General features: G+C 72.1%; 47 protein-coding genes and 2 tRNA genes (2 of these 49 cut by a window edge). 32 read left to right on the top strand and 17 right to left on the bottom strand.

From position 1 onward, the window contains the following. The 4 genes in view from BKD26_RS01035 to BKD26_RS01020 are tightly spaced (each overlapping or abutting the next) and all read left to right on the top strand, a layout consistent with a single transcriptional unit that may run on beyond the window. Nucleotides 1-1,192, top strand: partial view of an aspartate aminotransferase family protein gene (locus BKD26_RS01035; RefSeq protein WP_084894714.1) — the 3' portion only. The gene continues 251 nt to the left of window position 1, outside the view; the window shows 1,192 of its 1,443 coding nt (coding positions 252-1,443); its start codon lies beyond the left edge, outside the window; it ends in the stop codon at nt 1,190-1,192. Then, nucleotides 1,176-2,447 (top strand): lysine N(6)-hydroxylase/L-ornithine N(5)-oxygenase family protein, encoded by a 1,272-nt coding sequence (locus BKD26_RS01030; protein WP_084894711.1) that lies wholly within the window; start codon nt 1,176-1,178, stop codon nt 2,445-2,447. Before BKD26_RS01035 ends, BKD26_RS01030 begins: the two co-directional genes overlap by 17 nt. Continuing rightward, nucleotides 2,444-2,995 (top strand): GNAT family N-acetyltransferase, encoded by a 552-nt coding sequence (locus BKD26_RS01025; RefSeq protein ID WP_084894709.1) that lies wholly within the window; start codon nt 2,444-2,446, stop codon nt 2,993-2,995. Before BKD26_RS01030 ends, BKD26_RS01025 begins: the two co-directional genes overlap by 4 nt. Further along, nucleotides 2,992-4,758 (top strand): IucA/IucC family siderophore biosynthesis protein, encoded by a 1,767-nt coding sequence (locus BKD26_RS01020; RefSeq protein ID WP_084894707.1) that lies wholly within the window; start codon nt 2,992-2,994, stop codon nt 4,756-4,758. The genes BKD26_RS01025 and BKD26_RS01020 overlap by 4 nt, the downstream gene beginning before the upstream one ends. Before the next feature lie 52 nt (nt 4,759-4,810). Here the strand turns inward: BKD26_RS01020 and BKD26_RS01015 are convergent, their stop codons facing one another. Further along, entirely contained in the window at nt 4,811-6,388 is a 1,578-nt protein-coding gene (locus BKD26_RS01015; protein WP_084895305.1) for a beta-N-acetylhexosaminidase, read from the bottom strand. A 310-nt stretch (nt 6,389-6,698) separates the two neighbouring features. On the opposite strand from BKD26_RS01015, the gene BKD26_RS01010 reads away from it, so the two are divergent. Together BKD26_RS01010 and glmS are read left to right on the top strand one after the other, a co-directional pair. After that, nucleotides 6,699-6,974, top strand: coding sequence for a hypothetical protein (locus BKD26_RS01010; protein ID WP_084894705.1), 276 nt, complete (start codon nt 6,699-6,701; stop codon nt 6,972-6,974). Nucleotides 6,975-7,007: 33 nt separating this feature from the next. Beyond that, the gene (gene glmS / locus BKD26_RS01005) at nt 7,008-8,825 is read left to right on the top strand and encodes a glutamine--fructose-6-phosphate transaminase (isomerizing) (protein ID WP_084894703.1); all 1,818 of its coding nucleotides are present in this window, start codon (nt 7,008-7,010) and stop codon (nt 8,823-8,825) included. Nucleotides 8,826-9,004: 179 nt separating this feature from the next. Here the strand turns inward: glmS and BKD26_RS01000 are convergent, their stop codons facing one another. Both BKD26_RS01000 and BKD26_RS00995 read right to left on the bottom strand, forming a co-directional pair. Continuing rightward, nucleotides 9,005-9,571 carry a GPR1/FUN34/YaaH family transporter gene (locus BKD26_RS01000; RefSeq protein ID WP_084894700.1) on the bottom strand — a complete coding sequence of 189 codons (567 nt, stop codon included), beginning with the start codon at nt 9,569-9,571 and terminating at the stop codon, nt 9,005-9,007. A 151-nt stretch (nt 9,572-9,722) separates the two neighbouring features. Next, the gene (locus BKD26_RS00995) at nt 9,723-10,244 is read right to left on the bottom strand and encodes a universal stress protein (RefSeq protein ID WP_073750871.1); all 522 of its coding nucleotides are present in this window, start codon (nt 10,242-10,244) and stop codon (nt 9,723-9,725) included. A 1,212-nt stretch (nt 10,245-11,456) separates the two neighbouring features. On the opposite strand from BKD26_RS00995, the gene BKD26_RS00990 reads away from it, so the two are divergent. The 6 genes from BKD26_RS00990 (at nt 11,457) to BKD26_RS00965 (ending at nt 16,837) form a co-directional block, all read left to right on the top strand. Continuing rightward, entirely contained in the window at nt 11,457-11,780 is a 324-nt protein-coding gene (locus tag BKD26_RS00990) for a hypothetical protein (protein ID WP_084894698.1), read from the top strand. A gap of 377 nt (nt 11,781-12,157) precedes the next feature. After that, a complete protein-coding gene (locus tag BKD26_RS00985; RefSeq protein ID WP_084894696.1) occupies nt 12,158-13,393 on the top strand; it encodes a helix-turn-helix domain-containing protein in 1,236 nt (411 codons plus the stop codon). A 98-nt stretch (nt 13,394-13,491) separates the two neighbouring features. Next, the gene (gene orn, locus BKD26_RS00980; protein ID WP_073750865.1) at nt 13,492-14,091 is read left to right on the top strand and encodes an oligoribonuclease; all 600 of its coding nucleotides are present in this window, start codon (nt 13,492-13,494) and stop codon (nt 14,089-14,091) included. A 96-nt stretch (nt 14,092-14,187) separates the two neighbouring features. After that, a tRNA-His gene (locus tag BKD26_RS00975) sits at nt 14,188-14,260 on the top strand. Between the two features lie 86 nt (nt 14,261-14,346). Further along, nucleotides 14,347-14,871, top strand: a complete 525-nt coding sequence (locus tag BKD26_RS00970; protein ID WP_084894694.1) for a GNAT family N-acetyltransferase — start codon at nt 14,347-14,349, stop codon at nt 14,869-14,871. A 151-nt stretch (nt 14,872-15,022) separates the two neighbouring features. Next, nucleotides 15,023-16,837 (top strand): rhamnogalacturonan lyase, encoded by a 1,815-nt coding sequence (locus tag BKD26_RS00965; RefSeq protein ID WP_179166379.1) that lies wholly within the window; start codon nt 15,023-15,025, stop codon nt 16,835-16,837. Here the strand turns inward: BKD26_RS00965 and BKD26_RS00960 are convergent. Beyond that, a complete protein-coding gene (locus BKD26_RS00960; RefSeq protein ID WP_277622317.1) occupies nt 16,827-19,094 on the bottom strand; it encodes a xyloglucanase in 2,268 nt (755 codons plus the stop codon). The two genes, BKD26_RS00965 and BKD26_RS00960, sit on opposite strands and share 11 nt — an antisense overlap. A 637-nt stretch (nt 19,095-19,731) precedes the next feature. Between BKD26_RS00960 and BKD26_RS00955 the strand changes: the two genes are divergently transcribed. Beyond that, nucleotides 19,732-21,411: a glycoside hydrolase family 6 protein gene (locus tag BKD26_RS00955; RefSeq protein ID WP_241518517.1), complete on the top strand. Its 1,680-nt coding sequence runs from the start codon at nt 19,732-19,734 to the stop codon at nt 21,409-21,411. Nucleotides 21,412-23,878: 2,467 nt separating this feature from the next. Here the strand turns inward: BKD26_RS00955 and BKD26_RS00950 are convergent. Further along, a complete protein-coding gene (locus BKD26_RS00950; protein ID WP_084894690.1) occupies nt 23,879-24,907 on the bottom strand; it encodes a LacI family DNA-binding transcriptional regulator in 1,029 nt (342 codons plus the stop codon). 388 nt (nt 24,908-25,295) lie between these two features. On the opposite strand from BKD26_RS00950, the gene BKD26_RS00945 reads away from it, so the two are divergent. From BKD26_RS00945 to BKD26_RS00915, 7 genes are all read left to right on the top strand, one after another. Beyond that, entirely contained in the window at nt 25,296-26,648 is a 1,353-nt protein-coding gene (locus BKD26_RS00945; RefSeq protein ID WP_084894688.1) for an ABC transporter substrate-binding protein, read from the top strand. 283 nt (nt 26,649-26,931) lie between these two features. Then, complete coding sequence (locus tag BKD26_RS00940) at nt 26,932-27,993, top strand: sugar ABC transporter permease (RefSeq protein ID WP_084894686.1); 1,062 nt, start codon at nt 26,932-26,934, stop codon at nt 27,991-27,993. Next, nucleotides 27,990-28,838 (top strand): carbohydrate ABC transporter permease, encoded by an 849-nt coding sequence (locus BKD26_RS00935; protein WP_084894684.1) that lies wholly within the window; start codon nt 27,990-27,992, stop codon nt 28,836-28,838. Before BKD26_RS00940 ends, BKD26_RS00935 begins: the two co-directional genes overlap by 4 nt. A gap of 74 nt (nt 28,839-28,912) precedes the next feature. Then, nucleotides 28,913-30,379: a GH1 family beta-glucosidase gene (locus tag BKD26_RS00930; protein ID WP_084894682.1), complete on the top strand. Its 1,467-nt coding sequence runs from the start codon at nt 28,913-28,915 to the stop codon at nt 30,377-30,379. An 83-nt stretch (nt 30,380-30,462) separates the two neighbouring features. Beyond that, complete coding sequence (locus BKD26_RS00925) at nt 30,463-31,755, top strand: extracellular solute-binding protein (protein ID WP_084894680.1); 1,293 nt, start codon at nt 30,463-30,465, stop codon at nt 31,753-31,755. Between the two features lie 5 nt (nt 31,756-31,760). Beyond that, complete coding sequence (locus BKD26_RS00920) at nt 31,761-32,723, top strand: sugar ABC transporter permease (protein ID WP_084895302.1); 963 nt, start codon at nt 31,761-31,763, stop codon at nt 32,721-32,723. Further along, nucleotides 32,720-33,538 (top strand): carbohydrate ABC transporter permease, encoded by an 819-nt coding sequence (locus BKD26_RS00915; protein ID WP_241518464.1) that lies wholly within the window; start codon nt 32,720-32,722, stop codon nt 33,536-33,538. Before BKD26_RS00920 ends, BKD26_RS00915 begins: the two co-directional genes overlap by 4 nt. Before the next feature lie 86 nt (nt 33,539-33,624). On the opposite strand, the gene BKD26_RS00910 is transcribed toward BKD26_RS00915, so the two are convergent. The 3 genes from BKD26_RS00910 to BKD26_RS00900 form a co-directional block, all read right to left on the bottom strand. Beyond that, a complete protein-coding gene (locus BKD26_RS00910; RefSeq protein ID WP_084894677.1) occupies nt 33,625-35,136 on the bottom strand; it encodes a cellulose binding domain-containing protein in 1,512 nt (503 codons plus the stop codon). A 129-nt stretch (nt 35,137-35,265) separates the two neighbouring features. Then, complete coding sequence (locus BKD26_RS00905) at nt 35,266-36,654, bottom strand: HAMP domain-containing sensor histidine kinase (RefSeq protein WP_084894675.1); 1,389 nt, start codon at nt 36,652-36,654, stop codon at nt 35,266-35,268. Beyond that, nucleotides 36,651-37,340 carry a response regulator transcription factor gene (locus tag BKD26_RS00900; RefSeq protein WP_084894673.1) on the bottom strand — a complete coding sequence of 230 codons (690 nt, stop codon included), beginning with the start codon at nt 37,338-37,340 and terminating at the stop codon, nt 36,651-36,653. The genes BKD26_RS00905 and BKD26_RS00900 overlap by 4 nt, the downstream gene beginning before the upstream one ends. 69 nt (nt 37,341-37,409) lie before the next feature. On the opposite strand from BKD26_RS00900, the gene BKD26_RS00895 reads away from it, so the two are divergent. Next, on the top strand, nt 37,410-37,955 hold the full coding sequence (locus BKD26_RS00895) for a hypothetical protein (RefSeq protein ID WP_084894671.1): 546 nt from the start codon (nt 37,410-37,412) through the stop codon (nt 37,953-37,955). Nucleotides 37,956-37,976: 21 nt separating this feature from the next. On the opposite strand, the gene BKD26_RS41920 is transcribed toward BKD26_RS00895, so the two are convergent. The 3 genes from BKD26_RS41920 to BKD26_RS00885 form a co-directional block, all read right to left on the bottom strand. Further along, nucleotides 37,977-38,105, bottom strand: a complete 129-nt coding sequence (locus BKD26_RS41920) for a hypothetical protein (protein WP_277622316.1) — start codon at nt 38,103-38,105, stop codon at nt 37,977-37,979. 103 nt (nt 38,106-38,208) lie between these two features. Beyond that, nucleotides 38,209-39,075, bottom strand: coding sequence for a fused MFS/spermidine synthase (locus BKD26_RS00890; RefSeq protein WP_084894669.1), 867 nt, complete (start codon nt 39,073-39,075; stop codon nt 38,209-38,211). Nucleotides 39,076-39,152: 77 nt separating this feature from the next. Continuing rightward, nucleotides 39,153-39,605 carry a hypothetical protein gene (locus tag BKD26_RS00885; RefSeq protein WP_073752921.1) on the bottom strand — a complete coding sequence of 151 codons (453 nt, stop codon included), beginning with the start codon at nt 39,603-39,605 and terminating at the stop codon, nt 39,153-39,155. A gap of 254 nt (nt 39,606-39,859) precedes the next feature. Between BKD26_RS00885 and BKD26_RS00880 the strand changes: the two genes are divergently transcribed. Next, on the top strand, nt 39,860-41,194 hold the full coding sequence (locus BKD26_RS00880) for a transcriptional regulator (RefSeq protein ID WP_084894667.1): 1,335 nt from the start codon (nt 39,860-39,862) through the stop codon (nt 41,192-41,194). Here the strand turns inward: BKD26_RS00880 and BKD26_RS00875 are convergent. After that, a complete protein-coding gene (locus tag BKD26_RS00875; protein WP_084894665.1) occupies nt 41,191-41,787 on the bottom strand; it encodes a histidine phosphatase family protein in 597 nt (198 codons plus the stop codon). The two genes, BKD26_RS00880 and BKD26_RS00875, sit on opposite strands and share 4 nt — an antisense overlap. A 118-nt stretch (nt 41,788-41,905) precedes the next feature. On the opposite strand from BKD26_RS00875, the gene BKD26_RS00870 reads away from it, so the two are divergent. The 6 genes from BKD26_RS00870 to BKD26_RS00845 all read left to right on the top strand — a co-directional run bounded on the left by BKD26_RS00870 (nt 41,906) and on the right by BKD26_RS00845 (nt 47,544). After that, nucleotides 41,906-43,024, top strand: a complete 1,119-nt coding sequence (locus BKD26_RS00870; RefSeq protein ID WP_084894663.1) for a hypothetical protein — start codon at nt 41,906-41,908, stop codon at nt 43,022-43,024. Beyond that, nucleotides 43,015-44,601 carry a hypothetical protein gene (locus BKD26_RS00865; RefSeq protein ID WP_084894661.1) on the top strand — a complete coding sequence of 529 codons (1,587 nt, stop codon included), beginning with the start codon at nt 43,015-43,017 and terminating at the stop codon, nt 44,599-44,601. Before BKD26_RS00870 ends, BKD26_RS00865 begins: the two co-directional genes overlap by 10 nt. After that, nucleotides 44,598-45,926: an AAA family ATPase gene (locus tag BKD26_RS00860; protein WP_084894659.1), complete on the top strand. Its 1,329-nt coding sequence runs from the start codon at nt 44,598-44,600 to the stop codon at nt 45,924-45,926. The genes BKD26_RS00865 and BKD26_RS00860 overlap by 4 nt, the downstream gene beginning before the upstream one ends. A 471-nt stretch (nt 45,927-46,397) precedes the next feature. Next, a complete protein-coding gene (locus BKD26_RS00855) occupies nt 46,398-46,751 on the top strand; it encodes a hypothetical protein (protein WP_084894657.1) in 354 nt (117 codons plus the stop codon). A 108-nt stretch (nt 46,752-46,859) separates the two neighbouring features. After that, nucleotides 46,860-47,480, top strand: a complete 621-nt coding sequence (locus BKD26_RS00850) for a bifunctional DNA primase/polymerase (protein ID WP_084894655.1) — start codon at nt 46,860-46,862, stop codon at nt 47,478-47,480. Continuing rightward, a tRNA-Lys gene (locus tag BKD26_RS00845) sits at nt 47,471-47,544 on the top strand. The genes BKD26_RS00850 and BKD26_RS00845 overlap by 10 nt, the downstream gene beginning before the upstream one ends. 45 nt (nt 47,545-47,589) lie before the next feature. Here BKD26_RS00845 and BKD26_RS00840 read toward each other — a convergent pair. Then, nucleotides 47,590-48,831 (bottom strand): M6 family metalloprotease domain-containing protein, encoded by a 1,242-nt coding sequence (locus BKD26_RS00840; RefSeq protein ID WP_084894653.1) that lies wholly within the window; start codon nt 48,829-48,831, stop codon nt 47,590-47,592. Nucleotides 48,832-49,573: 742 nt separating this feature from the next. Between BKD26_RS00840 and BKD26_RS00835 the strand changes: the two genes are divergently transcribed. After that, the gene (locus tag BKD26_RS00835) at nt 49,574-51,235 is read left to right on the top strand and encodes an EAL domain-containing protein (protein ID WP_241518516.1); all 1,662 of its coding nucleotides are present in this window, start codon (nt 49,574-49,576) and stop codon (nt 51,233-51,235) included. Between the two features lie 246 nt (nt 51,236-51,481). Here BKD26_RS00835 and BKD26_RS00830 read toward each other — a convergent pair whose 3' ends face one another. The 3 genes from BKD26_RS00830 to BKD26_RS00820 all read right to left on the bottom strand — a co-directional run bounded on the left by BKD26_RS00830 (nt 51,482) and on the right by BKD26_RS00820 (nt 54,208). Further along, nucleotides 51,482-52,549 (bottom strand): LLM class flavin-dependent oxidoreductase, encoded by a 1,068-nt coding sequence (locus BKD26_RS00830; RefSeq protein ID WP_084895298.1) that lies wholly within the window; start codon nt 52,547-52,549, stop codon nt 51,482-51,484. A gap of 61 nt (nt 52,550-52,610) precedes the next feature. Continuing rightward, nucleotides 52,611-53,330, bottom strand: a complete 720-nt coding sequence (locus tag BKD26_RS00825; RefSeq protein WP_084894651.1) for an aspartate/glutamate racemase family protein — start codon at nt 53,328-53,330, stop codon at nt 52,611-52,613. After that, nucleotides 53,327-54,208: a decarboxylase gene (locus BKD26_RS00820; RefSeq protein ID WP_084894649.1), complete on the bottom strand. Its 882-nt coding sequence runs from the start codon at nt 54,206-54,208 to the stop codon at nt 53,327-53,329. Before BKD26_RS00820 ends, BKD26_RS00825 begins: the two co-directional genes overlap by 4 nt. A 58-nt stretch (nt 54,209-54,266) precedes the next feature. On the opposite strand from BKD26_RS00820, the gene BKD26_RS00815 reads away from it, so the two are divergent. Both BKD26_RS00815 and BKD26_RS00810 read left to right on the top strand, forming a co-directional pair. Continuing rightward, nucleotides 54,267-55,217, top strand: coding sequence for a D-2-hydroxyacid dehydrogenase (locus BKD26_RS00815; protein WP_084894647.1), 951 nt, complete (start codon nt 54,267-54,269; stop codon nt 55,215-55,217). Next, nucleotides 55,210-56,604 (top strand): amidase, encoded by a 1,395-nt coding sequence (locus BKD26_RS00810; protein WP_084895296.1) that lies wholly within the window; start codon nt 55,210-55,212, stop codon nt 56,602-56,604. Before BKD26_RS00815 ends, BKD26_RS00810 begins: the two co-directional genes overlap by 8 nt. Before the next feature lie 3 nt (nt 56,605-56,607). Here BKD26_RS00810 and BKD26_RS00805 read toward each other — a convergent pair whose 3' ends face one another. Continuing rightward, on the bottom strand, nt 56,608-57,105 hold the full coding sequence (locus tag BKD26_RS00805; protein WP_084894645.1) for a DUF3830 family protein: 498 nt from the start codon (nt 57,103-57,105) through the stop codon (nt 56,608-56,610). Between the two features lie 42 nt (nt 57,106-57,147). Here BKD26_RS00805 and ehuB point away from each other — a divergent pair, with 42 nt between their 5' ends. Continuing rightward, nucleotides 57,148-57,671: the 5' portion of an ectoine/hydroxyectoine ABC transporter substrate-binding protein EhuB gene (ehuB, locus tag BKD26_RS00800; protein WP_084894643.1), read on the top strand. The gene runs 373 nt beyond the window's last position; only the first 524 of its 897 coding nucleotides appear in the window; it begins with the start codon at nt 57,148-57,150; its stop codon lies off the right edge, out of view.

Below are 57,671 nucleotides of genomic sequence, written 5' to 3'. Positions count from 1 at the left end.
GGGCCACCTCAACTGCCCGGTCGTCATCCCCGCCGTCCTCGGCGAGGCGGTCCTCTCGGCCGTCAACTCCTCCCTCGACACCTGGGACCAGAGCGCCGGCGGCACGCTCATCGAGCGCAAGCTGATCGACTGGACCACCGGCCGCATCGGCCTCGGCCCGGCCGCCGACGGGGTGTTCACCAGCGGCGGTACGCAGTCCAACCTCCAGGCACTGCTCCTCGCCCGCGAGGAGGCCAAGGCCGACGACCTGGCCAAGCTGCGCATCTTCACCTCCGAGTGCAGCCACTTCAGCGTCCAGAAGTCGGCCAAACTCCTCGGCCTCTCCCCCCAGGCCGTCATCGCGATCCCCACCGACCGCCACAAGCGCATGCAGTCCGTCGCCCTCGCCGCCGAGCTGGAGCTGTGCGCCGCCCAGGGGCTTACCCCCATGGCGATCGTCGCCACCGCCGGCACCACCGACTTCGGCTCCATCGACCCGCTCCCCGAGATCGCCGAGCTCGCCGCCCAGTACGGCGCCTGGATGCACGTCGACGCCGCCTACGGCTGCGGCCTGCTCGCCTCCCCCACCCGCCGCCACCTCCTCGACGGCATCGAGCGCGCCGACTCGGTCACGGTCGACTACCACAAGTCGTTCTTCCAGCCGGTCAGTTCCTCCGCCCTGCTGGTCCGTGACGGCGTCACGCTGCGCCACGCGACGTACCACGCGGAGTACCTCAACCCGCGCCGCACGCTCGAAGAGCGGATCCCGAACCAGGTCGACAAGTCGCTCCAGACCACCCGCCGATTCGACGCGCTCAAGCTGTGGATGACGCTGCGCGTCATGGGCGCCGACGGCGTCGGACAGCTCTTCGACGAGGTGTGCGACCTGGCCGCCGCCGGCTGGGACGTGCTGGCCGCCGACCCGCGCTACGACGTCGTCGTCGAGCCGTCGCTGTCCACTCTCGTCTTCCGCTACATCCCGGCCGCCGTCACCTCGCCCGCCGAGATCGACCGCGCCAACCTCTACGCCCGCAAGGCGCTGTTCGCGTCGGGCGAGGCCGTCGTCGCCGGTACGAAGGTCGACGGCCGCCAGTACCTCAAGTTCACCCTGCTCAACCCCGAGACGACCGTGCACGACATCACCGCCGTCCTCGACCTGATCGCCGGCCACGCCGAGCAGTACCTTGGAGAGAACCTTGTCCACGCCTCGTGACATCCACGATTTCGTCGGTATCGGACTGGGTCCGTTCAACCTCGGCCTCGCCTGCCTGACCGAGCCGATCGACGAGCTGAACGGCGTCTTCCTCGAATCGAAGCCGAACTTCGAGTGGCACTCGGGGATGTTCCTCGAAGGCGCCCACCTCCAGACGCCGTTCATGTCGGACCTCGTCACCCTCGCCGACCCGACCTCGCCGTACTCCTTCCTCCAGTACCTCAAGGAGAACGGCCGGCTGTACTCGTTCTACATCCGCGAGAACTTCTATCCGCTGCGGACCGAGTACAACGACTACTGCCGCTGGGCCGCGTCCAAGCTGAGCAGCGTCCGCTTCTCCACCACGGTGACGACGGTCGAGTACGACGCCGAAGAGGAGCTGTACGCGGTCCACACCACCGCCGGAGAAACGTTCCGCGCCCGCCACCTCGTCCTGGGCACCGGCACCCCGCCGTACGTCCCGGACGCCTGCCAGGGCCTGGACGGCGACTTCATCCACAACTCGCGCTACCTCCCCAGCAAGGAGGCGCTCCAGAAGAAGAAGTCGATCACCCTCGTCGGCAGCGGCCAGAGCGCCGCCGAGATCTACTACGACCTGCTCAGCGAGATCGACGTCCACGGCTACCGGCTGAACTGGGTCACCCGCTCGCCCCGCTTCTTCCCGCTGGAGTACACCAAGCTCACGCTGGAGATGACCTCGCCGGAGTACGTGGACTACTTCCACGCTCTGCCCGAGGCCACCCGCTACCGCCTGGAGTCGCAGCAGAAGGGCCTGTTCAAGGGCATCGACGGTGAGCTGATCGACGCCATCTTCGACCTGCTGTACCAGAAGAACCTCGGCGGCCCTGTCCCCACGCGCCTGCTCACCAACTCCTCGCTGAACACCGCGACGTACGAGAACGGCACGTACACGCTCGGCCTGCGCCAGGAGGAGCAGGGCAAGGACTTCGAGATCGAGACCGACGGCCTGATCCTCGCCACCGGCTACAAGTACGTCACGCCTGCCTTCCTGGAGCCGGTCAAGGACCGCATACGCTGGGACGGGCAGGGCCGCTTCGACGTCGCCCGCAACTACTCCATCGACACGACCGGCCGCGGCATCTTCCTCCAGAACGCCGGCGTGCACACCCACTCGATCACCAGCCCCGACCTGGGGATGGGCGCCTACCGCAACGCGTACATCATCGGCGAACTGCTGGGCTCCGAGTACTACCCCGTCGAGAAGTCCATCGCGTTCCAGGAGTTCGCCGTATGAGCACGACCACCACTGTTGGCACCTTCACCTTCCGGCCCCTCGACCCGCTCACCGACGGCGAGCTCGTCCACGGCTGGGTCACGCACCCGAAGGCCGCCTTCTGGCTGATGCAGAACCACACCGTCGCGGACGTCGAGCGCGAGTACATGGCCATCGCCGCCCATGAGCACCACGACGCCTTCATCGGCCTGCGCGACGGCGAGCCCGCGTTCCTCATGGAGCGCTACGACCCGTCCAAGGTCGAGCTGGTCGGCCTGTACGAGGCCCAGCCCGGCGACGTCGGCATGCACTTCCTGGTCGCCCCGACCGACACACCCGTCCACGGCTTCACGCGGGCCGTCATCACCGCGGTGATGGCGGAGCTGTTCGCCGACCCCGCGACCGAGCGGGTCGTCGTCGAGCCCGACGTACGCAACAAGGCCGTCCACGCGCTCAACGCGGCCGTCGGCTTCGAGATAGCCGAGAAGGTGGCCAAGCCGGAGAAGGACGCGTACCTCAGCTTCTGCACCCGGGAGCAGTTCCACGCGGCCGTGGGAGCCGCCCGATGAACCCCGTCGCACACCTCACGCCCGACCGCTGGGCGCACGCCAACCGGCTCCTCATCCGCAAGGGTCTCGCCGAGTTCACCCACGAGCGGCTGCTCGACCCCGAGCCCCTCGGGGAGGACCGCTACCGGGTGCTCAGTGACGACGGCACCATCGAGTACCGCTTCACCGCCCGCCGGTTCGCCCTCGACCACTGGCAGGTGGACGCCGACTCCATCAGCCGCCACCAGGGCGCCGAGCAGCTCCCGCTCGACGCGCTGCGGTTCATCATCGAGCTGCGCGGCTCGCTCGGCCTGAGCGACGAGATCCTGCCGGTCTACCTGGAGGAGATCTCCTCCACCCTCTCCGGTACGGCGTTCAAGTCGACCAAGCCGCAGGTCCCGGCCGCCGAGCTGGCCAAGGCGGACTTCCAGGCCGTCGAGACGGGCATGACCGAGGGCCACCCCTGCTTCGTCGCCAACAACGGGCGGCTCGGCTTCGGCATCGACGAGTACCACGCGTACGCGCCGGAGGCGGCCAACCCCATCCAGCTGATCTGGCTGGCCGCGCGCCGCGACCGCACCACCTTCACGGCCGGCGCGGGCATCGACTACGAGACGTTCATCCGCGCCGAGCTGGGCGACGCGACCGTCGACGGCTTCGCCAAGACGCTCGCCGACCAGGGCCTGGACTTCGCGGACTACCTCCTGGTGCCGGTCCACCCCTGGCAGTGGTGGAACAAGCTGTCCGTCACCTTCGCCGCCGAGATCGCCCAGCAGCGCCTGGTCTTCCTCGGCGAGGGCGACGACCGCTACCTGGCGCAGCAGTCCATCCGTACGTTCTTCAACACGAACGACCCGGCCAAGCACTACGTCAAGACGGCCATCTCGGTCCTCAACATGGGCTTCATGCGCGGCCTGTCCGCCGCGTACATGGAGGCGACCCCGGCCATCAACGACTGGCTGGCGAACCTGATCGACGGCGACGACGTCCTCAAGGCGGCCCGCTTCTCGATCATCCGCGAGCGTGCGGCGGTCGGCTACCGGCACCTGGAGTACGAGGCCGCGACCGACCGGTACTCCCCGTACCGCAAGATGCTCGCCGCGCTGTGGCGCGAGAGCCCGGTGCCAACCATCGCCGAGGGCCAGCGCCTCGCCACCATGGCGTCCCTGCTGCACACCGACCACGAGGGCGCGTCTTTCGCGGGCGCGCTGATCGCCGAGTCGGGGCTGGCGCCGACGGAGTGGCTGCGCCGCTACCTGGAGGCGTACCTGCTGCCGATCCTGCACACCTTCTACGCGTACGACCTGGCGTGGATGCCGCACGGCGAGAACGTGATCCTGGTGATCGAGGGCGGCACGGTCCAGCGGGCGATCTTCAAGGACATCGCCGAGGAGATCGTGGTCATGGACGCGGACGCGGTGCTGCCGCCCGCGGTCGAGCGCATCCGGGTCGACGTGCCCGACGACACGAAGCTGCTGTCCGTCTTCACGGACGTCTTCGACTGCTTCTTCCGCTTCCTGGGCGCGACGCTCGCGGACGAGGGTGTGCTGGGCGAGGACGACTTCTGGCGGACGGTCGCCGAGTGCGTGAAGGCGTACCAGGAGTCCAAGCCGGAGCTGGCGGACAAGTTCGCTCAGTACGACATGTTCGCCGACGCGTTCACGCTGTCGTGCCTCAACCGGCTCCAGCTGCGCAACAACAAGCAGATGGTGGACCTGGCGGACCCGTCGAGCGCGCTCCAGTTCGTCGGTACGCTGCCGAACCCGATCGCGCGGTTCGCGTAACCACGGTCCGGCCGACGCCCGGGGTACGGTCCCCCGGGCGTCGGCTCCTTTCCTACTCCGTACGCCAGGGCACCTGCGGCGACCGGTAGAAGTCGACGCCCAGTGCCTCCAGGCGCGGGCCCTGCCCCGCGAGCCGCTGCTTGTACGTGTCCCAGTCGTGCGTGGCGGCCGGCGACCAGCCCAGCTCGGCCGCGCCGAGGAGCCGGGGGAAGGCCATCTGGTCGATGTGCGCGCTCGACGCGATGGTCTCGGTCCACAGCGGCGCCTCGACGCCCTGGATGGCGTTCGCGGGCGCCCCCGGGAGGTACGCCCCCGGGTCCCAGTCGTACGAGCGCTGGACCTCGACGTAACCGGCCCAGGACAGGCCGAGCTTGGTGTCCTTGGTGTACTTCATGTCGAGGTACAGCCGGTCGGCGGGCGACAGGATCAGCCCGGTGCCGTTCCGGGCGGCGGCCGCCACCTTCGCCTTCTCCGCGTCGCTGGTGCGGTCCAGGCCCCAGTACTGCGCGAGTGCGCCCTTGGCGGGGTTGGCGCCGACGAGCTGGTGCCATCCGATGACGGTCTTTCCGTACGTCGCCACGGTCGCCTGCGCCCGGTCCATGAAGGTGACGTAGTCCTCATGGCTGGTGGAGTGCGCCTCGTCGCCGCCGATGTGGATGTACCGGCCGGGGGTGAGCGCGGCGATCTCGCGGATGACGTCGTCGACGAAGTCGTACGTGATCTCCTTGCCGACGCACAGGCTGCTGAAGCCGACGGCCGTGCCGGTGTAGAGGGGTGGGGCGATGCCGTCGCAGTTGAGCTCGGCGTACGAGGCGAGGGCGGCGTTGGTGTGACCGGGCATGTCGATCTCGGGCACGACCTCCAGGTGGCGGGAGGCGGCGTACGCGACGATGTCCTTGTACTGGGCCTTGGTGTAGTAGCCGCCGGGCCCGCCGCCGACCTGGGTGGAGCCGCCGTAGGTGGCCAGGCGGGGCCAGGAGTCGATGGCGATGCGCCAGCCCTGGTCGTCACTCAGGTGCAGGTGCAGCTTATTGATCTTGTAGAGCGCCATCTGGTCGATGTAGCGCTTGACCTGCTCGACGGTGAAGAAGTGCCGCGAGACGTCGAGCATCGCGCCCCGGTAGGCGTAGCGGGGCGCGTCGGTGATGATCCCGCCCGCGACCTGCCAGGGGCCGGGCTGCCGGGCGTCCTTCTCGATGGAGGCCAGGAGCTGCTGGCGCAGTGTCTGGACGCCGTGGAAGAGGCCGGCGGGCGTACGGGCGGTGACGGTGACGCCCCGGCGCCCGGACTCCAGCCGGTACCCCTCGTCGCCGAGCGCCGCCTCGCGGCCGCTCAGCCGCAGCCGGATGCCGTCGCGGCCGTCGTCGTGGTCCACGACCGGCAGTGCGTACCCGGTGGAGGGCCGCAGCAGGTCCGCCAGGTACGCCCCGATGCGGCGTGCCTCGCGGGAGTCGTCGTCCACGTGGATCCGGGTGCGGGCGGTGAGGGTGTAGGGGCTGCCGCCGGGGCGTGCGGAGGCGGGTACGGGCACGATGTCGCCGAGCGGCCGGACGCCGGGCGTGGCGGCGGCCCCGCCAGGCGCGGCCCCGCCAGGCGCGGCCCCACCGGGCGCGGCTCCGATCCCGGTCATCCCGGCGGCCACGACGAGTAGCAGCGAACCGAGGAGGCGGAGGCGGGGGAACGTTCTGCGCTGTGTCACAAGCTGGTCCCTTCGACGGGCGTCGCAACTGCGGGCTTGTGCAACCGAACGGTCACCATCCGTACCGCGCACCCCAGGGCCGGTCAAGGTGTAGACCACTCTGGAATGTCCGGGGGGTCCGCACCGCGAAACAGGCGGTTCTCAAGCAACTCTGACCAAATCGGACCCGCCTTTAACCCACCACTGCCCGATATCGGGCAGGATTGTTGCCATTCGCATCCCGCTCCTTCAATATCTACGAGTGCTCGAACACCGCCCGTCGCACGACGACCTCATCGACCACCTGGTCCGCAGCACCGCGCTCCAGCGCGGTGAGGCCGCCCGGGTGGTGCTCGACGTGCTGGCGTACTTCGACGAGACGACCGAGGAGTTCGTCCGCCGCCGCCACCGCGAACTGCAGTCCGGCGGCGCGGTGAACTCCGCGATCTTCGAGCGCATCGCGGCCGAACTGCCGCACCGCGCCGTGGCGCCACCGGAGCTCTCACTCCGGCAGCTGCGCCGCATCATCTACGGCTGAGCACACACCACGAACCTGGAGGGGCAACACTTTATGTGCGGAATTGTCGGTTATATCGGTAAGCGTGATGTGGCTCCGCTGCTGCTGGAGGGTCTGGCGCGGCTGGAGTACCGGGGGTACGACTCGGCGGGCATGGTGATCACCAGCCCGAAGTCCACCGGTCTGAAGATGGTCAAGGCCAAGGGCCGGGTCCGTGACCTGGAGGCCCGCGTCCCCAAGCGCTTCACCGGCACCACCGGCATCGCCCACACCCGCTGGGCCACCCACGGCGCCCCCAGCGACATCAACTCGCACCCGCACATGGACCCCGAGAACAAGGTCGCGGTCGTCCACAACGGCATCGTCGACAACGCTGCCGAGCTGCGCGCCAAGCTCGAGGCGGACGGTGTCGTCTTCGCCTCCGAGACCGACACCGAGGTCCTCACCCACCTGATCGCCCGCTCCCAGGCCGAGACCCTGGAGGAGAAGGTCCGCGAGGCGCTCAAGGTCGTCGAGGGCACGTACGGCATCGCCGTCATGCACGCCGACTTCAACGACCGCATCGTCGTCGCCCGCAACGGCTCCCCGGTCGTCCTCGGCATCGGCGAGAAGGAGATGCTGGTCGCCTCCGACATCGCCGCGCTGATCGCCCACACCCGCCAGATCGTCACCCTCGACGACGGCGAGATGGCCACCCTCAAGGCCGACGAGTTCCGTACGTACACCACCTCCGGCACGCTGACCACCGCGACGCCCGAGACCGTGGAGTGGGAGGCCGCCTCCTACGACATGGGCGGCCACGACACGTACATGCACAAGGAAATCTCGGAGCAGGCCGACGCCGTGGACCGTGTCCTGCGCGGCCGCATCGACGAGAAGTTCTCCACCGTCCACCTCGGCGGCCTGAACCTGGACGCCCGCGAGGCCCGTGGCATCCGCCGCGTCAAGATCCTCGGCTGCGGCACCTCGTACCACGCCGGCATGATCGGCGCCTCGCTCATCGAGGGCCTGGCCCGCATCCCGGCCGACTCCGAGCCGGCCTCCGAGTTCCGCTACCGCAACCCGGTCGTGGATCCCGACACCCTGTACATCGCCGTCTCGCAGTCCGGTGAGACGTACGACGTGCTGGCCGCCGTCCAGGAGCTGAAGCGCAAGGGCGCGCGGGTGCTCGGTGTCGTCAACGTGGTGGGCTCCGCGATCGCCCGCGAGGCGGACGGCGGCGTGTACGTGCACGCCGGCCCGGAGGTCTGCGTCGTCTCCACCAAGTGCTTCACCAACACGGTCGTCGCCTTCGCGCTGCTCGCCCTGCACCTGGGCCGCATCCGCGACCTCTCGGTCGCCGACGGCAAGCGGATCATCGAGGGCCTGCGCAAGCTGCCCGGCCAGATCCAGGAGATCCTCGAGGGCGAGGAGGACATCAAGAAGCTCGCCGCCGAGTACGCGGACGCCAAGTCGATGATGTTCATCGGCCGTGTCCGGGGCTACCCGGTCGCGCTGGAGGCCTCCCTGAAGCTCAAGGAGATCTCCTACATCCACGCCGAGGCGTACCCGGCCTCCGAGCTCAAGCACGGCCCGCTGGCCCTCATCGAGCCCGCGATGCCGACCGTCGCGATCGTCCCGAACGACTCCCTGCTGGAGAAGAACCGCGCCGCGATGGAGGAGATCAAGGCCCGCAGCGGCAAGATCCTCGCGGTCGCGCACCAGGAGCAGGAGAAGGCCGACCACACGATCCTCGTCCCGAAGAACGAGGACGAGCTGGACCCGATCCTCATGGGCATCCCGCTCCAGCTCCTCGCCTACCACACCGCCCTGGCCCTGGGCCGCGACATCGACAAGCCGCGCAACCTCGCGAAGTCCGTCACGGTCGAGTAGATCCCGCCACTGACGGCCGAAGCGGCAATTGAGCAACCCCCGCGTCGAGCAACCACGCCCGCGAGAGCGGCGCCGGTTCAGGCGCAAAGGGGGCCGACCCCCGGCGCGTGCCACCAACGCGCCGGGGGTCGCCCTTTTCGTACGGCCGGTGCCGCCCTTGCACCGGCCTCGTGGCCGCTTCAGCCGGTGGCCGTCACACCCCGGCCGGCGGCGCGCCCTTGGAACGTCGGCCACTTGGCGAGCGACGCCGTCGCGCCGTACCAGGCGCCGAGGCCCGCGAGTGCGGCGGCCCAGCCGCCGATCTGGCCGAGCGCGGAGGCGTCCGCGAAGGAGCCGACGCCGGAGAGCAGCAGGGAGAGGGTCAGCAGTCCGTACACGCCCTGCCCGAGCAGCCCGCTGCCGGAGGCGGCCGCCGTCAGGCTGAGCGACAGCATGGCCCACAGGACCATGAACAGTCCGCCGGCTTCCGCGGAGACCCCGGAGCCCACGCCGGTGCCCCAGGCGAACCAGAAGGCGCCGAGGCCGGCGAAGGCGGTGCCGGTACGGCCGTTGCCCGCGCGCAGTTCGAAGAGGCCTGCGACGAAGAGGGCGACCCCGCCGACCCAGGTCGCGAGAGCCGCGGCGTCGGAGGCCGCGACGTTGTCGATCACACCGGTGCTGCCGACGCCGAACGCCAGCAGGGTCAGGCCGAGTGCGAGGTGGCCGAGAGTGGAGGTGGTGCTCCCCGCAGAGACGTCGTTGTCCACGGCGGGCTCCCTTCATGCTCATGTGCAGTTGTGCTGCTTCCCAGCCACCTGGATATACCCTTCACAAGCGCACAACCCACCTGCCGAGACGGCCGAATTTCGCCCAAGCGGAAGGAAATTGACGGCATATCACCGGCGGATAACGGCAGGGCTACGGGATGACGACGACCGGCCGCTGCGCGCGCCGCGCCAGTCGGCCGGCGACCGAACCGAAGATGCGGCCGACGATGCCGTGCGTGGAGCCGACGACGATGGCGTCGGCCGAATACTCGCGACCGACCTCTTCCAGCTCGTGGCAGATGTCGCCGCCGCGCTCGACGAGGATCCACGGCACCTCGGACAGGTAGTCCGCGCAGGCCAGCTCCAGCCCGAGCACCTCGGTGCGGTGGTCGGGTACGTCGACGAAGACGGGCGGCTCACAGCCGGCCCACACGGTGGTGGGCAGCCGGTTCGCCACGTGCACGATGATCAGGCCCGAACCGGACCGCCGGGCCATGCCGATGGCGTACGCGAGCGCCCGCTCGCTGGAGGTCGAGCCGTCGAAGCCGACGACCACCCCGTGCTGGAAGGCGGGATCGCAGGAGTGGCGCGTCTCGTCCGCCGCGAGGGGGTCGACCGGGGAATCGGCGACCTGCCTGCGGTCCGCGGGTTCAGGGATTTCGTGACCGGCCATCGGTGTCTCGGCGAAGAAGGTCCTCTTGAGAAGGAGCAGGGGTCCAACGGTTGGCGGTGGAGGTGTGTCCGGGAACCATCTTCCCAACCGCATACCCCCAAGGGTACGGCGGCACTCCTCCGCTGCCCAGTGCCCGCCACCCTGCCGCGGCGGTCACACGGCGTTCCAGGGAGCATGCACGAGCCCGCCCCGTATGGCAATGCCGCATGCCCCCTACAGCCGTCCCCCGCCCCACGCGCCACAGGCCCCACCGCCCCCGGCACCCCCTCCCCACCAGCACGAACCCGCCCCGGACGCCCCCCGGCCGGCCGGGGGCCGCCGCGCCGCCCCACACCCCCAAGCACCCCGGACGCCACCGCGCCACCCGCACGCCCCCAGCAGCCCCGGACGCCGGCCGACCGGTCACGGCACGCGAGCCACCGCCGGGCCCCACCCGGACGCCCCCACCCGGCCACCCCCGCCCGAGCCCCCGGACGGCCACCGCACCGCAGACACGCCCCGGGCCGCCGCCCGACCGGCCCCCGCCACCAACCGCCCCACCTGCCCGGACACACCCCCGGGCCCCACCCGTTCGGGGCGACGCACCCAGCACCCCCACTCACACCGCCGCGCCCAGCCAGGACGGTGCGCCCACGCCGACCGCCCCGCGCCGCCGACACAACCCCGGCCGCGAGCCCGCCACCCGCCCGGGCTCCGCGCCACGCCCACCTGCCCGCGGTCCGGGCCACGCCGCCCAGCCGGGTCGCCCACCCGAGGTCCCGCCGCCACCCCACCCGCCTGGGCCCCGGACCGGGCACCCCGCCGCCGGCCCCGCCGGCCCGGGGCGAGCGGGGCACCCACACCGCCGGCCCTCGCCCGCCCAGGCGGGGTCGGCCGCCGACCCACCGCGTCTGCCCGACGCACACCGCCCGGCCCAGCCGGGAAGGGCACAAGCCCGTCGGGCCCCCCGGGTGCCCATCCGGGCCGGCACCGCGCCGGAGGAGGGACCGCTGTCCGAGTCCGCCCGCACGCCCCGGCGGCGGCCCACCTGGGCCTGCGGGGCGCCGGCCCGCGAGGGTGCGGGCTGTCGACCGCCGCCCCGGCCATCCGGGGGCCCGAGGCAGTGACCGGGGCGGCCGGTTGTCGTTGGCCACTCGGTCCGACCGGTCATACCGCAGCCGCCGGCCGCAGCAACAGTTCGCAGCCGCAGCCCGCAGCCATCAGGGAGCTTCCGTGCCCGCACGCCCGTCCGCCCCGGCCCCGTCGTCCGCATCCGACTCGGCGAGCGATGTGGTCCGCTGGGCGGCCTTCAGCTGTGCCCTGGTCCCCGTCGTCCTCCTCGTGTACGGCACGTCCTTCGGCGGCGCGGCCGGGACCGCTCTCGGGCTGGCCGCCGTGACCACCGCCTGCCGGGTGCTGCTGCGCCGTTCGGAGCGGGTCGCCGAGGCGAGCGGCCGGCGGCAGAACGTCCCGCACCGCGGGGGCCGGCACTCACGGTCGGGTGCGGGGGCGCACCGTGGAGGCCGTCACGGGGCGGGGTGTGCGCCCGGAGACTGACGGGTTCGCACACGCGCGCCCGTATGTTTTCAGCCAACTTCGGCCCGGACGGCATTCCTTGCCAGAATGGCCTGTCAACCCCCTTGTCACCAGGCAGGAAAGGACCGACGGGGCTGCTCGCACCCTACGCGGATGGGCCATGCACGTGAGGCGCACTTCCCTCCGCGGCCCACGAGTGGAACGCTTCGTGATCGAATGCTTCGCGCCAAGTTGCCTTGTCGACATAGTGCTGGATGCGGAACTTGTCACTCCGGCGCCACGGGACACAGTAGATTCGATCATGACTATCGAAGACTGGGGACTCGTGCAAAACCGAGGGGAAACGTGCAGGAGCGACAGGACCTAGGAGACGCGAACACCGAGGGGGGCTTAGCGTCATGAGCCAGGACTCCGCCGCACCGGAGACCGGACGCAAACTGTCCGGACGGCGCCGCCGCGAGGTCGTCGCAGTGCTGCTGTTCAGCGGCGGCCCCATCTTCGAGAGTTCGATCCCACTCTCGGTGTTCGGGATTGACCGCCAGGACGCCGGAGTTCCGCGCTACAGGCTGCTCGTCTGCGCGGGCGAGGACGGACCGCTGCGGACCACCGGCGGGCTCGAACTGACCGCGCCGTACGGGCTGGAGGCCATCAGCCGGGCCGGCACCGTCGTCGTACCAGCCTGGCGGTCGATCACCTCGCCGCCACCGGCCGAGGCGCTCGACGCGCTGCGCCGGGCGCACGAGGAGGGCGCCCGCATCGTCGGCCTGTGCACCGGCGCGTTCGTGCTCGCCGCCGCCGGTTTACTGGACGGCCGGCCCGCCACCACGCACTGGATGTACGCGCCGACGCTCGCCAAGCGCTACCCGTCGGTCCATGTGGACCCGCGGGAGCTGTTCGTCGACGACGGCGACGTACTGACCTCCGCCGGAACGGCGGCCGGAATCGACCTCTGTCTGCACATCGTGCGCACGGACCACGGCACCGAGGCGGCCGGGGCACTCGCCCGCCGACTCGTCGTACCGCCCCGGCGCAGCGGCGGACAGGAGCGGTATCTCGACCGGTCGCTGCCCGAGGAGATCGGCGCCGACCCGCTCGCCGAGGTGGTCGCCTGGGCCCTGGAGCACCTGCACGAGCAGTTCGACGTGGAGACGCTCGCGGCCCGCGCGTACATGAGCCGGCGGACCTTCGACCGGCGCTTCCGCTCACTGACGGGGTCCGCCCCGCTCCAGTGGCTGATCACCCAGCGGGTGCTCCAGGCGCAGCGGCTGCTGGAGACGTCCGACTACTCGGTCGACGAGGTGGCGGGCCGCTGCGGCTTCCGCTCGCCCGTCGCGCTGCGCGGGCACTTCCGCCGCCAGCTGGGCTCCTCGCCCGCCGCGTACCGGGCCGCCTACCGGGCCCGGCGCCCACAGGGCGACTCCGCAGGCCCGTCGGGGTCGTCGGGACCGTCGTCGGCCGTCGTGGAGTCCATGGTGCCCTCCCAGGTGCCGCCGACGGCGAGACGGGCGGCCGCGGCGTCCACCGCGACGGGCCCGACGGCGACCTCCGCGGCCCCGCCCGAGCACCACGGCAGGCCGCACGCGGACGCCTTCGGCGGCCGGGCGGCCCTTCCGGGCCAGCGCAGCGCGCCGTAGCAGGACCGGGGGACACCCGCGTACCGCCGTGGAGGGGCGGTCGCTGAGGGGGTGCGGGAGCGCACCCCCTCAGCGACCGCCCCTCTAAGGTAGGACGCATGAACGATCGCATGGTGTGGATCGACTGCGAGATGACCGGGCTCTCGCTGACGGATGACGCACTTATCGAGGTGGCCGCACTGGTCACCGACTCGGAACTGAACGTACTCGGTCAAGGTGTGGACATCGTGATCCGCCCGCCGGACGCGGCGCTGGAGACCATGCCGGACGTGGTGCGCCAGATGCACACCGCCTCCGGCCTCCTGGACGAGCTCCCCAACGGCACCACCCTCGCCGACGCCGAGGAGCAGGTCCTCGCCTACGTACGCGAACACGTCAAGGAGCCCGGCAAGGCTCCGCTGTGCGGGAACTCGGTCTCCACGGACCGCGGGTTCCTGCTGCGTGACATGCCGACGCTGGAGGACTACCTCCACTACCGGATCGTCGATGTCTCCTCGGTCAAGGAGCTGGCTCGCCGCTGGTACCCGAGGGCGTACTTCAACAGTCCGGAGAAGGCCGGCAACCACCGGGCGCTCGCCGACATCCGTGAGTCCATCGCCGAGCTGCGCTACTACCGCGAGGCCATCTTCGTCCCGCAGCCCGGCCCCGACTCCGACACGGCGAAGCAGATCGCCGCGCGCCACGTCCTGCCCGAGTAGCGCGGCCGCCGGCCCGCCCGTCCGAAAGGCGGGAGCGAGCACCCTCTCGGACCCTGTACACTTTTTCTCGGCCGGTCGGGAAAAAGACCGGTCGTGGTGGGTATAGCTCAGCTGGTAGAGCACCTGGTTGTGGTCCAGGATGTCGCGGGTTCGAGTCCCGTTACTCACCCTGATCGACGCAAGGGCTGACCTGTGAAAACGGGTCAGCCCTTCGTCATGTCCAGGCAGTGTGTCCAGCAGCGGGAGGGCGACCGGATGGTGATCAGGGAATGCCGGGACCACGACGTCGAGCTGCTCGACCGGCACATACCCTCCCCCGGCGCTCCCTCACCCGGGGTCCTCTCCTCCCACGCCCGCCGGTACGCCCGCCAGGCGGCCGGGGACGGGACGTTCCTCGTCGCCTGGCGCGACGGCCGGCCCGTCGGGACCTGCGAGGTGCGGTGGGACGGATGCGCGGCGCCGGAGGTACGGGCGGTGTGCGGTGAGGACTGCCCGGAGATCAACGGGCTCGTCGTGTGGCCCGAGTCGTTGCGCTCGCACGGGATCGGCACCGCCCTCGTCCACGCCGCCGAGGAACGCGCGCGTGAGCGGGGACGGGCGCGGATCGGGCTGGGGGTGGAGGGCGGCAACCGGCGGGCGGCGGCGTTGTACGCGCGCCTGGGCTACCGGCCGGTCGTCCCGTACACCGACCGCTGGTCCTACGAGGACGCCGAGGGCACCGTGCACCGGATGGCGGACGCCTGCACGTTCCTGGTGAAAGCCCTGACGCCTGGCACATGAACATTGCGGCAACGTTTCTCCGAGTGGTGGCGACTGTGACGTACGCAACACGTCCCTCTCCCCCACAGGAGGAATCGTGCACCACCCGCAGAACCGGATCCCCCGCACGAGACGCCGCTCCATCCTCATCGCCACCGCCGTCCTCTGTGCCATGTACGCCTCCCCGCACGCGTCCCCCGCCGGGGCGGCCGAGGCCGCCGCCGCCCGGCAGGTCGAGCGGCTCGACCGGGGCGTCGTCAGCGTCCACACCGGAACCGGCAACCTGGTCGGCTGGCGGTGGCTCGGCACCGACCCGGACGACGTGGCGTTCAACGTCTACCGCGCCGGTACGAAGGTGAACGCCACGCCCGTCACCGGCTCCACCACCTACTTCCACCCCGGCGCGCCCAGCCACGCCGACTACACGGTCCGCGCGGTCGTCGGCGGCGTGGAGCAGGGCGACTCCGTGCACGCCGTGCAGTTCCGCGGCGGCTACAAGGACGTGCCCATCACCCGGCCCGCCGGGGGCACGACGCCCGACGGGGTCGCGTACACGTACGAGGCGAACGACGCGTCCGTCGGCGACCTCGACGGGGACGGCGCCCTGGACTTCGTACTCAAGTGGCAGCCCACCAACGCCAAGGACAACGCGCACTCCGGTTACACCGGCAACACGATCGTCGACGGCATCCGGCTCGACGGCACCCGGCTGTGGCGGATCGACCTGGGGCGCAACATCCGCTCCGGCGCGCACTACACACAGTTCCAGGTGTACGACTACGACGGCGACGGGCAGGCCGAGGTCGCCATGAAGACGGCCGACGCGACCGTGGACGGTACGGGGAGGACCATCGGGAGCGCCTCCGCCGATCACCGCAACAGCAGCGGGTACGTGCTCACGGGCCCGGAGTACCTCACCATGTTCAACGGCCGCACCGGCGCCGCCATGGGGACGGTCGACTACGTGCCCGCGCGCGGCAACGTGGCGTCGTGGGGGGACAGTTACGGCAACCGGGTCGACCGGTTCCTCGCCGGGACCGCGTACCTGGACGGCGTCCGGCCCTCGCTCATCATGGCGCGCGGTTACTACACCCGGTCCGTGATCGCGGCCTGGGACTGGCGCGGCGGGCAGTTCACCCGGCGCTGGACCTTCGACTCCAGCTCCTCCACCAACGCCGGCAAGGGGTACGACGGGCAGGGCAACCACAGCCTGTCCGTCGCGGACGTGGACGGCGACGGGCGGGACGAGATCGTGTACGGGGCGATGACCGTCGACGACAACGGCAACGGGCTGTGGACGACGAGGCTCGGGCACGGCGACGCCGGCCATGTCGGGGACCTCAACCCCGCCCGCGCCGGGCTGGAGTACTTCAAGGTGTCCGAGGACAGCTCCAAGCCCGGCTCCTGGATGGCCGACGCCCGTACCGGTCAGGTCCTGTGGCAGACCGCCACGGGCGGCGACAACGGCCGGGGCGTGTCCGCCGACGTCCACGCGGGCTCCCCCGGCGCTGAGTCCTGGTCGGCGACCGACACCACGCTCAGGTCACCGACCGGGGCGTCGCTCGGCCGGGAGCCGTCCAGCATCAACTTCGTCAGCTGGTGGGACGGCGACACCACCCGTGAGCTGCTGGACGGCACCCGGATCGACAAGTACGGCACGGGCGGGGACACCCGGCTGCTGACCGGCGCCTCCGTCGCGTCCAACAACGGGACCAAGGCCACCCCGGCGCTGTCCGGCGACATCCTCGGCGACTGGCGCGAGGAGGTCGTGTGGCGTACGTCGGACAACCGGGCGCTGCGGATCTACTCGACGCCGTACGACACGACGACCCGGATCACGACGCTGCTGCACGACACCATGTACCGCACGGGGCTGGCGTGGCAGAACACCGCCTACAACCAGCCCCCGCACCCGAGTTTCCCCATCGGGGCCGGGATGCCCACGGCACCCCGGCCGACGGTTGTCACCCCGGTCACTACCCCGTAGCGTCGCCGTAGATGATGCCGCGGCCGTTGGTCGCCACGTACACCCGGCTGTAGACGCGGGGGTCGCCGGTAATGGCGGCCCCCGTCCAGCCCCACTGGTGGGCGTCGTCGTTGATGCGCACCCAGCTCGCCCCGGCGTCCGTGGAGCGGAAGATGCCGCGTACGCCGCCGATCTTCGCGCTGGTGTAGAGGGCCTGGTACGTGGCGCCGGGCGCGGCCTTGCCGAAGCCGATGGTGTCGGCCTGCTCGACGCCGCTCACCTTGGTGAAGGTCGCGCCCGCGTCGGTGGAGCGCCACAAGCCGTACGTACTCGTCGGGGATCCGCCCGCGAGCCAGATGTCGCCGCTCCGGCCGGGCACCGCCTGGAAGCGGACGTTCCCGGTGGCGGGCAGGCCCGTGGCCCTGGCACTGAAGGAGAGACCGCCATCCGTACTGACGTAGAAGGTCCCGTTCTTGAAGCCGTAGAACCTCTTCGCGTCGACCCGGTCGGCCTCGACGGTCGCGCCGGCCGGGATGCCCTGCGACGGGGTCCAGGAGGTGCCGAAGCCGGCCGTGGTGTGGACGGCCGCGCCGTCCGGGCTCCACACGAACCGGCTGCCGTCGGCCGCCGCGGCGACCGTGCCGCCGCCGGAGACACCGGAAGGCTCCTGCCCCGCCCACCAGTTGGCGCCGTTGTCCGTGGAGAAGGCGATACGCGGTCCGCCGTCGAGGTTGCCGACGCGTACGACCGTGTTCGGGTTGGCCGCGGCGTAGTCGAGGCTGGTGGTGGAGGTGAAGTTGGGGGAGGTGAACATCATGGACGGCACCTTGGTGACGTCGGTGTGGCGGAAGCCTCCGATGTCGCCGAGCGCGCTGATCAGCGGGGCGCCGGAGGGCGGCGAGACCAGGTCGAGGACGGCGGTCTCCTCCAGGCCCTGGACCATCGGCTTGATGGTGACCTTGCCGCCGCTGTCCCAGGCGGTGAGGTTCTCGGTGCCGTAGATGGTGGCACCCGTCCCGTACATCATGCGGTTGGAGTCGAACGGGTCGATCTCCAGCGCCTCCGTCATCCAGCCGAGTTTCGGGGTCTGTTCGGGCGGGGACGGGTTGGCGCCCCAGGTGAGCCAGGGGGAGGACGAGACGTCCATGGTGTAGCGGTTGGTGCGGTTGGGGTACGAGGTGTACTCCCACGCCCGCGTCCAGTTCGCGCCGCTGTCCGTGGTGCGGAAGATCTGCGTGTCGGGCCACCAGGAGCTGTAGCCGGTGACCATGACGGTGCCGGGCTTGCGGCGGTCGACGCTCAGGCCGCTGAAGCCGTAGTAGGCCTCGGGGTCGGGGGTGATGTCCTGCCAGGTGCCGGTCCTGGTGGCGTACCGCCACACGGCGCCCTTGCCGCCGTCGTACGGGCCTCCCGTGTCGCTGTACGCCAGGTAGAGGTGGCCGTTCGCCGCGTCGAGGACGCCCTTGTGGGCGAGGAGGCCGGTGGGCTGACCGGGCAGGCGGGTCCAGGTGGCGCCCGCGTCGGTGGAGCGGTAGACGGCGTTGGCCTTGTCGGCGACACCGACGTAGATCGTCTTGGTGGCGCTGCCACGGGTGCCGGTCGTCTCGTCGAAGGTGACCCAGACGATGCCCTGGTTGTCGGAGGCGTAACCGCTGGTGTCGGACGGGTCCTGGGCGTAGTTGCCGGGGTTGGGGAACGCGGTGACCTGCGACCAGGTGGCGCCCGCGTCGGTGGAGCGCCACAGGCCCTTGCCGCTGGGCGCGCCGAGGTACAGCACGCTGTTGCGGTTGGGGTCGACGGCGAGGCGCTCGCCCATGCCGCGGCCGGGCATGTTGCCGCCGAGCTTGAAGGGGAGGTCGGCCTTGCGCCAGGTGGCACCGCGGTCGGTGGAGCGGAGGACGGCGCCGTTGCCGGGGTCCCAGCTGTTGGTGTACGTGCCGACGGCGGCGTACACCCGGTTGGGGGCGACGGAGTCGGAGGCGAGGCTGACGACGCCGGTGTGGCCCCAGTCGTCCCAGCCGACGTGGTCGAGCAGCGGGGTCCACGTCCTGGTCGCCTGCTGCCAGCGGTAGGCGCCGCCGATGTCGGTGCGGGCGTAGGCGAGGTTCTTCTCGGCGCGGTTGAAGACGATGCCGGGGACGAAGCCGCCGCCGTCGACGCGGACGTTCTTCCAGGAGTACGCGGCCGCTTGTGGGCCCGCCGTAGCTGCTGGTGGCGCGGCGGTCAGCAGGCCGGCGGCGAGCGCCAGGCCGAGGAGCAGGTTTCGCGTTCTGCGCACGGGGGCTTCCTCTCGGACGTGGGGGTCCGCGGCGGGCCGTGGGCAGCCCGGCCCGCCTTGGTTTGTCGCGTCATGCACAAGCCTTGAACCAGTGGGAGCGCTCCCACTATGAGGAGAGGGGGGCGAGGGGTCAAGGTGCTTGAAGAGTCGAAGAAAATCGAATGCGAAATTCGACGGCCCCTCTGTTCCATGACGGAACTTGCCGCTACGGTCTGCTGCACCAGTGGGAGCGGTTCCATTCAGTCGGCGCAGGGTCAGATGCGCGCCCGAGCTGCGAGGAGTCGCTCATGCGCCATCCCCCGCACGTACGCCCCGGTAGCAGGCAGGGCCCTTGCACGCGGTTCGGGCCACCGGGCGCTCGCCCCTCCCACCACCCGCCGCGACTCACGACGCACCACTCCGTGGCGGGCGACTTCGGCGAGCCCGTACGCGGGGTCCTCGTAACCCGGGCCCTCGTACCTCATCTGATCAGCGACGACGACGGCACACCCCCGCACATATCCGTCACGACCGAGAGGTATCACCGGACATGAGCCGCACCAGAGCCGCCGCACCACCTACGCCTTCCCGTACGTCCTCCCGTACGACTTCCCGTACGCCCTCCCGCCGCCGCACCGCCTTGCTGGCCGCCTGCACCATGATCGCGGCGACCGGCGCCACCGCCACCGCGCTCAGCACCTCCGCCGGCGCGGCCGCCCCCGGCTGCACCGTCAACTACCAGGTCACCAACCAGTGGAACACCGGCTTCGGCGCCAACGTCACCGTCACCAACACCGGTGACCCGGTCAGCTCCTGGACCCTGGAGTGGACCTACGCGGGCAACCAGCGCATCACCCAGTCCTGGAACGCCACCACCACGCAGTCCGGCGCCGCCGTCACGGCCAGGAACGTGTCGTACAACGGCAGCCTGGCCACCGGCGGTTCCACCTCCTTCGGCTTCAACGCCTCGTACAGCGGCACCAACGCCGTCCCCACGACGTTCAAGCTGAACGGCGTCACCTGCAACGGCGGCCCGACCGACCCGCCGGACCCGACCGACCCGCCGACCGACCCGCCGCCCTCCGGGAGCCGCGTCGACAACCCGTACGCCGGCGCCAAGGTGTACGTGAACCCCGAATGGTCCGCCAAGGCCGCCGCCGAGCCGGGCGGCACCCGCGTCTCCAACCAGCCGACCGGCGTCTGGCTGGACCGCATCGCCGCCATCAACGGTGTGAACGGCGGCATGGGCCTGCGCGCCCACCTCGACGAGGCACTGCGCCAGAAGGGCACCGGCGAACTCGCCATCCAGCTCGTCATCTACAACCTGCCGGGCCGCGACTGCGCCGCGCTCGCCTCCAACGGCGAGCTGGGCCCGACGGAGATCGACAAGTACAAGACGCAGTACATCGACCCGATCGCCGCGATCCTCGCCGACCCCAAGTACGCGGGCCTGCGCATCGTCACGACCGTCGAGATCGACTCCCTGCCCAACCTGGTCACCAATGTGTCCGGCCGCCCGACCGCCACGCCCAACTGCGACGTGATGAAGGCGAACGGCAACTACGTCAAGGGCGTCGGGTACGCGCTGAACAAGCTCGGCGCGGTCGGCAACGTCTACAACTACGTGGACGCCGGCCACCACGGCTGGCTCGGCTGGGACGACAACTTCAACGCCTCCGCCGAACTGTTCAAGCAGGCGGCGACCGCCGAGGGCTCGACGGTCTCCAAGGTGCACGGCTTCATCGTCAACACGGCCAACTACAGCGCGCTGAAGGAGGACCACTTCAAGATCGAGGACACGGTCAACGGCGTGTCCGTACGCCAGTCGAAGTGGGTCGACTGGAACCGGTACACCGACGAGCTGTCGTACGCCCAGGCCATGCGCGCCAAGCTGGTCTCGCTCGGCTTCGACCAGAAGCTCGGCATGCTGATCGACACCTCCCGCAACGGCTGGGGCGGCACGGCCCGCCCGACCGGCCCCGGCGCGACGACCAACGTCGACACGTACGTCAACGGCGGCCGTTACGACCGGCGCATCCACCTCGGCAACTGGTGCAACCAGGCGGGCGCCGGTCTCGGCGAGCGCCCGAAGGCCGCTCCGGCGGCGGGCATCGACGCGTACGTGTGGATGAAGCCGCCGGGCGAGTCGGACGGGGCGAGCAGCGAGATCCCGAACGACGAAGGCAAGGGCTTCGACCGGATGTGCGACCCGACCTACACGGGCAACCCGCGCAACGGCAACAACCTTTCGGGCGCCCTGCCCAACGCCCCGCTCTCGGGCAAATGGTTCTCGGCCCAGTTCCAGGAGCTGATGAAGAACGCCCACCCGGCGCTCTGACCCCCGCTCCCTGACGCCCACTCCCTGACCCCCGCCCCCGGCCGGCCGCCCAGCGCCCGCCCGGGGGCGGGACACTCGGGCCATCCACACGCCTGAGCCCTGGCCCTTGGCCCAGGCCCCAGGACCGGCTCCGGTCAAGCACCCTCGGCCCCGGGAACGGACCGTCCGGTATCGGTCACCGTTCCGGGCCAGCCCCCATGCCTCAGCCCCCGGCCCCAGAACCGGCTCCGGTCAAGCACCCTCGGCCCCTGGCCCCAGGCCCCAGAACCGGCTCCGGTCAAGCACCCTGAGCCCCTGGCCCCAGGCCCCAGGACCGGCTCCGGTCAAGCACCCTCGGCCCCTGGGGTGGGCCGTCCGGTATCAGTCACCGTTCCGGGCCAGCCCCCATGCCTCAGCCCCCGGCCCCAGAACCGGCTCCGGTCAAGCACCCTCGGCCCCTGGCCCCAGGCCCCAGGACCGGCTCCGGTCAAGCACCCTGAGCCCCTGGGGTGGGCCGTCCGGTATCAGTCACCGTTCCGGGCCAGCCCCCATGCCTCAGCCCCCGGCCCCAGAACCGGCTCCGGTCAGGCACCCTGAGCCCCGGGGGGGGGCCGTCCGGTCCCGGTCACCGTTCCGGGCCGCCCTCCCTTCCGAGAGTCGCGGGCTCCGGCACCCTGTCAAGGGCGCTTCGCGTCGGCTTCGCCGATGGCCTACGGCCACCCTTGACAGGCCGCCTCCACCCGCGCGTTTTCTCTCGGAGGGCGCCCCCGGGGAGCAGGCATCCCGGAGGGCGCACCGCTCTGCCCGGGTTCGTTGCCGAGGTGGCCCGGCCGGGGCAGGCGCGGCAGTGGAATGGGGCGGTGGCCTCTTGGCTAAGCGGCTGCGGCCCGTCTCCTGGCTAGGGCACAAGACCTCGCTCCGGTGGGTGGTGGGTGCGCCCCAGTGGCATGGGGCATCCGGGCTCGGTCCGGCGACTGCGGGCGGGTGAGTGGTCGGGGTTCCGGCAGGTGGCCGGGGTGGGTGCGGGGTTGGGGCGGGTGGAGCCGAGCGGCCAGGGCACGGCGGGCACCGCGCGGCCAGGACAGCAGGGCCGGGGCGCGGCCTGTCCTCCGACTCGGGCCCGGGACCACAGCCTTCCGGACAGTAAGGCACGGCCAGGTCGGCCTCCAGAAGGGGCGGCCCCTCCAGTCACACCCGTATAGGACCACCGGAGTTGTGGGCGGGATGGGACACCCCGTGCCCGGACGCTCATGGTCGGAAGGTGTCCTACACCGCCCACAACTCCCCAGCCCCGGTGCAGATGTGACGATAGGGGCCCGTGAGGCGTCCTGGTGAGGCAGGCGGGGCCAGGGAGACTTCGAGCCCCGCACACCGCACCCGCAGGACGCCAGACGCCGGCCGTCGTGCCCCGTCACAGGACCAGGTCGGCCCGGTGCCCGGGGCAAGGCCGAGCCCCTCACCTTGAGGAGTCCGGCGGGGGACACCGGTGCCCCGCAAGGTGCTGCCTCCTGTCCGGCACAGGCACGGGGTACGGCCTCCCCGGCCAGCCCCCCGGGGATGCCGGACACGCATCTGCCCCACAGGGCGGGCCCCTCCGGCCCCTCCAGTCCCAGCCGTATCGCCCTGCCGGAGTCGTGGGCGGGATCGGACACCCACAGCCCGCACACCACGGCGAGAAGGTGTCCCACACCGCACACAACACCCCGAACCCGGCGCTGGCGTGACCAAGAAGACGGGTGAGACCTCCCTGCACGGCAGGCGCGGCCCAACCGGGCCCGTGAGACAGCAGGCACGGGCATCCTGCGGCCGGCCACCTGCCGCACCCACGCCTTCGCCCCGCCCACCGGTGGCCGGGCGCCTCTGCCAGGGCGACACCCGGGCCCAGCCACCACCCCACCCCAGCCACCCGCCGGAACCCCCACCCCGCACCCACCCCGCAGCCGCCGGACCGAGCCCGTGCGCCCCATGCCACTGGGGCGCACCCACCACCCACCGAAGCGAGGTCCTGTGCCTCAGCCGAAAGACGAGCCGCAGCCGCTTAGCCCAGCCGCCACCGCCCCATTCCACTGCCGCGCCCCCTCCGGCACCCGCCACCCGGCCACGAACGGCACCGGCCACGTGCGCCCCCCGAGGACCCATCCCCCCGGGCCGCCCTCCGAGTGGGAAAAGGCGGGCGGAGGCGGCCGGTCAAGGGTGGGCGAAGCCCATCGGCGAAGCCGACGCGAAGCGCCCTTGAGGGGGCGCCGGAGCCCGCCACACTCGGAGAGAGGGCGGCCCACACGCCCACCATGACCAGCACGCCCACCCCGAGGGCCGAGGCCCACCCGCCCACCATGACCAGCACGCCCACCCCGAGGGCCGAGGCCCACCCACTCCACCGCCAAGAACAGCACGCCCACCCTCAGGGCCAAGGCCCACCCACTCACACGGTCGCCGTGACACGGGCGTTCAGCCGCCGGGCCCGCGGGTGGCCGGGGCGGAGCGGCCGTTACGTCGAGTCGCGGACCACCAGTTCCGTGGGCAGGATGACCTGGGAGGGTTCCGGTCCCGTGCCGGTGATTTCCTGGAGCAGTATGCGGGCCATGCGGCGGCCCATCTCCTCGATCGGCTGGCGCACGCTCGTCAACGGCGGGTCCATGAGGCGGGCCACCGCCGAGTCGTCGACGCCGATGAGCGCCACGTCGTCGGGGACGCGCCGGCCCGCCTCGCGAAGCACGCTCCGGGCGCCCGCCGCCATGACGTCCGAGGCGGCGAAGACACCGTCCACGTCGGGGCAGCGGTCCAGCAGCTCGCGCATGGCGCGACGGCCGCCCTCCTCGGTGAAGTCGGCGGCGGCGACCAGCCGCTCGTCGGCCGGGAGGCCCGCCGCTTCGATGCCCTGGCGGTAACCGTCCAGGCGGCAGCGCGCCACGTACATGTCGAGCGGTCCCGTGATGGTCGCGATCCGGCGGCGGCCGCGGCCCGTGAGGTGGTCGACGGCCGAGCGGCCGGCGCCCACGTTGTCGGAGTCGACGTAGGCGCCGGGTTCGTCGGCGGACCGGCGGCCGTTGAGCACGGCGGGCAGGCCCAGTTCGCGCGCGAGGTCGGGCAGCGGGTCGTCCCCGTGGATGGAGACGAGCAGGACGCCGTCCACCCGCTGGGCCGACAGGTACTGCTCGAACCGCTGCCGCTCCTTGCTGGACCGGATCAGGGTGAGCAGCAGCTGCATGTCCGCGTCCGCGAGTTCGGCGCTGACGCCCCGGATGATGTCGAGGAAGTACGGCTCGGCGAACAGGCGGGCCTCGGTCTCGGGTATCACCAGGGCGATGGCGTCCGTGCGGGCGCCGGCCAGGGCGCGGGCGGCGCGGTTGGGGACGTACCCCAGCTCGGCGATGGCCTGGCCGACCGCCTCCTTCGCCCGGTCGCTGACCCGCGGCGAGCCGTTGATCACCCGGGACACGGTGCCGCGCCCGACCCCCGCCCGGGCCGCGACCTCCTCCAGCGTGGGCCTGCCGGTCTGCCGTCCGCTCACCGCCATCGGTCTCCCATCGAACGTCGAACGTCGAACCCCGCAATGAGGCAGCGAGGTAGTGACTGTCGTCAACCTAGAGGGTGCCCCCTGCACCGGGGCCAGCGGGAGTACCGGTTCCAAGAACCGGATGTGGGAGCGCTCCCACCGTAGACGAAAGCGCCGCCCGCCGCCACTGACGGGCTTCCGGGGCCGGCGCCCGCCCGCCCGGCACCGGCGATTTTTCACCCATGCCTTGACACCCACCCCCGCCAGGCAGCAACCTTCCGGGCATGGCGGTGTGGGAGCGCTCCCACCGCCCCGCACCGCTGTCCGATACGGCCGCCGCCGAGCCGCTGAAAGCCGACCCGGACCTCCTATGCGCGCACACCAGCACCACCTGGACGAGGAGAGTGGAATGCGCACTTCCAGCAGTACGCGCGGACGCCGCCGCCCCGCATCCGCGGCCGTCGCGGCGCTCTCGGCGCTCACGGCCGGCGCGGTCCTGTTGACCGGCTGCAGCAGCGACGACAGCGGATCCGGCGGGACCACCGGCGACGAGAAGATAACCCTGCGCATCGGGACCTTCGGTTCCTTCGGATACGACAACAAGAACGGCGCCAAGCTCTACGCCGAGTACGAGAAGCTCAACCCGCACATCAAGATCGTCGAGTCGAACGTCGCCGACGGCCAGAAGTACTGGGACACACTGAAGCTGCGCCTCTCCCGCAACAGCGGTCTCGCCGACATCCAGGCCATCGAGGTCGGTTACATCGCCGAGGCCATCGGCCCCGCGATGGCGAGCAAGTGGGTGGACCTGTCGAAGACCGGCGGCGCGGACACCTCCGCCTTCCTGGACTGGAAGGTCAAGCAGGCGACGACGGCCGACGGCGCGGTCATCGGCCTCGGCACCGACATCGGCCCGATGGCCATCTGCTACAACAAGGACCTCTTCGCCAAGGCCAAGCTGCCCACCGACCGCACGCAGGTCGCCAAGCTGTGGGCGGGCGACTGGGCGAAGTTCGTCATCACCGGCAAGACGTACCAGAAGAACGCCCCGGCCGGCACCGCCTTCCACGACTCCGCCAGCGGCCTGTTCAACGCCGTGCTCTCCAGCCAGCCGCAGCAGTACGCCAACGAGAAGGGTGAGCTCGACTACGAGAACAGCCCCGGTGTGCGCAAGGCCTGGGACCTGGCCGTCGAGGCGGCGCAGGCCGGGATCACGGCGAAACTGCGGCAGTTCGACGAGAAGGGCACCTGGAACGCCGGGTTCAAGAACTCGAAGTTCGCGACCGTCGCCTGCCCCAGCTGGATGACCGGCATCATCAAGGACCAGGCGGGTCCCAACAACAAGGGCAAGTGGGACATCGCCACCCCGCCGGTCGCGGGCAACTGGGGCGGTTCCTTCCTCGCCGTACCGAAGGCGGGCAAGCACGCCGAGGAGGCCGCCAAGCTGGCCGCGTGGCTGACGGCTCCGGAGCAGCACGCCAAGGTGTTCGGGGTCAACGGCAACATCCCGTCCACCAAGGACACGCTCGCCTCGGCGACGGTGCAGAACGCCAAGATCCCGTACTTCGGTGACACACCCGTCGGGAAGATCTACTCGGAGGCCGCGGCCGGCATCACGCCCGCGCCGGTCAGCCGTTACGACGGCCAGGTGAAGACCTTCATCACCGACAACGGCATCCTCGACATCGAGCAACGCGGGACCACGCCGGACGCCGCCTGGGAGAACGTCAAGAAGCTGATCGACGACAAGATCGATCAGTAACGCCCCCGCGCCCGGCCGCCCGGCGCTCCCCCGCCGGGCGGCCGGCCCGGCGCCCTGCCCGGCCCAGGGGCCCGTGGTCGTGCCTCGCAGAGGTCGCGGGCCGTGGGCAAGCCGCGCCTGCCCTGTCCGCAGTACGCCACAGGGCCTCGGGTCACCACCGCTGCCGCGCCCCGCGGCCTCCCGCCGACAACGCGCCCCGGCAGCCCGCTCCGCACGACAGGCACCGCACCCACCGCAGGAACGAACGCAACGCACCCACGCACCCACCTGGAAGGACGCCCTCGTGGCCACCTCCGTCAGTGCGGCGGCCGACGGCACGTCGCCGCCCGATCCGCCCGAGCCCGAGCCCGAGCCCTCGCCTCCCGCACCGGCACGACACGCAGGCGGTGGCGGCGGCTGGCGCAGTCGGCTCTACCGCTGGGACCTGAAGGCGACCCCGTACGCCTTCGTGTCGCCCTTCTTCCTCTGCTTCGCGACCTTCGGGCTCTTCCCGCTGGTCTACACGGGCTGGCTCTCGCTGCACCGGGTGGAGCTGGGCGGGGAGGCGCAGTGGCGCGGCTTCGACAACTACACGGGCCTGTGGGACAGCGACTTCTTCTGGAACGCGCTGGCGAACACGTTCACCATCGGTGTCATCTCCACCGTCCCGCAGCTGCTGATGGCGCTGGGCCTGGCCCACCTGCTCAACTACAAGCTGCGCGGCCGGGGGTTCTTCCGGGTCGCGGTGCTCGCTCCGTACGCCACGTCGATCGCCGCCGCGACGCTCGTCTTCGCCCAGCTGTTCAACAGCGACTACGGGCTGATCAACACCGCGCTCGGGTGGGTGGGGTTCGATCCGGTCGACTGGGAGTCGTCCAAGTGGCCGGCGCAGATCGCGATTTCGGTCATCGTCATCTGGCGGTGGACCGGTTACAACGCGCTGATCTACCTCGCCGCGATGCAGGCCGTCCCCCAGGACCTGTACGAGGCCGCGTCGCTCGACGGGGCGTCGCGCTGGCGGCAGTTCATCAGCGTGACCATCCCGTCCATCCGTCCCACGATCCTGTTCACGATCGTGGTCTCGACGATCGGCGCCACCCAGTTGTTCGGTGAGCCGATGCTGTACGGCGGGAGCCTCGGGGTCAGTGGTGGCAGCGGCAACCAGTTCCAGACGCTGAGCCTGCTGATGTACGAGAAGGGCTGGATCACCGGGGCGCTGGGGCAGGCGTCCGCGATCGCCTGGGTGATGCTGCTGATCCTGCTGCTGATCGGCGCGGCCCGGCTGCTCGTCGCCCGCCTGAACAGGGAGACCGGGGAGACCAGGAAGACCGGGGAGACCAGGAAGACCGGGGGGACCACCACGTGAAGATCACGCAGACGGCGGGGCGCCAGCACCACGCGGGCCCGCTGACGTACGTCCTGCTGGGCCTGGCGGCCCTGGTGTCGCTCTTTCCGCTGTACTGGAACCTCGTCGCCGCCTCGCACACCGGTGAGCGGGTGGTCGAGGCGCCGGCGCCGCTGCTGCCGGGGCCGCACCTGCTCGACAACCTCACCTTCGCCTGGAACCAGGTGGACATGGGTGAGGCGCTGGTCAACACCACGGTCGTGGCGGGTCTGGTGGCGGCGTCGACCGTCGTGTTCTCCACGCTCGCCGGGTTCGCCTTCGCCAAGCTGCCGTTCCGGGGCCGCAACGCGCTGCTCGCGCTGGTGGTGGCGACGATGACGATTCCGCCGCAGCTCAGCGTCATCCCGCTGTACCGGATCATCACCGACCTGGGGTGGGTGGACCAGCTCCAGTCCGTCGTCCTTCCGTCCCTGGTGGCGGCCTTCGGCGTGTTCTTCATGCGGCAGTACCTGCTGGAGGCGCTGCCCGTGGAGCTGGTGGAGGCGGCGCGGGTGGACGGTGCGCACAGCCTGCGCATCATCTGGCACGTCGTGTTCCCCGTCGCCCGGCCCGCCATGGCCGTGCTGGGCATGCTCGTCTTCGTCCAGGCCTGGAACGACTTCTTCTGGCCGTTCATCGCGCTGACGCCGGACGGCAATCCGACCCTTCAGGTGGCGCTGGCCGGTCTCGGCTCGGGGAATCACACCATCAACCAGGCGATCGTGCTGACCGGCGCGTTGCTCTCCACCGTGCCGCTGCTGCTGGTCTTCGCGCTGCTCGGCAAGCACATCGTGGGTGGGATCACCTCGGGCGCGGTCAAGAACTGACCGCGCCCGGCCGATTCCGTACGTACTGAACCGAACATCCCTGCACCCCTCTTCTGCGTTGGGAGCGCTCCCGAATGACTGCGTCCGATTCCTTGCCGCTCACGGCAACCCGCCGGTTTCCGCCCGGTTTCCTGTGGGGCGCGGCCACCGCCGCGTACCAGATCGAGGGGGCGGCGGCCGAGGACGGCCGTACCCCGTCCATCTGGGACACCTTCGCCCGTACGCCCGGGAAGGTCTTCGAGGGCCATACGGGGGATGTGGCGGTCGACCACTACCACCGGTTCCATGAGGACGTACGGCTCATGGCGGACCTGGGCCTGACCGCGTACCGCTTCTCGGTGTCGTGGTCGCGCGTGCAGCCGACCGGGCGCGGTCCGGCCGTCCAGAAGGGCCTGGATTTCTACCGCCGGCTGGTGGACGACCTGCTCGCGCACGGCATCGAGCCGGTCCTGACGCTGTACCACTGGGACCTGCCACAGGAGCTGGAGGACGCGGGCGGCTGGCCGCACCGCGCGACCGCCGAGCGGTTCGCCGAGTACGCGGGGCTCGTCGCCGGTGCGCTCGGTGACCGTGTCGGGCGCTGGACGACGCTCAACGAGCCGTGGTGCACGGCGTTCCTCGGGTACGGCTCCGGCGTGCACGCCCCGGGGCGCACCGACCCGGTGGCCGCCCTGCGCGCCGCGCACCACCTGAACCTGGGGCACGGGCTGGCGATCCAGGCGTTGCGTGCCGCGCTGCCGCCGCGCGCCCAGATGTCCGTCTCGCTCAACCTGCACGAGCTGCGGCCGCTCACGTCGGCGCCCGAGGACGTGGACGCGGTGCGCAGGATCGACGCGGTCGGCAACCGGATCTGGCTCGGGCCCATGCTGAACGGGGCCTATCCGGAGGACCTGCTGAGGGACACCGCCCACCTCACGGACTGGTCCTTCGTCCGTCCGGGTGACCTCACCGACATCAACCAGCTCCTGGACACCCTGGGCATCAACTACTACACGCCCACCGTGGTGGCGGCGTCGCACGAGGGCGCCGAGGCCCCGCGCAACGACGGCCACGGCGCGAGCGCGTACTCGCCCTGGCCGGGCTCGGAGGACGTCGCCTTCCACCAGCCGCCCGGTGAGCGGACCGCGATGGGCTGGGCGGTGGACCCGACGGGCCTGTACGACCTGCTGCTGCGGGTGGCCGGTGAGCACCCGGGCCTGCCGTTGCTGATCACCGAGAACGGCGCGGCGTTCGAGGACGAGGTCGCCGCCGACGGTTCGGTCCACGACCCGCGGCGCCTGGCGTACGTGCACGGCCATCTGGAGGCGGTGCACCGGGCGATCGAGGACGGGGCGGACGTACGGGGCTACTTCCTGTGGTCGCTGCTGGACAACTTCGAATGGGCGTACGGCTACGCCAAGCGGTTCGGCGCGGTGCACGTCGACTACCAGACACAGCGGCGTACGCCGAAGTCGACGGCCCACTGGTACGCGCGCGTGGCGCGGTCCGGGGAACTGCAGGCGATCGACGCGGTCTCTGACGCGGTCTCTGACGCCGTCTGACGCTGCTCTTCTCATCACGGCCCCGGCGCGAAACCGCCGGGGCCTCGGTGCGTCGCGCCGCCGTTTGCGTACAGAATCGGCTCATGCGCGCACCTACCCTCCGAAAAAGGGCCCTGATGCTCGCGGCCGTCGTGGCGCTCGGTGCCCTGCCGGCCGCCGGCTGCGCCGGCAACGGGAACGCCGGCCGCACCACCCTCACCGTGGGCCTCTTCGGGTCGTTCGGGTACGAGGAGGCCGGTCTGTACGACGAGTACATGCGGCTGAACAAGGACGTCGTCATCGAGCAGACGTCCATCCAGCGCAACGAGAACTACTACCCGCAGCTCCTCACCCACCTCGTCAGCGACAGTGGCCTCGCCGACATCCAGGCCGTCGAGGCCATCAACATCGCGGAGGTCACCGCCACCCAGGCGGACAAGCTCGAGGACCTGGGCGCGGCGGAAGGCGTGCGACGGGAGGACTTCCTGCCGTGGAAGTGGGCGCAGGCGACCACCGGGGACGGCCGTACGGTCGGGCTCGGCACCGACATCGGGCCGCAGGGCATCTGCTACCGCAAGGACCTGTTCGCCAGGGCCGGTCTGCCCACCGACCGGGAGGCGGTGAGCCGGCTGTGGGCGGGCGACTGGCGCAAGTACCTGGAGGCGGGCAAGCGGTACCGGGACCGGGCCCCGGCGGGCACCTCCTTCGTGGACTCGGCGTCCGGGGTCCTGTCGGCCGTCACGGGCGGCAGCGCGCGCCGGTTCTACGACGAGGACGGCACCGTCGTCTACAAGACGAACCCGGCCGTGCGGGAGGCGTGGGACATCGCGGCCTCGTTCGCGACGGAGGGCCTGACGGCCCGGCTCCAGCAGTTCACGCCCGCGTGGGACCAGGCGTACGCGAACGGCACCTTCGCCACCGTTTCCTGCCCCGCCTGGATGCTCGGCTACATCGAGGACAAGGCGGGCCCGGCGGGCGAGGACAAGTGGGACGTGGCGGCCGCGCCCAGGCCGAGCAACTGGGGCGGCTCCTTCCTCGTCGTACCGAAGTCCGGCAGGCACCGGGCGGAGGCGGTGCGGCTGGCGGCGTGGCTGACGGCGCCCGCGCAGCAGGCGAAGCTGTTCCAGCGGCGCGGCAGCTTCCCGAGCGCGTCCGCCACGCACGCCCTCCCGGCGGTGGCCGGGGCCCGGCACCCGTATTTCGGTGACGCCCCGATCGGCCGGATCTACACCCGTGCCGCCCAGGGCGTCCCGGTGACGATCCTCGGCCCGAAGGACCTGGTCATCGCCCAGAACCTGGCCGACGTCGGCATGCTCCAGGTCGACCAGAAGGGCCGGCGGCCCGAGGACGGCTGGGACGCGGCGGTCAGGACCATCGACAACGCACTGGACCTGTGACCGCGATGGTGAGCGACACGACGACCACTGCCCTGCCGGAGCCGCGCACGGAGCGCATCGCGTGGCGGGGCCGTAGGCACCGGTGGACGGTGCGGTGGAGCCCGTACGCGTACCTCGCGCCGTTCTTCGCCTTCTTCGCCGCGTTCGGGCTCTTCCCGCTCCTCTACACCGGCTGGGCGTCGCTGCACCGGGTGGAGCTGACCGCGCCCACGGACATGGAGTGGGTGGGGCTGCGCAATTTCTCCCGCCTGCTGGTCGACGAGTTCTTCTGGAACGCCCTGAGGAACACGGTCACCATCGGGCTCCTGTCCACGGTCCCGCAGTTGGTGATGGCGCTGGGCATCGCGCATCTGCTCCACCACCGGCTGCGCGGCTCGATGTTCTTCCGGGTCGTCGCCCTCACCCCGTACGCCACGTCCGTCGCCGCCGCGACGCTCGTGTTCGTGCTCCTCTTCGGCCGGGACTACGGGGTGGTGAACTGGGCGCTGGGTCTGGTGGGCGTCGATCCGGTCGACTGGCAGAACGGCACGTGGACCTCGCAGGTCGCGGTGTCGACGATCGTCATCTGGCGGTGGACGGGCTACAACGCGCTGATCTACCTCGCCGCGATGCAGGCCGTCCCCGACGAGCTGTACGAGTCGGCGGCGCTGGACGGCGCCTCGTGGTGGCGGCAGTTCGTGCACGTGACGGTGCCGTCGCTGCGGCCGACGATCCTGTTCACGTGCGTGGTGTCGACGATCGGCGCGACGCAGCTGTTCGGCGAGCCGCTGCTGTTCAACGGCAGCGCGGGGGCGACCGGCGGTTCGGAGCACCAGTTCCAGACGCTGGGGCTGTATCTGTACGAGCAGGGCTGGGTGAACCTCCACCTGGGGCGCGCCTCGGCGATCGCGTGGGCGATGTTCCTGATCCTGGTGCTCCTCGGGGCGGCCGTGGCGCTGGTGGGCGCGTACCGAAGGAGGACGGGGTGAAGGCTCGCGCAGGCCTGGTGACGTACGCCGTGCTGATCGTCTTCGCCGTGCTGTCGCTGTTCCCGCTGGTGTGGACGGCGATCGCGGCGTCCGGCACCAATGGCCGCCTCGCGAGGACGCCGCCGCCCTTCTGGTTCGGCGGCGACCTGCTCGGCAACCTGCGCATCGCCTGGACCGACGCCGACATGGGCCTGGCGCTGCTCAATACGACGGTCGTGGCGAGCACGGTCGCGGCGGGCACGGTCCTGTTCTCGACGCTCGCCGGTTTCGCCTTCGCCAAGCTGCGCTTCCGCTTCAAGAACGCGCTGCTGCTGCTGGTGATCGGCACGATGATGGTGCCGCCGCAGCTCAGTGTGGTCCCGCTGTTCATGCTGGTCGCCGAGTTGTCGTGGACGGACCGGCTCCAGTCCGTCGTCCTGCCGGCCCTGGTGAGCGGCTTCGGGGTGTTCTTCATGCGCCAGTACCTGCTGCGGGCGCTGCCCACGGAGCTGGTCGAGGCTGCCCGTGTGGACGGCGCGAGCGGGCTCAGGGTGGTGTGGCACGTCGTCTTCCCGGCCGCCCGGCCGGCGATGGCGGTGCTGGCCATGCTGACGTTCGTGATGTCCTGGAACGACTTCTTCTGGCCGATCATCGCCCTCACCCAGAGCAACCCGACGGTCCAGGTCGCCCTGACGAGCCTCGGCCGTGGCTACGTCCCCGACCAGTCGGTCATCATGGCGGGTGCCCTGCTGGGCACGCTGCCGCTGTTGCTGGTCTTCGTGGTGTTCGGCCGGCAGATCGTCGGCGGCATCATGCAGGGCGCGGTGAAGGGCTGAGTACGGGAACGGGGAGGGGTGCGCTCCGGCCGGGTGGGGGGCGGGCCCGGCCGGAGCGCTCGTCAGGTGGTCGGTTGGGGGCTTGGCTACGTGTACGAGGCGAACGCCTTGGTGAAGGCCAGCGGCTGCTGGAGGATCGAGCTGCACGTGGCGTCCGCGTGGTTCACGGCGCCGGCGGCGCACTGCTTGTCGCGGGTCGAGGACCACATGGACAGCCCTCCCAGGCCCTTGGACTTCGCGAAGTCGACGAGCTGCGTGGCGTCGTCGACCGTGAAGATCTCGGTGGTGACGTCGTTGACGCCGATCATCGGGGTGACGGCGACGGTCTTCCACGCGGCCGCGTCCGACAGCCCGAGCACGCCCTTGACCTGCGCCTGGGTGGCGGTCGCGGCCTGGATGGCGTACTGGCCCATGTCACCGTTGTACGCCGGGCCGTAGTCCATCGCCATGATGTTGACGGCGCCGGTCTTCACGCCGGTCTTCTTCGCGTCCGCGAGCAGGTCCACGCCCGGCTGCGTCAGGCCCTCCGGCATGACGGGCAGGGTGAAGGAGACGTCCAGGCCCGGGTGGGACTTCTGGAGCTGGGCGATGGCCTGGGCGCGGCGGGTGTTGGCGGCGGTGTCGGGCAGGGCCGCGCCCTCGATGTCGAAGTCGACCTTGGTGAGCTTGTACTGGTCGACGACCTTGCCGTACGCCGTGGCGAGGTCGTCGGCCGTGGCGCAGTTGAGGGCCAGTTCGTGGCCGGCCGCGCCGCCGAACGACACGCGCACGTCACCGCCCTTGGCGCGCAGGGCGCCTATCCGGGCGGCGACCTTGTCGCTCGCCAGGTCGGTGACTCCGCCCCACAGGGGGGCGCAGGAGCCGCCGGAGGTGATGAAGGCGAGGGTGAACTCCTTCACGCCCGTCTTGGCGGCGGTGTCGAGCAGGTCGTACGCCGGGTGGAGCGAGGTGTCGACGTACGGGGCGAATCGTGCGCCGCCGGAGCCCTGCGTGGGGGTGGGCGTGGGGGTGGGGGTCGGCTTCGCGGCGGTCGGAGCAGAGGCGGTCGGAGTAGGGGCGGTCGGGGTCGGCGTGGGTTTGGTGGTCGCCGTCGGGGTGGGTGTCGGCTTGGGCTGCTCGGTGGGTCGGCCGCTGGGCTGCGGCGTCGCGCCGGCGTCGGCCGAGCAGGTCACGTCGTTGATCAGGCACGTGGCAGGGTCGCCGGCCTTCCTCGCCGCGCTGGTGACGAAGCCGACCGTGACGGAGGCGCCGGGTGCGAGCTCCTTGTTCCAGCTCGCGGGCTTCACGGTGACGTGCTGCCCGTTCACGGTGTGGTCACCGTTCCACAGGGAGCCGATCTTCGTGCCGGCGGGCAGGTCGAATTCGAGCGTCCAGTCGGTCTGGGCCTTGTCCGTCTCGTTGGTGATGACGTACTGGCCGGTGTAACCGCCGTCCCAGGAGCTGGTCTTGGTGTAGACGGCGCCCACGGCGGCCGCCTGCGCGGTGCCGGTGAACGCGAACGCCGCGCCGCCGGTCACCGCGGCCGCCATGACCGCGCCGATCGCCTTGCTCCTGCCGCTCGTCCTGCGCCGGTGCGCGGCCCTGCCTGTGGTGCTCATCGCGTGCCTGCCTCTGTGTGGGGGGTTGGTGGTGCGGCAGCACGCTAGCGAGCCTGAAACGGACAAATGGCCACTATTGGGCGGCGGTTGCGGATCTTAGGCTCGGCTTAAGGAAGCCATGGGAGCCGATTAATGATGGGTGCGCCGCCGGCGCCGTACCCGGTGCCCGCGCCCCCGCCCGCGTCCCTCCGCCGGGCCGCGCCGCGCGTCCAGCCCGATCCAGACGCGGACCTCCGTACCGCCGAGGACCGAGCGCCCGATGCGTACGTCCCCGCCCGTCGACTCCGCGACCCGCCGCACGATGTCCAGCCCGAGGCCCGTCGAGCCGTCCCGCGCCCCGCTGTTGCCGCGCGCGAGGGCGGCCTCCGGGTCGGCGATACCGGGCCCGGCGTCCGAGACGAGGATGATGACGGCGTCGTCGCCGTTGTGGACGTCGACCGAGAAGGCGGTGCCTTCCGGGGTGTGGCGGAAGACGTTGCCGAGCAGCGCGTCCAGTGCGGCGACCAGCTCGGGGCGGGCGACGGGGATGCGTACGGGCCGGTCGACGCCCGCGAGGCGCACCTTGCGGCCCTCGTCCTCGGCGAGCGCGGACCAGAAGCCCATCCGTTCCCGTACGACTTCGGAGGCGTCGCACCCGGCGCCCGGGCCGGTCGCCTGGGTCTGCGGTTTGGCCTCCCTGGCCGTACGGATGATGGTGTCGACCTCCCGTTCCAGCTGCTCGACCGCCGCCCGCGTCTGGTCGGCGGCCGGCCCGTCGCCGAGGGAGGCGGCGTTGAGGCGCAGCACGGTCAGGGGTGTACGCAGCCGGTGGGAGAGGTCGGCGGCGAGTTCCCGTTCGTTGGCGAGGAGCTGGACGACCTGGTCGGCCATGGAGTTGAACGCGACGGCGGCGGACTTGAGTTCGGTGGGCCCGTCCTCGGGTACGCGGGCGCCGAGTTTGCCCTCGCCCAGTTCGTGGGCGGCGTGCGCGAGCCGCTGGGCGGGCTGCACCATGCGCACGCCGAGCCGGTCAGCGACGGCGACGGAGCCGACGACCAGGGCGACGCCGACTCCGGCGAGGATCAGCCAGGCGGTGGCCAGGCCGTTGGAGACCTCGCCCTCGGGGACGTACACCTCGACGATCGCGATCTGGCCGGTGCTGATGGCGGTCGGCTGGAGCAGGGCGTAGCCGCCGGGGACCTCGGTGGTCGAGGCGCGCGGGACGCGCTGCACGGTGGCGAGGTCCTCCCCGGTGGCGCGGCCCGTGCCGATCTCCATGGGTGCGGCTTCCGCGGAGGCCGGGATGTGCACGGCCAGGTGCCCGGCGGCGCCCGCCTGGGTGGAGGCGACGGCCCGGTCGAGCTGGGCGCGGTCGGTGGTGATGGACAGGGAGGTGCCGATGGCCGCGGCCTGCCGTTCGGCGTTGGTGAAGGCCCGGTCGCGGGCCATCTCCTTGATGACGAGCCCGAGGGGTACGGCGAACGCGACCACGACCATCACCGTGACGGCCAGCGCCACCTTGACGAGCGCCCATCTCACTGCGGCGGCTCCAGCTTCACTCCGACGCCCCGCAGGGTGTGCAGGTAGCGGGGTTTGGCGGCGGTTTCGCCCAGTTTGCGGCGGAGCCACGAGAGGTGGACGTCGATGGTCTGGTCGTCCCCGTACGACTGCTGCCACACCTCGGCGAGCAGTTCCTTGCGCGGGACGACCACGCCCGGCCGGCCGGCGAGGAACGCCAGCAGGTCGAACTCGCGCCGCGTCAGGTCGAGGCGCACCCCGTCGAGTTCCGCCTGGCGCCGCAGCGGGTCGACGGTCAGGCCGCCGACCTGGAGGACGCTGCTGGGCGGCGCCTCACCGGCGGCCGCGCGGGAGCGGCGCAGCACGGCGGCCATCCGCGCGGACAGGTGCTCGACGGAGAACGGCTTGGTGAGGTAGTCGTCGGCGCCGTCGTTGAGGAGCCGTACGATCTCGGCCTCGTCGTCCCGCGCGGTGGCGATGATCACGGGTACGTCGGTGATGCCGCGCAGCATCTTCAGCGCCTCGGACCCGTCCAGGTCGGGCAGTCCGAGGTCCAGGATGACGACGTCGAAGCGGAAATGGGCGACCTCGCGCAGCGCCTCCAGGGCCGTGCCGACGCTCCGTACGGTGTGGGAGGCCTCGGTCAGGTGCCGGATGAGGGCGGAGCGCACGAACTGGTCGTCCTCGACCACGAGCACACTTGCCATGGGCGGCACCGTACGCCATACGGCGCAATGAGGGGGACCGGTGTTGACGTCTGGGGTGGGTGGTGCAGGATGGCCCGGATGCGTAGAGGACTCGTACATGCCATGGCGTGGTCGCTCGCCACGGGCGCGGCGGTCACTCTGTCGTGGTGGGGTGTGCACACGGTGATGGCCGGGACGGCGTACGACCCTCCGCGCGCCCTGCCGATCACGGCCGACCGCCCGGCGGCGGCGCCGAGCGTGGCGCCGCAGGCGTCGTCCACGCGGCGCCCGGAGGCATCGCCGGCGCCGAGTGCCACGCCGTCCGCGTCCGCCTCCCGCACGCAGAGCCGGAAACCGTGGGTCGCCCCGTCGCGCCCCCCGGCACCGGAAACGAGCGCGCCACCCGCGAGCACCGGCGAGGTGAAGAGCGTCACGGTCGACGGCGGCCGGGTGGCCTTCGACATCGGTGCCTCGTCGGCGGAGCTGGTCTCGGCGACCCCGGCGGCGGGCTGGCAGATGCAGGTGTGGAAGCAGCCGACGTACATCCGTGTGACGTTCAGCAAGGACGGCCGGGAGACCGACGTGTTCTGCACATGGCACGACCACGCGCCGATGGTGCAGATCGAGGAGCGCTAGGGCGTGTCCGGCGAGGCGCGCTCACTCCTCGTCGGCCGGGTAGGACTTCGTCCAGGTGGCGCCGCAGCGGCACTGGTAGTGCTCGATGAGTTCACCGCTCTCGGAGACGCCCATGCCCTGGTGGACGCGAACATGGACATGCCTACCCATGAGTGTCCTCTTTCCGTACGGGGGGACAATTGGCCGATTTTCGCCTCGGCGTCTCATTCCTGGCAAGGACTCGCCCACCATGCGGACGGCCGCCGGCATCCGGTCAGTGGAACACCGACGGGGGCGGTACGGGGGAGTCCTTGGCGCTCGCGTCGGTGATGGGGACCGCCCCGCCCGTGAAGTCGGTCAGCCCCCGCCCGTGCTCCACCCGCCCGGGGTGCGGATCGGTGGCGACCCGGCGGGTCAGTTCGGCGACGGGCAGGGGCACGTCGGAGGCGAGGAGGACGGCGTTGCCGAAGCGGCGCCCGCGCAGCACGGTCGGGTCGGCGGCGAGCGCCAGCTCGGGGAAGACGGCGGCGGCCGTGGCGACCTGGCCGCGCAGATGGGCCAGCGGCGGCCCGTCGGCGAGGTTGGCGGCGTAGTGCCCGCCGGGCTTGAGGACGCGCCGTACGTCGGCGAGGAACTCGGTGCTGGTGAGGTGCGCGGGGGTGCGGGCGCCGCTGAAGACGTCGGCGATGACCAGGTCCGCCCAGCCGTCCGGCACCTTGCCGAGCCCGGCGCGGGCGTCGGCGCTGCGGACCCGTATGCGGGCGGCCGGGTCGAGCGGCAGCTCGCGGCGCACCAGCTGCACGAGGGGCGCGTCCAGCTCGACGATCTGCTGGGTGGAGCGGGGCCGGGTGGCGGCGACGTACCGGGCGAGGGTGAAGGCACCGCCGCCGAGGTGGACCACCTGGAGGGGCCGTCCGGGAGGTGCGGCGAGGTCGGCGACATGGCCGAGTCGCCGCTGGTAGGCGAAGCCCAGCCGGGCCGGCTCGTCGAGGTCCACGTGCGACTGGGGCGCCCCGTCGATGAGCAGCGTCCAGGCCCGCGCGCGCTCCGGGTCGGGTACGAGCTCGGCGACCCCGCCGGCCACGGTCTCGACGACGGCCTCGGCCACCGAGTCGCGCCCGCGCCGCTTGTTCCTTGCCATCCGCCCATTATCGGGCCCCGGGGCGGGCCCCGGTGCTGTCGGCAGGTCCCCCGGTGCTATCGGCAGGTGCCCGGGCGCTATCGGCAGTTGTCGGCGGCCTCGATCAGACGGGCGGCCTCGCCGAGCGCTTCGCGCAGGACGACCGGGTCGGTGACCGGGCCGGTGTCCGTCGGGGGCAGCAGCCAGCCCGTGCCGGAGACGGGGGGCTCGGGCTGGGCGCCGGGGAGGGGAGGGATCCGCAGGCCGCGCCCGGAGGTCTGGGTGCAGGCGCTGCCCGGCATGTCCCAGCCGGCGGCGGTGCCCGGCGGGACGAGGAAGCCCAGGGTGTCGCACGACCCGTCGTGCAGCACCGGTCCGACGAGCGGGGCGCCGCCGCGCCGCAGGATGTCGACGGCTTCCAGGCCCTGACGGGCCGGGACGGTCACCAGATCACAGGGCTCGCCCTCGGTGGGCGGGGCGCTCGCGTCCGGTGTCGGCCAGTGCTGTGCGGTGGTGGGTGACGCGCCACCGGACTGCGGATTCACCTGCATGCCGACCTCCAACAAGGGATCCCCTCCTCGCTCGAGTCCCCGTATGGAGACACGTTGCGTCTCTCCGCATGGTTCAACGCCCATGCGCGTCAACGGCTACGGCGGCACGCCGCCGCAAAGGATGGCAGTTCATGGCGGATCGCGGACGAGATATCCGATTTGTAGCCAAACACTGCGTGGTCGGTCCGTCACAGCAGGTACGTTCTTGCTCCGCCGGAACAACGGCAGTGCAGTACGCAGGAGAGGGCTCGGCCATGGCGACGTCACGGGCAGTTCCCAATCTCGCCTTCCGCCGACTGCGCGGGCAGCGCTCCCCGGGGGAGTTCGCGGCCGCGGTCCGCCGGGCCGCCCGGGAGATCGGCGAGCAGGTGGCGTGTGACGCCCGCTACATCGGGCGTGTGGAGTCGGGCGAGATCCGCTGCCCGAACTACGCGTACGAGCGGGTGTTCCTGCACATGTTCCCCGGGCTGTCCCTGACGGATCTGGGGTTCGTCGCGCGGGAGCGCGTACGCGGCCGGGGGGCGCGTGCCGCGGCCGCCGCCGTACCGGCGCCACAGACCACCATCCGGAACGATGAGGAGAGCGACGTGCTGCGTCGCGCATTCATGACGAGCGGCACCGCCACGGTGGCGGCCGCCTCGCTCGGTATCGGCGGCGCCGTCCCCGCGCCGCGTGCCGGCGGCAGGTTCGGCGAGGCCGAGGTGAACGCCGTCGAGGAGGCGGTGCGACGCATCCGCCTGTTCGACGACCGGCACGGCGCCGACCGGCTGTACCGGATGGCCGCCGAGCCGCTCCGTACCGCCTACGCGCTGCTGGACGCCGGGACGGCGACCCGCCAGTCCGCCGCCGACCGGATGCAGGCGGGCGCCGGTGAGCTGGCGCTCTCGGTGGGGTGGCTGGCGCACGACTCGGGCCGCCTGGAGGACGCCCGCTCCCACTACGCGGAAGCCCTGGCCACCGCGCGCGTGGCGGGCGATCCCGCCCTGGAGGCGCACGCGTTCTCCAACACCTCGTTCCTGGCCAGGGACGAGGGCCGGTTCCGGGAGGCGGTACGGGCGGCGCAGGCCGGGCAGCGGGCGGGCAAGCACCTGTCGTCGGCGCGGCTGCTGTCCCTGCTGACGCTGCGCGAGGCGGGCGGCTGGGCGGGGCTGGGCGACCGGGCGGCGTGCGAGGAGGCGCTGGGGCGGGCGCACACCCTGTTCGGGCGCGGTCCGGGCGACGCGGACCCGGAGTGGATGTCGTTCTTCGGCGAACCGGAGCTGGAGGCCCTGGAGGCGCAGTGCTGGTCCGCCCTGGGCGACTGGTCGCGCGCCGCCCGGCACGCGCACCGCGCGACGGTCCTGCAGGACCCGCACTTCACCCGGAACCTGGCGCTCTACCGGGCCCAGCTGGCGGCCGACCTGGCGCGCGGCGGCTCCCCGGAGGAGGCCGCGGCGGCCGGTGAACGGGTGCTGGACCTGCTGGACGAGGTCCAGTCGAGCCGCATCCGCGCGATGCTGGCCGAGACGGTCGCGCTGCTGGCGCCGTACCAGGGCAGCGCGGCGGTCACGGCCTTCCTCGCCCGCCGCGCGGTCCTGGAGGCGCCCTAGCTCTCCAGGTGGCCGGTGTCGTTCCAGCGTTCGATCGCGGGGGCGCCGTAGGCCCAGCCGAGGGCCGACAGGCTGGTCGGGTCGAGGCGGATGCGGGCCGCGAAGGAGACGTCCTCGCCCAGCCAGCGCGCCGCGATGGAGCGCAGGATGTGGCCGTGGGCGAAGACCAGGACGTCCCGGTCGGCCGAGCGGGCCCAGGCGACGACCTCGTCCGCGCGGGCGGACAGCTGCGCCAGGGTCTCCCCCTGGGGCACGCCGTCGCGCCAGATGAACCAGTCCGGCCGGCCCGCCTTGATCTCGGCCGGCGTCATGCCCTCGTACGCGCCGTAGTCCCACTCCATCAGCGCGTCCCAGCGCTCGGCGCGGTCGCCGAAGCCGGCCAGTTCGCAGGTCTCACGCGCGCGTGCCAGCGGACTCGTACGGATCTCGAAGCCGTCCAGGCCGTCCCAGGGCCCGCGGTGGAGCCGTTCGCCGAGCAGCTTCGCGCCCCGGCGGCCCTCCTCCAGCAGCGGTATGTCCGTCCTGCCGGTGTGCTTGCCGAGCAGCGACCATTCGGTCTGGCCGTGCCGGGCGAGCAGGATCCGCGGTGCCATGAGGGCTCTCCCGAAGTTCTCGCGTGGGGTGTCCGTCCATCATCGCGCACGGCCCCGCCGCCACGGATGGTGGGGATCCGGGCCCCGGTTGTCAGTGCCGGATGCGAGACTTCCGCGGGTGAGCGAATCCCTGGGCAGCGGACCGGTTCGGCGTCCGCAGACGACACTGCGGCACCAGCTCGCCGAGCTGCGCGGCCCCGCCACCGCGCCGCATCCGCTGGATGCCCGCGCGCTGGCGGCGCTGGCCGCCAATCCCGGCTGCAAGCGCCGGGCGCTGCTGGACGGCGCCGGGGTCGACAAGGCGGCGCTGGCGTCCGCGCTCGGGGCGCCGTCGGGCTTCGGGCAGTCGCAGTTCGCGTTCATGCGGGGCAATGCCTTCGAGGCCAAGGTGAAGGCCGACGGCGGCATGGAGCTGATGCGGCTGCTGGGCGTCGCCGAGCCAGAGGACGTCCGGGTCCCCGACCTGGCGGCGGCCGGGCCGGAGGGCCGTGCGGCGCGTACGGCGCTGGCGCTGCGGGAGGCGACGGCGGCGGGGGCGTGGTCGCTGCTCGACCATCCGATGCTGGCGCTGGAGGTGGCCGGTTCGCCCGCCTACCTGGAGCCGGACGCGGTGGTGGTGCGTCCGGACGGGCGGTGGACGGTCGTGGAGATCAAGTCGTTCCCGATGATCGACGGCTCGGCGGACGCGGCGAAGGTGGGCGCGGCGGCCCGGCAGGCCGCGGTGTACGTGCTGGCGCTGGAGCGGGTGGCGGCGCTGACGGAGGGCGCTTCGGTGGCGCATTCGGTGCTGCTGGTGTGCCCGAAGGACTTCTCCAACCAGCCGACCGGCTCGGTCGTCGATGTGCGCAAGCAGTTGTCGGTGACGCGGCGGCAGCTGGCCCGGCTGACCCGGATCGAGGACATCGCGGCCGCGCTGCCCGAGGGGGTCACCTTCGATGTGGCGGCGTGCTCGGCGGAGCAGCTGGCGGCGGCGGTGGAGGCGGTTCCGCATGCGTACGCGCCGGAGTGCCTGGCCGCGTGCGAGCTGGCGTTCCACTGCCGTGACCGGGCCCGGGCGGCGGACGCGGTGGAGGCGCTGGGGCGTTCGGTGCGCGGCGAGCTGGGCGGCCTGACGACGGTCGGCGCGGTGCTGGCGGCGGCGCGAGGCGAGGCAGGCGACCCGGACGATCCGGCGGTGTCCGCGCTGCGGCGGGCGGCGGCGCTGCGGGCGGAGTCCTTGGAGGGCGCATGTCGCTGATCTCCACGCTGGCGCGGCTGGAGGCCGTCGAGTCCGGGCGGGCGCAGCCGCTGGCCACGGTGCGGCACCGGCACGTGTCGGAGCGGCCGCTGGTCCTCGTACCGCTGACGACCGCCGGTGAGGCCGGTGCGCCGCTGGGGGCGCTGGTGGGGACGGACCGGGAGGAGCCGCGGCTGCTGGTGGTGGCGCAGCCGCGCGACCGGGACCTGCGGTTCGCGTTCCTGGCGGACCTGGCCGAGGCGGTCATCCCCCACCTCGACGGGTACGCGGACGAGGTCGAGGCCGCCGAGCGCAATGAGACCGACCCGGAGACCGGCAAGAAGGTCAAGGTCGAGGTGGAGCTGTGCGCGGACGCGCCGCAGCTGATCGTGCCGAGCCGCGCGGGCGTCGAGTACGTACGGCTGCTGGGCCGGTCGATGCGGTTCCGGCGTACGGCCGAGCAGGATCCGGAGACGCCGTTCCCGGCGCCGCCGCGTGTGCCGCTGCTGGGGCGGTGGCTGACGCACTACGGGGAGCGGGCGCGGGTGCCCGGTTCGTCGCTGCTGCTGGCGGCGACGGACCTGCTGAGCCGGCACTGGGCGACGGGTCAGTCGTCGCTGGAGGACCAGCACCTGGGGGCGCTGCTGGCGTGGATCGACACACCCGAGGGTGAGTCGGGCGCGGAGGCGGCGCTTCGGGCGGAGCTCGGACGGGACCGGGACGGGCAGTTGCTGTGCCCGCCGGCCGGTCCGGCGACCGATCCGGCGTTCGACAACCGGCTGCTGGCGCCGGCGATCGAGCGGTACGACCGGGCCCGGCAGGCTCTCGCGTCGGTGGAGGACGGGGAGGCGGCCGACGAGCGGCTGGGCGAGCTGCACCGGGCCGAGGGTGAGGTCCGGCGGCTGATCCTGACCCAGCTGCGGCCCACGTGGCAGGCGGTGTGGCGGGCGATCGAGCTGGTGCGGGAGTTGCCGCCGGGCGCGCGGGTCGCCGACCGGTGGACCCGCGACCGCTGGTCGTTCACCGGCCACCGGGACCGGGTGCGGGCGGGCGAGCCGCCTCAGCCGCGCCGGGACGACGCCGTGACGGCGGCGAACAAGCTGGCCGCGCGGGAGAGCGCCCAGGCGCAGCTGGAGGCGCAGGAGGCGCTGGACGACCCGCTGGTGATGGCGGGGCGGCGACTGGCGGGCGAGGCGTTCCTCGCCGAGGTGGTGGACGTGACGATGGCCTGGTCGGAGTCGAAGCGGCCCTCCCCTCGGCCGCTGCTGACGGTGCGGACTGACGACCGGCCGCACCTGGGTGACCGGGTGAAGGTGTACCGGTCTCTGGACGGCAAGCCGCAGGCGGCGGAGTTCGTACGGCACGAGGAGGACGGGGCGCTGGTGTTGCGGCTGCTGGACCGGATGGGACGTTCGAAGGACCCGGCGGAGGGCTCGGTGCCGGAGAAGGGGGACCGTCTGGTGTGGACGCTGTTCGAGCACGACCAGCGGGTGGGCCCGAAGCTGCCGGACCCGGAGGAGACGCCGTGGACGCACGGCGGTCCTCCCCGGAGCGATGCCGAGAGCCCCGACCCCGTGACCCCGGAGGACCTGCTGTGACGTTCGATCCTTCCGCGGAGGCCGCCCGGGCGACCCGGGAGATCCTCGACGACACGCTGCACGGCGACGCGCGGGGCGTCGTCGTGGACTCGCCGCCGGGCGCCGGCAAGTCGACGCTCGTCGTGCGGGCCGCGCTGGAGCTCGCGGCGGCCGGCCGGCCCCTGATGGTCGTCGCGCAGACGAACGCCCAGGTCGACGACCTGGTGCTGCGGCTCGCCGAGAAGGAGCCGGAGCTGCCGGTGGGCCGGCTGCACAGCAACGACTCGGACCCGTACGACAAGGCGCTCGACGACCTCGGCAACGTACGCAAATCGGCGAAGGCGGCGGACCTGGCCGGGCTGGACGTGGTGATCTCGACGGCCGCGAAGTGGGCGCATGTGAAGGGCGTCGAGCCGTGGGGGCACGCCATCGTGGACGAGGCGTACCAGATGCGGTCGGACGCGCTGCTGGCGGTGGCGGGGCTGTTCGAGCGGGCGCTGTTCGTGGGCGACCCGGGGCAGCTGGACCCGTTCAGCGTGGTCGGCGCGGACCAGTGGGCGGGCCTCTCCTACGACCCCTCCGCCAGCGCGGTCTCGACCCTGCTCGCCCACAACCCGGACCTGCCGCAGCACCGGCTGCCGGTCTCCTGGCGGCTCCCGGCGTCGGCCGCGCCGCTCGTGTCGGACGCGTTCTACCCGTACACGCCGTTCCGCAGCGGGACGGGGCCCGGAGACCGGCGACTGTCCTTCGGGGTGCCGTCGGACGGCTCGGGCCCGGACCGGGTGCTGGACGAGGCGGCCGAGTCGGGCTGGGGCCTGCTGGAGCTGCCGGCCCGGCACACCCCGCGTACGGACCCGGAGGCGGTACGGGCGGTGGCGCTGGTGGTGCGGCGGCTGCTGGACCGGGGCGGGGCGGCGACGAGCGAGCGCGCCGAGGACCCCGTACCCGTCACCCCGGACCGGATCGCGGTCGGCATGGCCCACCGCGACCAGGCGGCGGCGGTGCGGGCGGCGCTGACGGAGCTGGGCGTCTCGGGGGTCACGGTCGACACGGCGAACCGTCTCCAGGGGCGGGAGTACGACGTGACGGTCGTCCTGCACCCGCTGTCGGGCCGCCCGGACGCGACGGCGTTCCACCTGGAGACGGGCCGCCTGTGCGTGCTGGCCTCCCGTCACCGGCACGCGTGCGTCGTGGTGTGCCGGGCGGGCGTCGCGGACCTCCTGGACGAGCACCCGTCGACGGAGCCGGTGCAACTGGGCGTGACGGTCAAGTTCCCGGACGGCTGGGAGGCGAACCACGCGGTGCTGTCCCACCTGTCGGAGCACCGGGTGGCGTGGTCACCGTAGGAACCGGGTGGCCGGGCCGGGCGTTGTCCTCACCCGGCCCCTACGCCCTGGGAGCGTGAGGGAACCCCACTCCCCGAAACCGGTGGCTCGGCCCCCGAACCCCTCTCGCGGGGGAGGTTACGGACCAGCCCCTCCCGACGCCGGGGCGCCCCGGCGGGGGCTTGGCCGGCCCGAGGGGGGAACGCGCAGTGGGCGTGTTCTGGGCGTAAAACGACTGAGCTTGCGAAGGAGAGCCCAGGACATGACACGCCCCACGAGCGGCCCCCACGGCACGCTCCCCCGCCGGGGCAACCCCGACAGACCCCACGCTCGGCCGGGCGCGCTGCCGCCCCAGGCCGAGCAGGGTCGGGCTTTCGGGGCGCGGGCCCCGCGGGGGCGTACTTGCGCCGGGCGGGAGAATGGAATGTGGTCCATCGCGACGGGGGCGTCCCCGCGGGTGGGGGAAGCGCGTCGTGCGAAGAGGAGAGGTTCATGGCGGAAACCGAGCGGAGCGAGCAGCGGCGGCTCAGGCCGGCGCCCCTGCTCTTCGAGCCTGCGGAGGCCGCCTCCGACCCCGAGCACTTCTTCGACCTGGAGTCGATGGAGGACCCCCAGGAGCTGCTCGCCCGGTCCACCGAGCTGGCGCTGGCGTTCCGGGCGGCGACCGACCGGGCGGTGGAGTTCCAGGCGGTCGCGGCCGCGCAGCTCGCCGATCCGCAGCGGTTCGACCGGCTGACGGCCGGGGACATCGCCGAGCGCGCGGAGTGGACCGAGGACTACGCCAGGAAGATGATCGAGTTCGGTCGGGACCTGCTCCGCAACGGCGGCCGCCCCGGCGACGAGTAGCCGGTTGGCATATGACGGGGGCGCAAGATACTCCTCCGCACCCCACCTTGTCCCGGTTTTCGGCAACTCACCGGAACCGGTTCATCACGGCCGGTAGACGTGGATGTCATGAGCGCATGGTTGCGAGACGACGTCCACCACACCACCGAGGTCACGGCGGCCGGAGCCGGCTGGCTGGCGTCGGCCGCGGCGTACCCGCGTTCCACCCTCGCCCTGTGGGAGACCCGGCCGGCCGCACCGGCGGTGCTGCCGTGCGGCTCGGTCTTCGACGTGGTGGGCGTGGAGTCGGTCTTCGGGCGCCGCATGCTCGACCGGCTGTGGGCGGAGGGCCCCGGCTCCGGCCCGGTCGCCGCGCACCGCGGCCGGATGCTGCTGTTCACCGCCCCCGGTACGGCCCACCGACTGCCGTCCCTGCTCGGCTGGGAGGTGGGAGACCCCCCAGGACGAAGCCCGAGGGGGAGGGGGGATGCCGTACCGCCCCTGCTCTGCCACGGCACGGGAGACGCGATCACCGTGCCCCCACTGACACCGGCACCGGACGGCAGCGGCGGCGCCCCGCGCTGGCTGGTCGCACCGGACACCCGGCACCCGTGGCTGCCGGGGCCGGAGGTGATCCTCTGGGCGTGTGTACGGACGGCCAGGGCAGGGGCCGCCGCCGGCGTACGGATGTCGATTTTTCCTCCCGCCGATCAGGGTGCTAATGTCTACGACGTCAGCAGGCGCCGCTAGCTCAGTTGGTTAGAGCAGCTGACTCTTAATCAGCGGGTCCGGGGTTCGAGTCCCTGGCGGCGCACAGACGGAAAAAGCCCCTCGCGGAAGCGAGGGGCTTTTTCGTACGTCACTCCACGGTCACCCGCACCGTCCACGTGCCCGTCCGCGTCCGGTCGGCGACCTCGACCCGTGTGTTCTCCCCCGGCACCGTGAACGTCTCCCCCACCCCCAGTGGCGCGTCCGCCAGCGGGGGGTAGACCGACCGGTCCCAGCAGGCGTCGGTCGAGGGGTGGGTGTCCACCACCTCGACGGGGCCGGCGCCCGACACGGCGTCCGTGCGGACCCGGTAGATCAGCACGCCCTCCGTACAGGTGCCGTGGTCGTTCCCGCTCGCCCCGCGTGCCTCGATCGCCAGCGCGCTGTTGCTGCTGGTCCTGACGACCGCGAGCCGGGTGCCGACCGACGCGCCCCGCTCGGGCGCCGCCGCCAGCGGCTCCAGGGTGAAGCGGCTGCTGCCGGGCCCGCCCATGCAGTGCACCTGGCGCCGGTTCAGCCAGCCCAGCTTCCACTTGTGCCAGCCGAAGAGTTCCGGGGCGAGTGCGAACTGGCTGCCCATCACATCCCAGTCACCCACATGGGTGTCCCAGTCACCTTTGCCGTCCATCGGCCGGTGATAGAGGTCCGGCAGGTCGAAGACGTGTCCGGTCTCATGGGCCAGGACGTTGCGGTCGGGTGGGTGCCGCTCGAAGACGGTCACCACCCGCTTGATCGCCGCACCGTCGGCGTACAGCGGGGTGTTGAAGTTGACGACTTTCGTGGCGTCGGAGTCCACGCCTGGCGCGTCCGGGTCGGCGACCAGGTAGACGATGTCGTACCGCGAGAAGTCGACCACCGGGTCGGCCGCGGCGAGCGCGTCACGCAGGTAGGCGGCGCGCCGGCCGGGCTCCCAGTCGCGCCGTATGGCGTACGAGGTGGAGGCGTGCGGCATCCGGACCCACTCGCGCCGCGGGTGCGGGCGCAGCGTGAAGGTGCCGTACGAGGCGCGCTCGAAGAACTGGCTGGTGGCGGGGAAGTAGTCGGCGGCGAGCTCGTCCGGGGCGGTCAGCGGCCGGGAGTCGGGGAACGACAGGAAAACCATGAGGGCGTCGAGCTTGCGGACGGGCCGAGGGTAGGCGTCGTTCCACGTGTCCAGGCCGAGCGAGTGATGGGCGTCGGTACGCGGCAGGGCGCACGGGCCCGCCGTCGGGGCGGCGCTCGCGGGGCCGGCGACGAGGCCGGTGGCGGCGAGCGAGAGGAGAGCGAAGAGGCCCGCGGCGGTGGACCGCAGGCGGCGGCGTTCCACTCCCTCGGGTGTCTGCTGACCCTCCACGTCGACCTCCGGTGCGGCATACGGGACGTCTCACCACCCTGTGGTGTTATGTGGTGGTACGTCCTGTTCCACTGCCCCAGTTGGGTGAGCGGCCGACGCGCCCCACCGGTCCGCGAAGTTCACCGACAGTCACAACCGATCACGGCAGGACGGGCCCGTGCCACACCCGTGCAGAAACGATCGGCCGCCTGTGGACGGTGGGGTTACTCACAACAACCCCACGCGTCTCACCCGGTGGCGGCGCTGGAATGGCCGCCGCGAGAGCCTCTATGATCGGCACACTTTCCTGGCCGACCCATCCCGACCACATCTGTGCGTCACAACTGCCTTGCGGGAGCGAGCCGTGAACGGAACCTCCGAAGGACCGGGAGCTGCGGCAGTCTCACCGACCGGGACCGCCCGGCGGCCGGTCACAGAGCGTCATGAAACCGTCGGCGAACCGCGCCAGTCGGCAGCTGCCGCTCGCGTTCCCCCGGAGGCGCCCGGTTCCCGTGCGTCGCGCGACGCGCAGGCCCCACCCGAGCGGCCCCCGGGCGCCCCCCGGGAGCACACACCGGACGACCCGGACCTCGGCCCGCACTACCGCGCCCCCGCCGCGGACCCCGGCCACCGCCCGGACCTGGACCACGATTGCCTCGCGCCCGCCCCGGACCACGTCCCGGCCCCCCACCACGACGCGGGCAGCATCGACGGGGACGCCCTGCACGACTACCGCGCCGCCTTCAACGCCGCCCACATCGCCATGGCCGTCGTCGACCCGGAGGGGCTCGTCGTCACCGCGAACGACGCCCTCGCCACACTGCTCGGCACCGACACCGCGTCCCTCCGGGAGCAGGCCGCCGCCGACCTCGTCGACCTCGCGTCCGACAGCCGCACCTGGCACGCGTACCGCGAAGTGCTGCGCGGCCGCCGCTCCCGCTTCCGCTGCACGCGCCGCCTGAAACATCCCGACGGGCGCTCCCTGTGGGCCGAGGTGACCGTCGCGCCGGTCACGCCCAGCCGGGGCGTCCTGCTGTCCATCGCGGACATCAGCGACCGGCGCCAGCTCCAGGCGCGGCTGCGCCACCTCCAGATGCACGACCCGGTGACCCGGCTCCCCAACCGCACCCTGTTCTTCGAGCGCCTGACCTCCGCGCTGGAGAACTCCTCGTACGACGACGGCGGCACCGGCCGGATCGGCCTGTGCTACCTGGACCTCGACGGGTTCAAGGCGGTCAACGACACCCTCGGGCACCGCGTCGGCGACCGGCTCCTCGCCGCCGTCGCCGCACGGCTCACCGAGTGCGCCGACAGCGACGGCTACACCCGAAGCGGCGGGCACCTGGTGGCCCGGCTCGGCGGCGACGAGTTCGCGATCCTGGTCGAGGACTCCACCGGTACGGAACAGCTCGCCGACCTCGCCCGGTCCGTACTCACCGCCGTGCAGCGGCCGTTCGACCTGGCCGGGCAGCGGCTGTCGGTGTCGGCGTCCATCGGCGTCGTCGAACGGACCGCCGCCGGCACCACCGTCAACGGCCTGATGCAGGCCGCCGACACCACCCTCTATTGGGCCAAGGCCGACGGCAAGGCCCGCTGGACGCTCTTCGACCCCGAGCGCAACGCCCACCGCATGACACGGCAGTCGCTCTCCTCAACCCTCCGCCCAGCTGTCGAACGGGGCGAGTTCACCCTTGAGTACCAACCCCTCGTCGGCATGTCGGACGGCGCCGTACGGGGCGTGGAGGCACTGGTCCGCTGGCACCACCCGCAGTTCGGTCCACTGGCGCCGAATCGGTTCATCGGAATTGCTGAAGAGGACGGCTCGATCGTCCAGCTCGGCCGCTGGGTGCTGCGTACGGCGTGCCGCCAGGCCCGGCAGTGGCAGCTGGACCACCCGAGCGAACGGCCGCTGTTCGTCAGCGTCAATGTCGCCGTACGCCAGGTGTGGGACTCCGACCTGGTCGCCGACGTCGCCGAGATCCTCGCCGAAACGGGACTCGCCCCCCACCTCCTCCAACTGGAGCTGACCGAGTCCGCGGTGATGGGGTCGGCCGGACGGCCGCTGCAGGCCCTCCAGGCGCTCAGCGACATGGGCGTACGCATCGCCATCGACGACTTCGGCACCGGCTATTCCAACCTCGCCTACCTCAGCCGCCTCCCCGTCTCCGTCCTCAAACTGGACGGTTCCTTCGTCCGCGGCTTCCAGGACGAGGAGCACCCCAACCCCGCGGACGAGGTGATCGTCGAGGCGTTGGTGCAGCTCGCGCACCGGCTGGGGCTGACCGTCACGGCCGAGTGCGTGGAGACGTCCGGTCAGGCGGCCCGGCTGCGCCGGATCGGCTGCGACACCGGCCAGGGCTGGCTCTACTCCCGCGCGGTCACGGCGGAACGCATCGCGGAACTGATCGGCATCGCTCCGAACTGATCCGCCCCCGCCCGGAGGGGACTGCGGGCGGCCTTCACGATTCACCATCCCCACCGGGCGGCACCCGGCATCCGGCCGGGATGGGGCCGCGCAGGGTCGCCCCCGCAGAGGTTGGCGGCGCGGGAACGGCTCGCAACCGTCGTACCCAAGGCCGCCGGCCTCGTGGGGGTGCCCCCTCCGGGAGAGAGGCGAGCCCGGAGGGGCCACGCCCCCACCCCACCGGGAGAAGCCGCACCCCCGGCGGGGTCACCCAGCCACGAGACCGTACGCATCCGCGATCAGCTCGTACGACCGCAGCCGCGCATCCGCGCCATGCGCGTTGGCCGTGATCATCAGCTCGTCGGCGCCCGTGCGCTTCTGGAGGTCGTCCAGCCCGACCCGCACCGCGTCGGGCGTGCCGTGCACGACGTTCGCCAGCCAGTCGTCGACGAAGTGCCGCTCGGCGTCGCTGAACGCGTACGCCTCCGCCTCCTCCGGCGTCGGGATCAGGCCGGGCCGCCCGGTACGCAGCCGGACCATCGACAGGGCCCCGGTCAGCACCTGCCGCCGCGCCTCCCGCTCGTCCTCCGCAGCCAACGCCGAGACCCCGATGAGCGCGTACGGCGCGTCCAGCACCGCCGAGGGCCGGAACGAGTCCCGGTACAGGTCGAGCGCCGGGATGGTGTTCCGCGCCGAGAAGTGGTGGGCGAACGCGAACGGCAGCCCCAGCATCCCCGCCAGCCGCGCGCTGAACCCGGAGGACCCCAGCAGCCACACGGGCGGCCGCCCCGACGGCCCCTGCACGGGCCCCGGAACGGCGTGGATCCGGGCGTACGGATGGCCGTCCGGGAAGTCGTCGTCCAGGAACCGCACCAGCTCGGCGAGCTGCTCGGGAAAGTCGTCGGCCCCCTCCCCCACCCGTCCCGTACGGCGCAGTGCCGCAGCCGTGGCACCGTCCGTCCCCGGGGCCCGCCCCAGTCCGAGGTCGATACGGCCCGGGGCCATCGCCTCCAGGGTGCCGAACTGCTCGGCGATGACGAGCGGCGCGTGGTTGGGCAGCATGACACCGCCCGAGCCGAGGCGGATGCGCGACGTGTGGGCGGCGAGGTGCGCGAGGATCACGGCCGGCGACGACGAGGCGACACCGGGCATGGAGTGGTGCTCGGCGACCCAGTGGCGGTGGTAGCCGCGCCGCTCGGCCAGCCGGGCGAGGGCGACGCTGGTGCCCAGGGCCTGCGTGGCGGTGCGGCCGCTGCCGACGGTGACCAGGTCCAGCACCGAAAGGGGTACGGGCGCATTCCCGCTCACCTTGCCTCGAATCACGTCATCGCTCACCGGTAGACCCTCCTGCGCGGGAAACACGTACAGCACCCGACAACAGGAGGCTCTCTCCGTTTTATTCCTTCCGCGCGAACAACGCCCCCAGCTCCGTCGACCACGCCCCCCGCCGCTCCGCCAGCCGCAGGCCCTCCCACACCGTCACCTGGTTCGCCGTGAGCACCGGCTTGCCCACCGCCGCCTCCAGCTCCGGCAGGCACCCCACCGTGTGCAGCGCCGTGTCCGGTACGAGGACGGCCTCGGCCCCCGGATGGTCGGCCGCCCGGACCAGCTCCAGCACCCGCTCCGGCCCCCACGTCGCGACCTCGGCCGCCGTGACGACCCCGCCCGCCCGGTACGCGACGACCTCGATGCCGGCCGCCTCCAGGAACCGGACGAACAGCTCCGTGACGTCCTCCGGGTACGTGGCCGCCACGGCCACCCGCCCGGCGCCCACCTCCCGTACCGCGTGGGCGAAGCCGAACGAGGTGCTCGACGCCGGGAGCCCGGCCCGCACGGCAAGGGCACGGATCTGCTCATGGGCTCCCTCCCACCCGTACACGAACGATCCGCTCGTGCACGCCCACACCACCGACTCGGCGCCGGACAGCCGCAGCTCCTCGACACCCGTCGCGAGCCGCTCCACCGAGCCCATCTCCAGCAGCGCGTCGACCCGGTGGGCGTCCTCACCGATGTCGGTGTGGACGATCGGCACGTTGACGCCGGTCAGCAGCGTCTCGATGCGGGGGTAGTCGTCCTCGGCGGAGTGCCCGGGGTAGAGCAGTCCGACAGTCGTCATGTCACGCCCTCCTGTGTGTCCGGAGCGGTGCCTGGAGCCGTGTGGGGCGCCGTGCCCGGAGCCATGTCCGGAGCCGTGTAGGGCGCCGTGCCCGGAGCCACGTAGGGCGCCGTGCCCGGAGCCATGTCCGGAGCCGGCTCCATGAGCAGCGCCTGGTACGGCCCCACGGCGCGCACGCCGATCCGGCGCAGCGCCGCCCACATGGTGACCTGGTTCGCGGTCAGCACCGGCATCCTCAGTTCCGCCTCCAGCTGCGGGATCACGTCGTACGTCGCCAGGTTCGTGCAGGAGATGAACAGCGCGTCGGCCGGGCGGGACACCGTGCCCCGCACCGCCCGCCGCGCCATGTCCACCACGTCGCGGTACGGCACCTTCCAGATGTGCCTGGTCAGCCCGAGGAAGGCCCGCCCCGTCACGGCTGCCCCGGCTTCCCGCAGGTAGTCCTCCAGGGCCCGGGTCACCGATCCGGTGTACGGCGTGACCAGCGCGATCCGGTGGACGCCCAGCTCGGCCAGCGCCTCCAGGAGGGCGCCGGAGGTCGTCACCGAGGCCACCTCGCCCGCCCGGGTCATCGCGGCGCACATGGCCCGCTCCCCCGCCAGGCCGCCGACGAAACTGCCGCAGGCGCAGGCGTAGGCGACGACCTCCGGCTCGGACGCCGACAGCGCCCGTACGGCCTCCGTCAGCGTCTGGTGCTCGCTGACCAGCCGGGCCAGGTCCAGGGACACCTCCACCGGCACGTACGGCGTGCGGGTCAGCCGCAGCGAGACCTCGTCGGGCACCCAGCGCCACAGCTCGCGGTCGAGGGCGAAGTCGAACGGCGCGACGACGCCGACACCGCGCTGCGGGCCGGGCCCGCCCAGGAAGGAGATGTCCATGGCCAACCCCCAGCCTCTTGTTGACGACGGTAGGTTCGGGTGCGAGCGTGGTCAATTGATGCCGTTGCCCACACTCCTCGTTCTCGAGGCAGACCCTCCGCCCCGCCTCGGCCGTCTGATCGGGCAGGCGGAGGTGCGGTACGCCGGCGAGGACACCCTCGCCGCCGGACTCCCCACCGCCGATGTGCTCCTCGTGTGGGACTTCACCTCCGACGCGGTCCGCGCGGCCTGGCCCGGTGACGGCCCGAGACCCCGCTGGGTGCACACGCCGAGCGCGGGGGTGGACCGGCTGCTGTGTCCCGAACTGGTCGCGTCGGACACGGTGGTGACGAACGCGCGGGGCGTGTTCGAGGAGCCGATCGCCGAGTACGTGGCCGGTCTGGTGCTGGCCATGGCGAAGGACCTGCCGGCCACGCTGGAGCTGCAACGGGAGCGGCGCTGGCGGCATCGCGAGGGCCTGATGGTCGCGGGCAGCCGCGCGGTGGTGGTCGGGGCGGGCCCGATCGGGCGGGCGATCGCCACGACGCTGCGGGCGCTGGGTGTACGGACGGCGGTCGTGGGGCGGACGGCGCGGCCGCGTATCCATGGGGCCGATGAGCTGGACCTGCTGCTGACGCGGGCGGACTGGGTGGTGTGCGCGGCGCCGCTGACGGAGTCGACGCGCGGGATGTTCGACGCGCGGCGGTTCGGGCTGATGCAGCCGTCGGCGCGGTTCGTCAATGTGGGGCGGGGGCGGCTGGTCGTGGAGGACGACCTGGTGACGGCGGTGCGCAAGCGGTGGATCGCGGGGGCGGCGCTGGATGTGTTCACCGAGGAACCGCTCGGCGAGGACAGTGCGCTGTGGGACGTGCCGGGGCTGATCGTCTCGCCGCACATGAGCGGGGACACGGTGGGCTGGCGGGACCGGCTGGGGGCGCAGTTCGTGGAGATGTACGAGTTGTGGGCGGCCGGGCAGCCGCTGCCGAACGTGGTGGACAAGAAACGTGGGTACGTACCCGTGCATGACTGAGCCGACGACGTTCCTCACGGATCTGACCGCCCGCCAACTCCTCGACGGTTACGCGCGCGGCGACTTCTCGCCGGTGGACGCGGTGCGTGCGGCGCTGGACCGGATCGAGGCGGTGGAGCCGCTGGTGAACGCGTTCGTGCGGGTGGACGCGGAGGAGGCGCTGGCGGGCGCGGCGGCGTCGGCGGAACGGTGGCGGCGCGGGGAGCCGAGGGGGCGGCTCGACGGGGTGCCGGTGACGGTCAAGGACGTCCTGCTCCAGGCGGGTGGCCCGACGCTGCGCGGTTCGAAGACCGTACGCAGGGACGGCCGCTGGGACGAGGACGCGCCGTCGGTGGCGCGGATGCGGGAGGAGGGGGCGGTGTTCCTGGGGAAGACGACGACGCCGGAGTTCGGCTGGAAGGGCGTCACGGACTCGCCGCTGTCGGGTGTCACCCGCAACCCGCACGATCCGTCGCGGACGGCGGGCGGTTCCAGCGGGGGCAGCGCGGCGGCGGTGGCGCTGGGGGCGGGGGCGCTGTCGCTGGGGTCGGACGGGGGCGGGTCGATCCGCATCCCGGCGTCGTTCTGCGGGGTCTTCGGGCTGAAGCCGACGTATGGGCGGGTGCCGATCTATCCGGCGAGCCCGTACGGCACGCTGGCGCACGCGGGCCCGATGACCCGGGACGCGGCGGACGCGGCGCTGCTGCTGGACGTGATCAGCGGGGAGGACTGGCGGGACTGGTCGCACCTGGGCCCGGCGCGGCCGGTGAGCGCCACGCTCCAGGAGGGCGTGAAGGGGCTGCGGGTCGCGTACTCGGCGTCTCTGGGCGGGCAGGTGGCGGTGCACCCGGAGGTGGCGTCGGCGGTGCGGGCGGCGGTGGAGCGGCTGGCGGGGCTGGGGGCGTACGTGGAGGAGGCGGATCCGGACTTCGCGGACCCGGTGGACGCCTTCCACACGCTGTGGTTCAGCGGGGCGGCGCGGCTGGTCCAGCAATTGGGGCGGGAGCAGCGGGAGCTGCTGGATCCGGGGCTGCGGCAGATCGGCGAGCGCGGGGCGCGGTACAGCGCGGTGGAGTATCTGGCGGCGGTGGACGTGCGGACGGCGCTGGGCCGGCGGATGGGCAGGTTCCACCGCTCGTACGACGTGCTGGTGACGCCCACGCTGCCGCTGACGGCGTTCGACGTGGGTGTGGAGGCGCCGGACGGGATGCGGTGGACGGCGTGGACGCCGTTCACGTACCCCTTCAACCTCACGCAGCAGCCGGCCGCGTCCGTGCCCGTCGGCACCGACGGCGACGGTCTGCCGATCGGGCTGCAGCTGGTGGCCGCCCGCCACCGGGACGATCTGGTGCTGCGGGCGGCGCACGCGCTGTACGAGTCGGGCGCGGCGAACGTCCCCAAGCCGTGAGGGCTACGCCCTGCGGAAGCTGAGCGTCTCTCCGAGCGCGCCCGCGCGCCACAGGTCCTGGCAGGCCTCGGCCATCCGGTCGAGGCCGTCGACCACCGTGCCCCACACGATGCCGGGGACCCAGCCGGTGTCGCCGTTGAGCAGCAGGTTGTTGCGCTCGTAGAAGAGGGCGAGGTCGACGGTGACGGGCCGGCGGGCCAGCTCTTCGCGCCCGTATCCGTACGCCGCCGTTCCCAACTCCGTACCCTGGAAGGTGAAGTAGCACAAATCACCCGGAATGGGCGTCACGGTCGGGTTCTCCAGCGGCGGTTCCGCATCCACAAAGGCGGGAAACAGGGCGTAGATCTCATTACGGGCATACTTCGCGTGGTAGACATCGCCGCCCAGCGGCAGCGCCTCCCACACGGCCGCGCAGGTCAACGGCGCCCGGTCGTCCAGCAGTTTCGCGGTGCACCGCACGCCGCGCTTGTCGAGGGACACGGTCAGGTATCGGTCGGCCATCCTCTAGGCATACCCCGCCCGGAGGCGGGTAGCGGCGCGCCCATGGCTCGAACAGCTCGTCGACACAGAACAGGCCCCACGGGCTCCATACCGCGGCGCACCCTGCTGCTCGGCTCCGCCGTGGCGGCCATGGGCGCCGCCGCGGCCACCGGTTGCAGCAGGGTCGCCTCCGGCAACGCGCTCGACCGGCTCAGATCCCAGGGCACCGTCCGCCTCGGCATCGCCGGCGAAGTGCCCTACGGCTATGTCGACGCGCAGGGCGAGTTCACCGGTGAGGCGCCGGAACTGGCCAAGGTGGTCTTCAAGCGGCTCGGCATCGGCCGCATCCAGCCCGTCGCGACCGACTTCGCCTCGCTCATCCCGGGCCTGAACTCGCAGCAGTTCGACGTCGTCTCGGCCGGGATGTACATCAACAAGGAGCGCTGCGAGCAGGTCATCTTCTCCGACCCCGAGTACCAGATGCTCGACTCCTTCATCGTCCGCAAGGGCAACCCCAAGAACCTCCGGTCGTACGAGGACGTGGTGCGCACCGGGGCCAGGGTCGCCACCGGCAGCGGGTACGCGCA

The sequence above is a fragment of the Streptomyces sp. CB03238 genome (genome assembly GCF_002099185.1).
In the GTDB taxonomy this organism is placed as follows: Bacteria; Actinomycetota; Actinomycetes; order Streptomycetales; family Streptomycetaceae; genus Streptomyces.
This window is presented reverse-complemented; position numbering and strand designations above follow the sequence as displayed.

Bases quoted from the DNA above. Each gene is read 5' to 3' on its own strand.
- BKD26_RS01025 (WP_084894709.1), top strand. From the start codon at position 2,444: ATGAGCACGACCACCACTGTTGGCACCTTCACCTTCCGGCCCCTCGAC.
- BKD26_RS01020 (WP_084894707.1), top strand. From the start codon at position 2,992: ATGAACCCCGTCGCACACCTCACGCCCGACCGCTGGGCGCACGCCAAC.
- BKD26_RS01015 (WP_084895305.1), bottom strand. From the start codon at position 6,388: ATGACCGGGATCGGAGCCGCGCCCGGTGGGGCCGCGCCTGGCGGGGCC.
- glmS (WP_084894703.1), top strand. From the start codon at position 7,008: ATGTGCGGAATTGTCGGTTATATCGGTAAGCGTGATGTGGCTCCGCTG.
- BKD26_RS00995 (WP_073750871.1), bottom strand. From the start codon at position 10,244: ATGGCCGGTCACGAAATCCCTGAACCCGCGGACCGCAGGCAGGTCGCC.
- BKD26_RS00985 (WP_084894696.1), top strand. From the start codon at position 12,158: ATGAGCCAGGACTCCGCCGCACCGGAGACCGGACGCAAACTGTCCGGA.
- orn (WP_073750865.1), top strand. From the start codon at position 13,492: ATGAACGATCGCATGGTGTGGATCGACTGCGAGATGACCGGGCTCTCG.
- BKD26_RS00970 (WP_084894694.1), top strand. From the start codon at position 14,347: ATGGTGATCAGGGAATGCCGGGACCACGACGTCGAGCTGCTCGACCGG.
- BKD26_RS00965 (WP_179166379.1), top strand. From the start codon at position 15,023: ATGTACGCCTCCCCGCACGCGTCCCCCGCCGGGGCGGCCGAGGCCGCC.
- BKD26_RS00955 (WP_241518517.1), top strand. From the start codon at position 19,732: ATGATCGCGGCGACCGGCGCCACCGCCACCGCGCTCAGCACCTCCGCC.
- BKD26_RS00950 (WP_084894690.1), bottom strand. From the start codon at position 24,907: ATGGCGGTGAGCGGACGGCAGACCGGCAGGCCCACGCTGGAGGAGGTC.
- BKD26_RS00945 (WP_084894688.1), top strand. From the start codon at position 25,296: ATGCGCACTTCCAGCAGTACGCGCGGACGCCGCCGCCCCGCATCCGCG.
- BKD26_RS00930 (WP_084894682.1), top strand. From the start codon at position 28,913: ATGACTGCGTCCGATTCCTTGCCGCTCACGGCAACCCGCCGGTTTCCG.
- BKD26_RS00925 (WP_084894680.1), top strand. From the start codon at position 30,463: ATGCGCGCACCTACCCTCCGAAAAAGGGCCCTGATGCTCGCGGCCGTC.
- BKD26_RS00920 (WP_084895302.1), top strand. From the start codon at position 31,761: ATGGTGAGCGACACGACGACCACTGCCCTGCCGGAGCCGCGCACGGAG.
- BKD26_RS00910 (WP_084894677.1), bottom strand. From the start codon at position 35,136: ATGAGCACCACAGGCAGGGCCGCGCACCGGCGCAGGACGAGCGGCAGG.
- BKD26_RS00900 (WP_084894673.1), bottom strand. From the start codon at position 37,340: ATGGCAAGTGTGCTCGTGGTCGAGGACGACCAGTTCGTGCGCTCCGCC.
- BKD26_RS00895 (WP_084894671.1), top strand. From the start codon at position 37,410: ATGGCCCGGATGCGTAGAGGACTCGTACATGCCATGGCGTGGTCGCTC.
- BKD26_RS41920 (WP_277622316.1), bottom strand. From the start codon at position 38,105: ATGGGTAGGCATGTCCATGTTCGCGTCCACCAGGGCATGGGCGTCTCC.
- BKD26_RS00890 (WP_084894669.1), bottom strand. From the start codon at position 39,075: ATGGCAAGGAACAAGCGGCGCGGGCGCGACTCGGTGGCCGAGGCCGTC.
- BKD26_RS00885 (WP_073752921.1), bottom strand. From the start codon at position 39,605: ATGCAGGTGAATCCGCAGTCCGGTGGCGCGTCACCCACCACCGCACAG.
- BKD26_RS00880 (WP_084894667.1), top strand. From the start codon at position 39,860: ATGGCGACGTCACGGGCAGTTCCCAATCTCGCCTTCCGCCGACTGCGC.
- BKD26_RS00875 (WP_084894665.1), bottom strand. From the start codon at position 41,787: ATGGCACCGCGGATCCTGCTCGCCCGGCACGGCCAGACCGAATGGTCG.
- BKD26_RS00865 (WP_084894661.1), top strand. From the start codon at position 43,015: ATGTCGCTGATCTCCACGCTGGCGCGGCTGGAGGCCGTCGAGTCCGGG.
- BKD26_RS00855 (WP_084894657.1), top strand. From the start codon at position 46,398: ATGGCGGAAACCGAGCGGAGCGAGCAGCGGCGGCTCAGGCCGGCGCCC.
- BKD26_RS00850 (WP_084894655.1), top strand. From the start codon at position 46,860: ATGAGCGCATGGTTGCGAGACGACGTCCACCACACCACCGAGGTCACG.
- BKD26_RS00835 (WP_241518516.1), top strand. From the start codon at position 49,574: ATGGCCGTCGTCGACCCGGAGGGGCTCGTCGTCACCGCGAACGACGCC.
- BKD26_RS00825 (WP_084894651.1), bottom strand. From the start codon at position 53,330: ATGACGACTGTCGGACTGCTCTACCCCGGGCACTCCGCCGAGGACGAC.
- BKD26_RS00820 (WP_084894649.1), bottom strand. From the start codon at position 54,208: ATGGACATCTCCTTCCTGGGCGGGCCCGGCCCGCAGCGCGGTGTCGGC.
- BKD26_RS00815 (WP_084894647.1), top strand. From the start codon at position 54,267: ATGCCGTTGCCCACACTCCTCGTTCTCGAGGCAGACCCTCCGCCCCGC.
- BKD26_RS00810 (WP_084895296.1), top strand. From the start codon at position 55,210: ATGACTGAGCCGACGACGTTCCTCACGGATCTGACCGCCCGCCAACTC.
- BKD26_RS00805 (WP_084894645.1), bottom strand. From the start codon at position 57,105: ATGGCCGACCGATACCTGACCGTGTCCCTCGACAAGCGCGGCGTGCGG.